51 protein-coding genes and 1 pseudogene (2 of these 52 cut by a window edge) are annotated in these 56,005 nt (G+C 68.0%); 28 read left to right on the plus strand and 24 right to left on the minus strand.

What is annotated here, in order from left to right; all coding sequences use genetic code 11:
• From PKO50_RS31745 to PKO50_RS31755, 3 genes are all read right to left on the minus strand, one after another.
• A protein-coding gene (locus PKO50_RS31745) for an aminoacyl-tRNA deacylase and HDOD domain-containing protein (RefSeq protein ID WP_275628227.1) crosses the window boundary here: on the minus strand, positions 1–814 show its 5' portion. 587 nt of this gene lie to the left of the window's left edge; 814 of the gene's 1,401 nt are visible here — the first part of the coding sequence; it begins with the start codon at positions 812–814; its stop codon lies beyond the left edge, outside the window.
• Between the two features lie 93 nt (positions 815–907).
• Positions 908–2,983 carry an ATP-dependent DNA helicase RecG gene (recG, locus tag PKO50_RS31750; protein WP_275628228.1) on the minus strand — a complete coding sequence of 692 codons (2,076 nt, stop codon included), beginning with the start codon at positions 2,981–2,983 and terminating at the stop codon, positions 908–910.
• Positions 2,980–3,912 carry a hydrogen peroxide-inducible genes activator gene (locus tag PKO50_RS31755; RefSeq protein ID WP_089390735.1) on the minus strand — a complete coding sequence of 311 codons (933 nt, stop codon included), beginning with the start codon at positions 3,910–3,912 and terminating at the stop codon, positions 2,980–2,982. The genes recG and PKO50_RS31755 overlap by 4 nt, the downstream gene beginning before the upstream one ends.
• A 94-nt stretch (positions 3,913–4,006) precedes the next feature.
• Between PKO50_RS31755 and PKO50_RS31760 the strand changes: the two genes are divergently transcribed.
• The 3 genes from PKO50_RS31760 to PKO50_RS31770 all read left to right on the plus strand — a co-directional run bounded on the left by PKO50_RS31760 (position 4,007) and on the right by PKO50_RS31770 (position 6,357).
• On the plus strand, positions 4,007–4,864 hold the full coding sequence (locus tag PKO50_RS31760) for an NAD-dependent epimerase/dehydratase family protein (RefSeq protein ID WP_275628229.1): 858 nt from the start codon (positions 4,007–4,009) through the stop codon (positions 4,862–4,864).
• A gap of 1 nt (position 4,865) precedes the next feature.
• Entirely contained in the window at positions 4,866–5,666 is an 801-nt protein-coding gene (locus tag PKO50_RS31765; protein ID WP_109937169.1) for an AraC family transcriptional regulator, read from the plus strand.
• Between the two features lie 67 nt (positions 5,667–5,733).
• Complete coding sequence (locus tag PKO50_RS31770; protein WP_109937168.1) at positions 5,734–6,357, plus strand: LysE family translocator; 624 nt, start codon at positions 5,734–5,736, stop codon at positions 6,355–6,357.
• Positions 6,358–6,385: 28 nt separating this feature from the next.
• On the opposite strand, the gene PKO50_RS31775 is transcribed toward PKO50_RS31770, so the two are convergent.
• From PKO50_RS31775 to PKO50_RS31800, 6 genes are all read right to left on the minus strand, one after another.
• Positions 6,386–7,117: a hypothetical protein gene (locus PKO50_RS31775; protein ID WP_275628230.1), complete on the minus strand. Its 732-nt coding sequence runs from the start codon at positions 7,115–7,117 to the stop codon at positions 6,386–6,388.
• 70 nt (positions 7,118–7,187) lie between these two features.
• Positions 7,188–7,568 (minus strand): RidA family protein, encoded by a 381-nt coding sequence (locus tag PKO50_RS31780; protein ID WP_089390740.1) that lies wholly within the window; start codon positions 7,566–7,568, stop codon positions 7,188–7,190.
• Between the two features lie 24 nt (positions 7,569–7,592).
• Positions 7,593–9,704 (minus strand): bifunctional GTP diphosphokinase/guanosine-3',5'-bis pyrophosphate 3'-pyrophosphohydrolase, encoded by a 2,112-nt coding sequence (gene spoT, locus PKO50_RS31785; RefSeq protein ID WP_275628231.1) that lies wholly within the window; start codon positions 9,702–9,704, stop codon positions 7,593–7,595.
• 54 nt (positions 9,705–9,758) lie between these two features.
• A complete protein-coding gene (rpoZ, locus tag PKO50_RS31790) occupies positions 9,759–10,025 on the minus strand; it encodes a DNA-directed RNA polymerase subunit omega (protein ID WP_009614145.1) in 267 nt (88 codons plus the stop codon).
• Between the two features lie 90 nt (positions 10,026–10,115).
• Positions 10,116–10,736, minus strand: coding sequence for a guanylate kinase (gmk, locus tag PKO50_RS31795; RefSeq protein WP_275628232.1), 621 nt, complete (start codon positions 10,734–10,736; stop codon positions 10,116–10,118).
• 41 nt (positions 10,737–10,777) lie between these two features.
• Positions 10,778–11,641 carry a YicC/YloC family endoribonuclease gene (locus PKO50_RS31800; protein ID WP_275628233.1) on the minus strand — a complete coding sequence of 288 codons (864 nt, stop codon included), beginning with the start codon at positions 11,639–11,641 and terminating at the stop codon, positions 10,778–10,780.
• A 305-nt stretch (positions 11,642–11,946) separates the two neighbouring features.
• Between PKO50_RS31800 and rph the strand changes: the two genes are divergently transcribed.
• Positions 11,947–12,666 (plus strand): ribonuclease PH, encoded by a 720-nt coding sequence (rph, locus tag PKO50_RS31805; protein WP_275628234.1) that lies wholly within the window; start codon positions 11,947–11,949, stop codon positions 12,664–12,666.
• Positions 12,667–12,681: 15 nt separating this feature from the next.
• Positions 12,682–13,044 (plus strand): DUF4870 domain-containing protein, encoded by a 363-nt coding sequence (locus PKO50_RS31810; protein ID WP_275628235.1) that lies wholly within the window; start codon positions 12,682–12,684, stop codon positions 13,042–13,044.
• A gap of 104 nt (positions 13,045–13,148) precedes the next feature.
• Here PKO50_RS31810 and PKO50_RS31815 read toward each other — a convergent pair whose 3' ends face one another.
• Positions 13,149–13,928 carry an exodeoxyribonuclease III gene (locus tag PKO50_RS31815; RefSeq protein WP_009614136.1) on the minus strand — a complete coding sequence of 260 codons (780 nt, stop codon included), beginning with the start codon at positions 13,926–13,928 and terminating at the stop codon, positions 13,149–13,151.
• 81 nt (positions 13,929–14,009) lie between these two features.
• Between PKO50_RS31815 and pyrE the strand changes: the two genes are divergently transcribed.
• Together pyrE and PKO50_RS31825 are read left to right on the plus strand one after the other, a co-directional pair.
• Positions 14,010–14,651 carry an orotate phosphoribosyltransferase gene (gene pyrE, locus PKO50_RS31820; protein WP_109937162.1) on the plus strand — a complete coding sequence of 214 codons (642 nt, stop codon included), beginning with the start codon at positions 14,010–14,012 and terminating at the stop codon, positions 14,649–14,651.
• Between the two features lie 18 nt (positions 14,652–14,669).
• The gene (locus tag PKO50_RS31825) at positions 14,670–15,308 is read left to right on the plus strand and encodes a DUF4124 domain-containing protein (RefSeq protein ID WP_109937161.1); all 639 of its coding nucleotides are present in this window, start codon (positions 14,670–14,672) and stop codon (positions 15,306–15,308) included.
• Between the two features lie 4 nt (positions 15,309–15,312).
• Here the strand turns inward: PKO50_RS31825 and PKO50_RS31830 are convergent, their stop codons facing one another.
• From PKO50_RS31830 to coaBC, 5 genes are read right to left on the minus strand one after another with little or no spacing between them, the layout of a single operon-like run.
• On the minus strand, positions 15,313–15,756 hold the full coding sequence (locus PKO50_RS31830; RefSeq protein ID WP_089390747.1) for a thioesterase family protein: 444 nt from the start codon (positions 15,754–15,756) through the stop codon (positions 15,313–15,315).
• Positions 15,757–15,813: 57 nt separating this feature from the next.
• On the minus strand, positions 15,814–16,722 hold the full coding sequence (gene argB / locus PKO50_RS31835) for an acetylglutamate kinase (protein WP_275628236.1): 909 nt from the start codon (positions 16,720–16,722) through the stop codon (positions 15,814–15,816).
• Between the two features lie 25 nt (positions 16,723–16,747).
• Positions 16,748–19,354 carry a phosphomannomutase/phosphoglucomutase gene (locus PKO50_RS31840; protein WP_275628237.1) on the minus strand — a complete coding sequence of 869 codons (2,607 nt, stop codon included), beginning with the start codon at positions 19,352–19,354 and terminating at the stop codon, positions 16,748–16,750.
• A 37-nt stretch (positions 19,355–19,391) separates the two neighbouring features.
• Entirely contained in the window at positions 19,392–19,847 is a 456-nt protein-coding gene (gene dut, locus PKO50_RS31845; protein WP_089390750.1) for a dUTP diphosphatase, read from the minus strand.
• A 7-nt stretch (positions 19,848–19,854) separates the two neighbouring features.
• Positions 19,855–21,063 (minus strand): bifunctional phosphopantothenoylcysteine decarboxylase/phosphopantothenate--cysteine ligase CoaBC, encoded by a 1,209-nt coding sequence (coaBC, locus tag PKO50_RS31850; RefSeq protein WP_275628238.1) that lies wholly within the window; start codon positions 21,061–21,063, stop codon positions 19,855–19,857.
• A 140-nt stretch (positions 21,064–21,203) separates the two neighbouring features.
• Here coaBC and radC point away from each other — a divergent pair, with 140 nt between their 5' ends.
• The gene (gene radC, locus PKO50_RS31855) at positions 21,204–21,878 is read left to right on the plus strand and encodes a DNA repair protein RadC (RefSeq protein WP_089390752.1); all 675 of its coding nucleotides are present in this window, start codon (positions 21,204–21,206) and stop codon (positions 21,876–21,878) included.
• Between the two features lie 45 nt (positions 21,879–21,923).
• Here radC and PKO50_RS31860 read toward each other — a convergent pair whose 3' ends face one another.
• The gene (locus tag PKO50_RS31860) at positions 21,924–23,495 is read right to left on the minus strand and encodes an ABC transporter substrate-binding protein (RefSeq protein ID WP_109937158.1); all 1,572 of its coding nucleotides are present in this window, start codon (positions 23,493–23,495) and stop codon (positions 21,924–21,926) included.
• A 367-nt stretch (positions 23,496–23,862) separates the two neighbouring features.
• On the opposite strand from PKO50_RS31860, the gene rpmB reads away from it, so the two are divergent.
• Together rpmB and rpmG are read left to right on the plus strand one after the other, a co-directional pair.
• A complete protein-coding gene (gene rpmB, locus PKO50_RS31865) occupies positions 23,863–24,099 on the plus strand; it encodes a 50S ribosomal protein L28 (RefSeq protein WP_009614118.1) in 237 nt (78 codons plus the stop codon).
• 12 nt (positions 24,100–24,111) lie between these two features.
• Positions 24,112–24,267, plus strand: coding sequence for a 50S ribosomal protein L33 (gene rpmG / locus PKO50_RS31870; protein WP_009614117.1), 156 nt, complete (start codon positions 24,112–24,114; stop codon positions 24,265–24,267).
• Positions 24,268–24,545: 278 nt separating this feature from the next.
• Here rpmG and PKO50_RS31875 read toward each other — a convergent pair whose 3' ends face one another.
• Positions 24,546–24,908: a cupin domain-containing protein gene (locus PKO50_RS31875; RefSeq protein ID WP_275628239.1), complete on the minus strand. Its 363-nt coding sequence runs from the start codon at positions 24,906–24,908 to the stop codon at positions 24,546–24,548.
• A gap of 269 nt (positions 24,909–25,177) precedes the next feature.
• Here PKO50_RS31875 and PKO50_RS31880 point away from each other — a divergent pair, with 269 nt between their 5' ends.
• Positions 25,178–26,671 carry an aldehyde dehydrogenase gene (locus PKO50_RS31880; protein ID WP_275628240.1) on the plus strand — a complete coding sequence of 498 codons (1,494 nt, stop codon included), beginning with the start codon at positions 25,178–25,180 and terminating at the stop codon, positions 26,669–26,671.
• Between the two features lie 170 nt (positions 26,672–26,841).
• Positions 26,842–28,011 (plus strand): MFS transporter, encoded by a 1,170-nt coding sequence (locus PKO50_RS31885; RefSeq protein WP_089390757.1) that lies wholly within the window; start codon positions 26,842–26,844, stop codon positions 28,009–28,011.
• 148 nt (positions 28,012–28,159) lie between these two features.
• Here PKO50_RS31885 and PKO50_RS31890 read toward each other — a convergent pair whose 3' ends face one another.
• The 3 genes and pseudogenes from PKO50_RS31890 to dadR form a co-directional block, all read right to left on the minus strand.
• The gene (locus tag PKO50_RS31890) at positions 28,160–29,713 is read right to left on the minus strand and encodes a phospholipase D family protein (protein WP_275628241.1); all 1,554 of its coding nucleotides are present in this window, start codon (positions 29,711–29,713) and stop codon (positions 28,160–28,162) included.
• 43 nt (positions 29,714–29,756) lie between these two features.
• Positions 29,757–31,075: pseudogene (locus PKO50_RS31895) on the minus strand (FAD-binding oxidoreductase).
• 104 nt (positions 31,076–31,179) lie between these two features.
• Positions 31,180–31,668 carry a transcriptional regulator DadR gene (dadR, locus tag PKO50_RS31900; protein WP_009614106.1) on the minus strand — a complete coding sequence of 163 codons (489 nt, stop codon included), beginning with the start codon at positions 31,666–31,668 and terminating at the stop codon, positions 31,180–31,182.
• A gap of 161 nt (positions 31,669–31,829) precedes the next feature.
• Between dadR and PKO50_RS31905 the strand changes: the two genes are divergently transcribed.
• From PKO50_RS31905 to PKO50_RS31945, 9 genes are all read left to right on the plus strand, one after another.
• Positions 31,830–34,388 (plus strand): YdbH domain-containing protein, encoded by a 2,559-nt coding sequence (locus tag PKO50_RS31905; RefSeq protein ID WP_275628242.1) that lies wholly within the window; start codon positions 31,830–31,832, stop codon positions 34,386–34,388.
• 16 nt (positions 34,389–34,404) lie between these two features.
• Complete coding sequence (locus tag PKO50_RS31910; protein ID WP_089390761.1) at positions 34,405–34,596, plus strand: YnbE family lipoprotein; 192 nt, start codon at positions 34,405–34,407, stop codon at positions 34,594–34,596.
• A gap of 11 nt (positions 34,597–34,607) precedes the next feature.
• Positions 34,608–34,952: a YdbL family protein gene (locus PKO50_RS31915; RefSeq protein WP_109937151.1), complete on the plus strand. Its 345-nt coding sequence runs from the start codon at positions 34,608–34,610 to the stop codon at positions 34,950–34,952.
• A gap of 352 nt (positions 34,953–35,304) precedes the next feature.
• Positions 35,305–36,600 carry a D-amino acid dehydrogenase gene (dadA, locus tag PKO50_RS31920; protein WP_275628243.1) on the plus strand — a complete coding sequence of 432 codons (1,296 nt, stop codon included), beginning with the start codon at positions 35,305–35,307 and terminating at the stop codon, positions 36,598–36,600.
• Entirely contained in the window at positions 36,575–36,928 is a 354-nt protein-coding gene (locus PKO50_RS31925) for a RidA family protein (RefSeq protein WP_275628244.1), read from the plus strand. Before dadA ends, PKO50_RS31925 begins: the two co-directional genes overlap by 26 nt.
• 109 nt (positions 36,929–37,037) lie before the next feature.
• Positions 37,038–38,117, plus strand: coding sequence for an alanine racemase (gene alr, locus PKO50_RS31930; protein WP_275628245.1), 1,080 nt, complete (start codon positions 37,038–37,040; stop codon positions 38,115–38,117).
• 165 nt (positions 38,118–38,282) lie between these two features.
• A complete protein-coding gene (locus PKO50_RS31935) occupies positions 38,283–38,831 on the plus strand; it encodes a cupin domain-containing protein (RefSeq protein WP_089390766.1) in 549 nt (182 codons plus the stop codon).
• Positions 38,832–38,989: 158 nt separating this feature from the next.
• Positions 38,990–39,415 carry a cytochrome c5 family protein gene (locus PKO50_RS31940; protein WP_305888143.1) on the plus strand — a complete coding sequence of 142 codons (426 nt, stop codon included), beginning with the start codon at positions 38,990–38,992 and terminating at the stop codon, positions 39,413–39,415.
• 655 nt (positions 39,416–40,070) lie between these two features.
• Entirely contained in the window at positions 40,071–41,912 is a 1,842-nt protein-coding gene (locus PKO50_RS31945) for an acetyl-CoA hydrolase/transferase C-terminal domain-containing protein (RefSeq protein ID WP_275630557.1), read from the plus strand.
• Positions 41,913–42,046: 134 nt separating this feature from the next.
• Here PKO50_RS31945 and PKO50_RS31950 read toward each other — a convergent pair whose 3' ends face one another.
• A complete protein-coding gene (locus tag PKO50_RS31950) occupies positions 42,047–42,619 on the minus strand; it encodes a xanthine phosphoribosyltransferase (RefSeq protein WP_109937148.1) in 573 nt (190 codons plus the stop codon).
• A gap of 269 nt (positions 42,620–42,888) precedes the next feature.
• Entirely contained in the window at positions 42,889–44,898 is a 2,010-nt protein-coding gene (gene rep / locus PKO50_RS31955) for a DNA helicase Rep (protein WP_275628246.1), read from the minus strand.
• A 277-nt stretch (positions 44,899–45,175) separates the two neighbouring features.
• Between rep and PKO50_RS31960 the strand changes: the two genes are divergently transcribed.
• On the plus strand, positions 45,176–46,855 hold the full coding sequence (locus PKO50_RS31960) for a bifunctional diguanylate cyclase/phosphodiesterase (RefSeq protein ID WP_275628247.1): 1,680 nt from the start codon (positions 45,176–45,178) through the stop codon (positions 46,853–46,855).
• On the opposite strand, the gene PKO50_RS31965 is transcribed toward PKO50_RS31960, so the two are convergent.
• Positions 46,827–48,224, minus strand: a complete 1,398-nt coding sequence (locus PKO50_RS31965) for a NorM family multidrug efflux MATE transporter (RefSeq protein ID WP_275628248.1) — start codon at positions 48,222–48,224, stop codon at positions 46,827–46,829. The genes PKO50_RS31960 and PKO50_RS31965 overlap by 29 nt on opposite strands.
• Before the next feature lie 142 nt (positions 48,225–48,366).
• Here PKO50_RS31965 and PKO50_RS31970 point away from each other — a divergent pair, with 142 nt between their 5' ends.
• From PKO50_RS31970 to PKO50_RS31980, 3 genes are all read left to right on the plus strand, one after another.
• Positions 48,367–49,287, plus strand: a complete 921-nt coding sequence (locus tag PKO50_RS31970) for a LysR substrate-binding domain-containing protein (protein WP_275628249.1) — start codon at positions 48,367–48,369, stop codon at positions 49,285–49,287.
• A 178-nt stretch (positions 49,288–49,465) separates the two neighbouring features.
• Complete coding sequence (locus tag PKO50_RS31975) at positions 49,466–50,518, plus strand: haloacid dehalogenase-like hydrolase (RefSeq protein ID WP_275628250.1); 1,053 nt, start codon at positions 49,466–49,468, stop codon at positions 50,516–50,518.
• A gap of 216 nt (positions 50,519–50,734) precedes the next feature.
• Positions 50,735–51,778, plus strand: a complete 1,044-nt coding sequence (locus PKO50_RS31980; protein ID WP_275630558.1) for a haloacid dehalogenase-like hydrolase — start codon at positions 50,735–50,737, stop codon at positions 51,776–51,778.
• 115 nt (positions 51,779–51,893) lie between these two features.
• Here the strand turns inward: PKO50_RS31980 and PKO50_RS31985 are convergent, their stop codons facing one another.
• Entirely contained in the window at positions 51,894–52,238 is a 345-nt protein-coding gene (locus tag PKO50_RS31985) for a hypothetical protein (protein WP_275628251.1), read from the minus strand.
• 286 nt (positions 52,239–52,524) lie between these two features.
• On the opposite strand from PKO50_RS31985, the gene PKO50_RS31990 reads away from it, so the two are divergent.
• The 3 genes in view from PKO50_RS31990 to PKO50_RS32000 are tightly spaced (at most 22 nt apart) and all read left to right on the plus strand, a layout consistent with a single transcriptional unit that may run on beyond the window.
• Positions 52,525–54,423 (plus strand): hypothetical protein, encoded by a 1,899-nt coding sequence (locus tag PKO50_RS31990; protein WP_275628252.1) that lies wholly within the window; start codon positions 52,525–52,527, stop codon positions 54,421–54,423.
• Positions 54,363–55,616 (plus strand): hypothetical protein, encoded by a 1,254-nt coding sequence (locus PKO50_RS31995; RefSeq protein ID WP_275628253.1) that lies wholly within the window; start codon positions 54,363–54,365, stop codon positions 55,614–55,616. Before PKO50_RS31990 ends, PKO50_RS31995 begins: the two co-directional genes overlap by 61 nt.
• Before the next feature lie 22 nt (positions 55,617–55,638).
• Positions 55,639–56,005 carry the beginning of an RHS repeat-associated core domain-containing protein gene (locus tag PKO50_RS32000; RefSeq protein WP_275628254.1) on the plus strand. The gene runs 539 nt beyond the window's last position, so the window shows 367 of its 906 coding nt (coding positions 1–367); the start codon lies at positions 55,639–55,641; the stop codon falls past the right edge of the window.

The raw sequence follows: 56,005 nt of genomic DNA on the forward strand, positions 1-56,005 counted from the left end.
CCAGGGCCAGGCCGAGGGCCAGGTTGATCACCAGGTCGAAGCCCAGCACGCGGACGATGGCGTCTTCCACCGAGCGGATCTTGCCCGGCGCGGCGTAGTAGGGCGAGGCGGCCCAGCTGACCACCTGGGCGGCCAGCGCCGGGTCGGTCTCGACCACGCCGGTGATGTCGTCCACGGTGGCGTTGGGGTCCACCCGCAGCTTGATGATCTTCTGCGCGGTCTTGGGCAGCGGCGGGATCTCGATGGTCTCTTCCAGGCGCTGCTGGATGCGCCGCGCGGTGAAGGCCTGCACCGCCTGGGTGATCTCGGCGCGGTCGTCGTTGGGGCGGTCGAGGTTCGGCCGGATCTGCTCCAGGGGCACGCCGAAGCGCGCCGCGCTGGCCTTCTCCAGCAACTGGCGGAAGTCGCCGGTGGCGATCTCCAGCAGGGTGCCGGGGTTGCCGGACTCGATCAGCAGCTGCGGCTCCTGCAGCAGGCGCTCGTCGTACAGGCAGGGCGAGCTGGTCAGCGGCGGCAGCGCCGGCAGGCGGCTGAGCTGGTGCTTGCCGAGCATGCGTTCCAGGCGCTCGGGCTTGATCGCCAGCAGCTTGCGCCCGGTCAGTTCGGTGAGGCGGTTGAGGTCCAGCAACTGGTTCTGCGGGAAGAGCACCAGCAGGGTGCCCACCGAGTCTTCCAGCAGGCTCGCCTGCACGCGGCGCGCGCTCGGCAGTTGGTCGCTGTCGGGCAGCTCGCGGCAGGGCACGCCGAGGCGGCCGAGCAACTGGAGGATGACCGAGGGGGCGGGGAGGGCTTCGGCGAGTGCGGCTTCGCTCATGGGCTTTGTGATCCGGTTAGCAACTGCTGCCGGGAGTATACCCAGCGGCTATTCGTGACTGGCCAGTCATCCGACCGGTGAAATTGAAGCGGGTCACACTTGGCCGTATTGCTGGCCGTGTCGGAGCCAGCGCTCCAGCAGCGGGCCGACGTGCTGCGGCCAGCGCGCCAGCAGGGCCTGGGCGGCGTCGCGCACCGCCGGCAGCAGGTCGGCGTCGCGCATCAGGTCCGCGACCTTGAACTGTAGCAGACCGGTCTGCCGCGTCCCGAGCATCTCGCCGGGGCCGCGCAGCTCCAGGTCGCGCTCGGCGATGACGAAGCCGTCGCAGGTCTCGCGCATGATCGCCAGGCGCTCGCGGCCGATCTGCGACAGCGGCGGGTGGTAGAGCAGCACGCAGTGGCTCGCCGCGCTGCCCCGGCCCACGCGCCCGCGCAGCTGGTGCAGCTGGGCCAGGCCGAGGCGCTCGGGGTTCTCGATGATCATCAGGCTGGCGTTGGGCACGTCCACGCCGACCTCGATCACCGTGGTCGCCACCAGCAGCTGCAGCAGGCCTTCCTTGAAGGCCTCCATCACCGTGGCCTTCTCCGCCGGCTTCATGCGCCCGTGGATCAGGCCCACGCGCAGCTCGCCGAGGGCCGAGGCGAGCTCCTCGTAGGTGGTCTCGGCGGCCTGGCAGGTGAGTTCCTCGGATTCCTCGATCAGCGTGCACACCCAGTAGGCCTGGCGGCCTTCGCGGCAGGCGGCGCGGACGCGCTCGATCACCTCGATGCGGCGGCTGTCGGCGACCAGCACGGTGTTCACCGGGGTGCGCCCGGGCGGCAGCTCGTCGAGGATCGAGGTGTCCAGGTCGGCGTAGGCACTCATCGCCAGGGTCCGCGGGATGGGCGTGGCGGTCATGATCAACTGGTGCGGGCAGAGCCGGCCGTCGATGCCCTTCTGGCGCAGGGCCAGGCGCTGCTGCACGCCGAAGCGGTGCTGCTCGTCGATGATCACCAGGGCCAGGCGCTTGAACTTCACCTCGTCCTGGAACAGCGCGTGGGTGCCGACCACCATGGGCACGCCGGCGGCGATCTGCTCCAGCGCGGCGGCGCGCGCCTTGCCCTTGAGCTTGCCGGCCAGCCAGGCGACCTCGATGCCCAGCGGCTGCATCCACTTGCTGAAGTTGAGGTAGTGCTGCTCGGCGAGGATTTCCGTGGGCGCCATCAGCGCCACCTGGTAGCCGGCCTCCAGGGCCTGCAGCGCGGCCAGGGCGGCGACCACCGTCTTGCCTGCTCCGACGTCGCCCTGCACCAGGCGCAGCATGGGTTCGGGCTGCGCCAGGTCGTAGGCGATCTCGGCGCCCACGCGCTGCTGCGCGCCGGTGGGGGCGAAGCCGAGGTTGGCCAGGAAGCGCTGCGGCAGTTTCTTCGCCGGCGGCAGTTCGGGCGCGTGCTGGGCGCGCAGGCTCTCGCGCAGGCGCTGCAGCGACAGCTGGTGCGTCAGCAGCTCCTCGAAGGCCAGGCGGTGCTGGGCCCAGTGGCGGCCCTCGGCCAGTTCTTCCAGGTTGGCGTCCGGCGGCGGCCGGTGCAGGTAGCGGATGGCCTCGTCGAGGGGCGCCAGGCGGTAGTCGCGGGCCAGCTCCTCGGGCAGCCAGTCGGGCAGGCTGTTCGGCCCCAGGCGCGCCAGGGCCTGCTGGCTGAGGGTGCGCAGGCGCTGCTGGGTGAGGCCCTCGGTGGTCGGGTAGATGGGCGTCAGGGTCTGTTCCACCGGGGCTGGCGTCGCGTCGTTCAGCGCGCGGTACTCGGGGTGGTAGATCTCCAGGCCCGAGGCGCCGGGACGGGCCTCGCCGTAGCAGCGCAGGTGGGTGCCGCGCTTGAGGCCTTCCTTCTGCGCCTGGCTGAAGTGGTAGAAGCGCAGGCTCAGGGTGCCGCTGCCGTCCTGCAGGCGCACCAGCAGGCTGCGGCGCTTGCCCATGACCACGTCGGCGCCGGAGACCACGCCCTCGACCACCGCGTCCTGGCCCGGGCGCAGCGCGCCTATGGGGGTGACGCGGGTGCGGTCCTGGTAACGCAGCGGCAGGTGGAAGAGGATGTCCTGGAGGTTCTCCAGGCCCACCCGCGCCAGCTTTTCCTCCAGCGCGGCGCCGACGCCCTTGAGCGCCGTGACCGGAACGTTGGCCAGCTCGGTCATGCCGGTTGGGCGTCGCCCTTGGCGGTCGGCCGGGCCACCGAGCACAGGCGGATGGAGTCGGCCAGCACCTCGATGGCGCGCGGCCGCGGGAAGCTGGCGCGCCAGGCGATGGCCACGGTGCGCAGCGGCGCCGGCGCGGTGAACGGGCGGATCTCGATCACCCCGGGGGCGTAGTGGTGGCTGTCCACCGCCGAGAACGGCAGCACCGACACGCCCAGGCCGGAGGCGACCATGTGGCGGATGGTCTCCAGCGAGCTGGATTCCACGGTGGTGTGGCGGTTCTCCTCGCCCTTGCGGGTGGTCGGGCAGGCTTCCAGCACCTGGTCGCGGAAGCAGTGGCCCTCGCCGAGCAGCAGCAGGCTCTTGTCGTTGAGCATCTCGGCGTCGATGGTCTGCCGGGCGGTCCAGGGGTGGTCGGCCGGCATCAGCACGTAGAAGGGTTCGTCGAACAGCGGCAGGGTGAGGACGTCGGCCTCCTGGAACGGCAGGGCGATGATGATCGCGTCCAGCTCGCCGGTGCGCAGCTTGTCGCGGAGGATGTGGGTGAAGTTCTCCTCGATGTACAGCGGCATCTGCGGCGCCACCCGGTGCAGCTGCGGGATCAGGTGCGGGAACAGGTACGGGCCGATGGTGTAGATGGCGCCGACCTTCAGCGGCGAGGTCAGCTGGTTCTTGCCGGCCTGGGCCAGTTCGCGGATGCCCTGGGCCTGCTCCAGCACCTTCTGCGCCTGGGCGACGATGCCTTCGCCCACCGGGGTGAGGCGCACCGCGCTCTTGCTGCGCTCGAAGATCAGCACGCCGAGTTCGTCCTCGAGCTTCTTCACGCCGACCGACAGGGTCGGCTGGCTGACGTGGCAGCGCTCGGCGGCGCGGCCGAAATGCTGCTCCTGGGCGAGCGTGACGATGTAGCGCAGTTCGGTGAGTGTCATGGCGACTAATCCGTTGAGTTGGGCCAAGCATAGCGGCTGCGCGGTTGCGAACCAACCGCGCTAAACTCCGGGGCCCTGTCTTTAGGAGGCGAAGATGTCCGCGAATGTTCTGATCGCCGGTTGCGGCGACGTCGGCAGCCGCCTCGGCCGCCAGTTGGCCGCCGATGGCTGGCGCGTGTACGGGCTGCGCCGCGATATCACCGCGCTGCCCGCGGGCATCCTGCCGGTGGCCGGCGACCTGGGCGGCGTCGACTGCCCGCCGGCCTGGCCCGAGGGCGAACTGGACTACCTGGTGTACGCCGCCGCCGCTACCCAGCATGACGAGGCCGGCTACCGCGCCGCCTACGTCGAGGGCCTGCGCCACTGCCTGGGCTGGCTGCGCCAGCGCGGGCAGCGGCCGAAACGGCTGCTGTTCGTCTCCAGCAGCGGCGTCTATGCCCAGGCGGACGGCGAGTGGATCGACGAGACCTCGCCGGCCGAGGCGCAGCAGTATTCGGGGCGGGTCATGCTGGAGGCCGAGCGCGTGGCGCTGGACAGCGACATCCCCGCGAGCGTGGTGCGCCTGACCGGCATCTACGGCCCCGGCCGCGAGTGGCTGCTCAGGCAGGTGCGCGAAGGCTACCGGGTGGCCGTCGAGCCGCCGCTGTACGCCAACCGCATCCACGCCGAGGACGCCGCCGGGCTGCTGGCCTGCCTGCTGCGCGCCGATGCCGCGGGCAAGCGCCTGGAAGACTGCTACATCGGCGTGGACGATGCCCCGGCGCCGCTGGCCGAGGTGCTGGACTACCTGCGCGGGCTCATGGGCGTCGCGCATTGGGCGGACGAGCAGAGCGTGCGCCGCACCGGCAGCAAGCGCTGCAGCAACGCCCGCGCCAGGGCGCTGGGCTGGGTGCCGCGCTACCCGAGCTACCGCGAGGGCTACGCCGCCATCCTCGCCGGGCGCGAGGACTGAAGTGGACGCCAACCGGCTGCTGGCGCGCCCCTGGCTGCCCGGGGTGGAGCTGTTCCACGCGGACTTCTCCGGCCAGCCGTTCGGCCGCCACAGCCACGACGCCTTCGCCATCGGCGCCATCCTCCAGGGCGCCGGCGGCTACCAGTGCCGTGGCGCGCGCCACGTGCTGCCGGCCGGCACCCTGTCGCTGATGAACCCGGAGGAGCCGCACACCGGCAATGCCGAAAGCGAGCGCCTGGTCTACCGCATGCTCTACATCGAGGAATCGCGGCTGCTGCCGCTGCTGGGGCGCAAGCAGCTGCCGCGCGGCTTCCAGGAACTGAACCCGGGCGACGACGGCCGTGTCGCGGCTTCCCTGACGCGGGTGGCCGGGGAATTCGAGCGCAACGACGCACTGGGCCTGGAGAGCGAGCTGCTGGCATTGCTGGAGCTGGTCTTCGTGCGCCACGGCGGCATGCGCCCAGCGGCACCGGCGAGCCGCGACGGCGGCGTCACCGCGCGGCTGCGCGACTATCTGGAAGGCCACTACCGCCAGGCGGTGAGCCTGGAGCAGCTGGCCGCCCTGGTGCAGCGTCACCCGCGCCACCTGATCGAGAGCTTCCGCCGCGCCTACGGCGTGCCGCCGCACACCTACCTGCTGCAGCGCCGGGTGCGCGAGGCCAAGCGCCTGCTGGTGGAGGGCGCCACGCCCATCGAGGCGGCGCTGGAGCTGGGCTTCTGCGACCAGGCGCATTTCTCCACTACCTTCCGCCGCTTCACCGGGGTCACCCCGGGGCGTTTCCGCAGCGCCACGCGCACCTGAGTTTCCTACAAGACCGCCGCCGCGACGCCTGGCCAGACTGGCTTCCCGCCACTTCCGGGAGAACGCCATGTTCGCCGCCTTCGCGCTGGTCGCCAGCACCCACTTCGCCGCCCTGCTGTCGCCGGGGCCGGACTTCTTCCTGCTGATCCGCGCCGCCCTGCTGCGCGGCCGCCGCCACGCCGACGGCTGTGCCAGCGGCATCGCCCTGGCCAACCTGGCGAGCATGGGGCTGGTGCTGCTGGTCCTCGGCCAGTTGCCCGACCTGGCGAACCACGGCCTGCGGGCGGTGCAGCTGCTGGGCGGGGCCTACTTCGTCTGGCTGGGCGCCCAGGCCGTGCTGGCCCGGCGCGAACTGGAGATGCCGGGGGAATCCGCAGGGCAAGGCACCGGAGGCTTCTTCCGTGGCCTGCGCGAGGGCTTCCTGGCCAGCAGCCTGAACCCCAAGCTGCCGATCTTCTACACCGGGCTGTTCGGCGTGCTCGGGCCTTTCCACCTGCCAGCCTGGGCGCTCGGGGCGTGCGTGCTGTGGATGGGCGCGGTGGTGCTGCTCTGGGACCTGGCGCTGGTGCGCCTGCTCGACCGGCGGCGCTGGCGCGGCTGGCTGCAGCGCCGGGTGCGCACGCTGGACCGCGCCTGTGGCGCCCTGCTGCTGGCGCTGGGCGGCTGGTTGCTGTGGCTGGGCGTGCGCTGAAGGCGCCGCGCGGGGCGGCGCCGTGGGTTCAGTCGCGCTCCAGCAGCCAGACGCGCTTGCCCGGGGTGTATTCGGGCATCTCGTCGGCCTGGGCGCGGTTCACCGCTTCGAAGAGTTCCAGCTTGTCGTCCTCGCGCTGGAACAGGTACTCGCGGCCCTGGCGGCCCTGCTGCAGCCAGATGCTGTCGCTGTCGCCGCTCATGGCGGCGCAGTCGCCGGCCAGGCACAGGGCGTAGCGGTCGGCGCCGGGCATGCCCTCGACGCGGCCGTCGGCCTGGAAGGTCACCTTGGCGCCTTGGCCCTGGCCTTCCTGGATCACCCAGGTGCCCTTGAGGAAGCTGCCGTACAGGGCGCGCTGGAAGCTGGCGCCGATGGGCGCCTGGGCCTGCTGTTCGGGGCGGGCGAAGCGCTGTTCCGGCCAGTTCTCGCTGCCCACCTGCACCAGTTGCTTGCCGTCCACCGCCAGCGCTTCCTGCTTGCTGCCGTAGAAGGCCACCTGCCAGTGCTTCTTGTCCGCCGGGTCCTGGCTCAGCTGGCCTTCGCCCTGTTCGAAACCGTTGCTGTAGGTGGCCTGCTGGTTCCTGGTGTCGAGCCGCCATTCCAGGTTGGGGCCGTAGGCCAGCAGCGCTTCGCGCAGCTTGCCGCTCTTGCTGGCGGCGTCGATGGCGGCCTGGTTGATCCAGGTGCCGGACGGATCGGGGGTGCCGGCGCAGCCGGTCAGCAGGCCAAGCAGGGCGCTCAGGACGAGGGCGCGACGCATGCGGGTGCTCCTTGCGGACGAACGGGGAAAAACGAACGGGGCCGCGAGGGCCCCGTTCGGGAGGAGAGGATCACTCCAGGACGACGATGGCGTCCATCTCGACCTGGGCGCCCTTGGGCAGGGCGGCCACGCCGATGGCGGCGCGCGCCGGGTAGGGCTGGGTGAAGTAGCGGCCCATGATCTCGTTGACCTTGGCGAAGTGCGACAGGTCGGTGAGGAAGATGTTCAGCTTGGCCACGTCGTGCAGGTAGCCGCCGGAGGCCTCGATCACCGCCTTGAGGTTCTCGAACACCTGCACGGTCTGCTCCTCGAAGCCCTCGACCAGTTCCATGGTCTGCGGGTTCAGCGGGATCTGGCCGGAGACGTAGACGGTGTTGCCGGCCTTGATCGCCTGGGAGTAGGTGCCGATGGCCGCGGGGGCCTTGTCGGTGTGGATAACGGTCTTGGTCATGTCGACTCCTTGCGAGGGGTGGGATCAGCTGCGCACGCGGGTGATCCGGACCACCCCCTTGAGCGCGCGCAGCTTCTTGATGACGCGGGCCAGGTGCACGCGGTCGTGTACGCTGACCACCAGTTGGACCACGCTGACGCGACCGTCGCGCTCGTCCATGCTGATCTTCTCGATGTTGCCGTCGGCGGCGTTGACGCTGGTCGCCAGCAAAGCGATCAGGCCGCGCTGGTGTTCCAGCTCGACGCGCAGCTCGACGTTGAACTCGCCGGTGACATCCTTGGCCCAACTGAGCTGGATGCATTTTTCCGGGTTGTTGCGGATTTCGCTGATGTTCTTGCAGCTTTCCAGGTGCACCACCATGCCCTTGCCGGCCGACAGGTGGCCGACGATGGGGTCGCCGGGGATCGGCGTGCAGCACTTGGCGTAGCTCAGCACCAGGCCCTCGGTGCCGCGGATCGCCAGCGGCCCCTCGGCGTTGGTGGCGGCGGCGTTGCCTTCGCTGGAGAGCAGGCGGCGGGCGACCACGTAGGCCATGCGGTTGCCCAGGCCGATCTCTTCCAGCAGGTCCTCGAAGACCTCCATGCGGTACTCGTTGAGCACGCCCTGGATGCGTTCGGCGGGGATCTTCTCCAGGTGGCTGTCGAAGCCGGCGAGGGTCTTGTTCAGCAGGCGCTCGCCGAGGCTGATGGACTCGGAGCGGCGCTGCTGCTTGAGCGCATGGCGGATGTGCGTGCGCGCCTTGCCGGTGACCACGAAGTTGAGCCAGGCCGGGTTCGGCCGGGTGCCCGGCGCGGTGACGATCTCCACCGTCTGGCCGCTTTGCAGCGGCTCGGACAGCGGCGCCAGGCGGCGGTTGATGCGGCAGGCGATGCAGCTGTTGCCGACGTCTGTGTGCACCGCGTAGGCGAAGTCCACCGCCGTGGAGCCCTTGGGCAGCTCCATGATGCGGCCCTTGGGCGTGAAGATGTAGACCTCGTCCGGGAACAGGTCGATCTTCACGTTCTCGATGAATTCCAGCGAGTTGCCGGCGCGCTGCTGCAGTTCGAGGATGCCCTTGACCCACTGGCGGGCGCGGGCGTGGGTGCCTTTCTGCACCTCGTCCTCGTTGGACTTGTACAGCCAGTGCGCGGCGATGCCGTGGTTGGCCATCTCTTCCATCTCGCGGGTGCGGATCTGGATCTCGATGGGCACGCCGTGCATGCCGAACAGGGTGGTGTGCAGCGACTGGTAGCCGTTGGCCTTGGGAATCGCGATGTAGTCCTTGAAGCGGCCGGGGAACGGCTTGTACAGGTTGTGCACGGCGCCGAGCACGCGGTAGCAGGTGTCGACCTTGTCGACGATGATGCGGAAGGCGTAGACGTCCATGATCTCGTTGAACGCCTTGCGCTTGCCGCGCATCTTCTTGTAGATGCTGAACAGGTGCTTCTCGCGGCCCAGCACCTGGCCTTCCATGCCTTCGCAGGCGAGGCAGTTGACCAGCGATTCCTGGATCTTGCCGACGATCTCGCGGCGGTTGCCGCGGGCCTTCTTGACCGCCTGGCGGATGCGCTCGGAGCGCATCGGGTGCATGGCCTTGAAGCCCAGGTCCTCGAACTCCACGCGCATGCTGTGCATGCCCAGGCGGTTGGCGATGGGCGCGTAGATTTCCAGGGTTTCCTTGGCGATGCGCCGGCGCTTCTCGCCGGACAGCACTTCCAGGGTGCGCATGTTGTGCAGGCGGTCGGCCAGCTTGACCAGGATCACGCGGATGTCGCGGGCCATGGCCATGGCCATCTTCTGGAAGTTCTCGGCCTGGGCCTCGGCCTTGGACTCGAAGTTCATCTGGGTCAGCTTGCTGACCCCGTCCACCAGTTCCGAGACGGTCTCGCCGAACTGCGCGGTGAGCGCTTCCTTGGCGATGCCGGTGTCCTCGATCACGTCGTGCAGCATGGCCGCCATCAGGCTCTGATGGTCCATGTGCATGTCGGCGAGGATGTTGGCGACGGCGAGCGGATGGGTGACGTAGGCCTCGCCGCTGCGGCGGCGCTGCCCGTCATGGGCCTGCTCGGCGTAGTAGTACGCACGGCGGACCAGGTTGACCTGGTCCGGGCCGAGGTAGCTCGAGAGCCGGTCGGCGAAGGCGTCTATGCTCGGCAAGGCATCACCCCCTGCCGAGTGGACGGCGCCTGTGGTCGTCGGCCGGTCATCGAATTACAGGGCCTCGTTGTTGGCCTCGTCCTCGAAGGCGGCGAACAGCGGTTCTTCTTCAACCACGTCCTCCTGCTGAACGACTTCAGCATCGACCAGGCCGGAAGCGATCTCGCGCAGGGCGACCACGGTGGGCTTGTCGTTTTCCCAGGCTACCTTCGGCTCCTTGCCGCCGGTGGCCAGCTGGCGCGCGCGCTTGGTGGCGAGCATGACCAGCTCGAAACGGTTATCGACGTTGTCCAGGCAGTCTTCGACGGTGACGCGGGCCATGGTGTTCCTCGTTGCGGAAAAATGGAGCCCGGGTTTCCGGGCGGACTGAATAGTCTAAAAAATCGCCAATCTTTATGGAAGGGCCGTTTGTTATGCCGACGGCTGCAACAACTCGCCGAGCAACCGCTCGTGGCGCTTCTGCTGGGCGTCCTGGCGCAGCTGGCGGGCCCGGAAGATCGACTTGAGGTCTTCCAGAGCATGGGCGAAATCGTCGTTGATCACCAGATGATCGTACTCGACGTAGTGGCTCATTTCGTTGACGGCCTCGTACATGCGCCGCTCGATCACCTCGTCGCTGTCCTGGCCGCGGTTGGTCAGGCGCTGGCGCAGGGCGTGCTGGCTCGGCGGGAGGATGAAGATCGACTGCGCGTGGGGCATCAGCCGGCGCACCTGCTGGGCGCCCTGCCAGTCGATCTCCAGGATCAGGTCGAGGCCTTCCTCGAGGGTCTTTTCCACCCAGCGCTGCGAGGTGCCGTAGAGGTTGCCGAAGACTTCCGCGTGCTCGAGGAACTCGTCGCGCTCGAGCATGGCGGTGAAAGTGTCACGGCCGACGAAATGGTAGTTCACCCCGTCCACCTCGCCCGGGCGCATGCCGCGGGTGGTGTGGGAGACCGAGACGCGTACGCTGGGCATGGCCTCGAGCAGCGACTTCACCAGGCTGGTCTTGCCGGCGCCGGAAGGCGCGGAAACGATGTAGAGGGTGCCGGACATGGCTGAATCCTGGGGCTATGGGTGGAAAGCGAGCGTGCGGCTCACTCGATATTCTGGACCTGCTCGCGCATCTGTTCGATGAGCACCTTGAGGTTCACCGCGGCCTGGGTCGAGCGCGGGTCGAAGGCCTTGGAGCCGAGGGTGTTGGCCTCGCGGTTGAGCTCCTGCATGAGGAAGTCCAGGCGGCGGCCGGCGGCGCCGCCGGCCTTGAGCACGCGGCGCACCTCGGCGACGTGGGTGCTCAGGCGGTCGAGTTCCTCGGCGACGTCGCTCTTCTGCGCCAGCAGGACCATTTCCTGCTCCAGGCGCTGCGGGTCGGCTTCCAGCTTCAGTTCGGCGAAGCGGTCGAGGATCTTCTGCCGCTGGTTGCCGAGCATCTGCGGCACCAGTTCACGCAGGTTGGCCACTTCTTCCTGCATGGCGCCCAGGCGCTCGTCGATGATCCGCGCAAGCTCGGCGCCTTCGCGGGCGCGGCCGGCCTTGAGCTCGTCCAGGGCCTGGTTGAAGGCGGCCATGGCCTCGGCGTTGAGCGCCTGCGGGTCGGCGGCGTCGCCCACCAGCACGCCCGGCCAGGCCAGCACGGCCAGCGGGTCGATCGGCGCCGGCTGCTTGATCAGCGCGGCCACGCCCTCGGCGGCGCCCACCAGTTGCGCGGCGCGCTCGCGGTCGACCTGCAGCGGCTTGCCGGCGGTGTCTTCGTTGAAGCGCAGGGTGCATTCCACCTTGCCGCGCGACAGGCCCTGGCGCAGCGCCTCGCGCACCGGGCCCTCGAGGTCGCGGAAGCTTTCCGGCAGGCGCAGGTTCGGCTCCAGGTAGCGGTGGTTCACCGAGCGCAGTTCCCAGCTCAGAGTCCCATTGGTCCCGGCCCGTTCGACGCGGGCGAAGGCGGTCATGCTGTGAACCATGGGGTTACCTCGTAGTGATTCGGCTGAGAGCCTGGTTACGACCTGCTGCGCGTCGGCATGACTGCGTTGAAAGCAGGCGAGTGATGCTCATTTAGCGGACTAAACTGCGCTCCCTCGCCTGCTTTCGCCTTGTCCTGCTCTAGCTCGCGAGATCGTAAACAGGCTCTGAAGCGATGAAATGTCATCGTGAACCGGCAATTGTACCCCAGCGCGGCGGGCCATCGCACGCCGGCGGTGGTTGCCGGCGGGCGCGGGCCTCTATAATGGCCGCCAGTATCCGTTCGAATCTCGCATAGGAAGTCTCGATGAACCGTCCCAGTGGCCGCGCCGCCGACCAGTTGCGCCCGATCCGCATCACCCGCCACTACACCAAGCATGCCGAAGGGTCGGTGCTGGTGGAGTTCGGCGACACCAAGGTGATCTGCACCGTCAGCGCCGAGGCCGGCGTGCCGCGCTTCCTCAAGGGCCAGGGGCAGGGCTGGCTGACCGCCGAGTACGGGATGCTGCCGCGCTCCACCGGCGAGCGCAACGCGCGCGAGGCCAGCCGCGGCAAGCAGGGCGGCCGCACCCTGGAGATCCAGCGCCTGATCGGCCGCTCGCTGCGCGCCGCGCTGGACCTGACCAAGCTGGGCGAGAACACCCTGTACATCGACTGCGACGTGATCCAGGCCGACGGCGGCACCCGCACCGCGTCCATCACCGGCGCCACCGTGGCGCTGATCGACGCCCTGGCGGTGCTGAAGAAGCGTGGCTCGCTCAAGGGCAACCCGCTCAAGCAGATGGTCGCCGCGGTGTCCGTGGGCATCTACCAGGGCGTGCCGGTGCTGGACCTGGACTACCTGGAGGACTCCGCCGCCGAGACCGACCTGAACGTGGTGATGACCGATGCCGGCGGCTTCATCGAGGTGCAGGGCACCGCCGAGGGTGAGCCATTCCGCCCGGCCGAGCTGAACGCCATGCTGGAGCTGGCGCAGCAGGGCATGCGGGAGCTGTTCGAACTGCAGCGCGCCGCGCTGGCCGACTGACACGGGAGGGCGGGGATGAATGACGAACTGCAGGTACGGCCGAGCCAGGAAGCACGGCAGTGGGCGATGTTCTGCCACTTCTCCGCCTTCCTCGGCCTGGTCTTCCCCTTCGGCAACCTGCTGGGCCCGCTGATCGTCTGGCAGATCAAGCGCGAGTCCGATCCCTTCGTCGACAGCCAGGGCAAGGAAGCGCTGAACTTCCAGATCACCGTCAGCCTGGCGATGCTGGTGAGCTTCTTCCTCTGCCTGCTGGTGATCGGCTTCCTGCTGCTGGCACTGGTCTGCGCCGTCGCCCTGGTGCTGACGGTGATAGCGGGGGTCAAGGCCAACGAGGGCCGCGACTACCGCTATCCGTTCACCTGGAGGCCGATCAAATAGGCGGCAGGCTACAGGCGGCAGGCCACAGGCGAAAAGCGGTGGCCGGCGCGGGCTGGGCTCTTCGCTCCTGCCTGCAGCCTGCCGCCTGAAGCCTGCAGCTCGTCTTAAATGCTCAACGTCCAGTCATAGTCGATGATCAGCGGCGCATGGCGCGAGAAACGCGGCTGCCGTGGCAGCTTGGCGCTGCGCACGAAGCGGCGCAGACCCGGGGTGAGGATCTGGTAGTCGAAGCGCCAGCCCAGGTTCAGCATCTCGGCCTGCTCGCTGTCCGGCCACCAGCTGTACTGGTCGCCTTCGCGGTTCACTTCGCGCAGGGCGTCGACGTAGCCCATGTTGCCGAACACCTCGTCCATCCAGCCGCGCTCGGGCGCGAGGAAGCCGGGCATCTGCTGGCACTCGCGCCAGTTCTTCACGTCCAGCTTGTTGTGGGCCAGGTACAGCGACCCACAATAGATGTACTCGCGGCGCTTGCGGCGCTGCTTGTTCAGGTAGGCGGCGAAGTCTTCCATGAACTTGAACTTCTGGTTCAGGTTCTCGTCACCCTCCTGCCCGCTCGGCAGCAGGATGCTGGCAATACTCACCTTATCGAAATCGGCTTGCAGGTAGCGCCCGTAACGATCGGCCATCTCGAAACCCAGCCCGCTTATGACGGCCTTGGGTTGCAGACGACTATAGATTGCGACGCCACCCTGGCTGGGCACTTCTGCATCGCAGGCGTACAGGAAGTAGCCATCCAGCTGGTAGGACGGGTCATCCAGATCGAAAGCGGAGGCGCGGGTATCCTGCAAGCAGATCACGTCGGCATTCTGGGCTTGCAACCAGCTGAGCAATCCCCGCTCGGCTGCAGCCTGAATACCATTCACGTTCACACTGATGATCCGCATAAATGGCCCCCAAAATCACGTGTGTGTATGATACCCGAGCTCAAACGGTTTAGCTAAATTCATACCGGCCGGTTCTCTCCCATGCAGGCATATCAACGCGATTTCATTCGTTTCGCCATCGAGCGCGGTGTACTGCGCTTCGGTGAATTCACCCTCAAGTCCGGGCGCACCAGCCCCTATTTCTTCAATGCCGGCCTGTTCAACAGTGGCCTGGCATTGGCCAGGCTGGGGCGCTTCTACGCCGCCGCGGTGGTCGACAGCGGCATCGATTTCGACGTCCTGTTCGGCCCGGCCTATAAAGGAATCCCGCTGGCTGCCGCTACAGCTGTGGCCCTGGCCGAGCAGCACGGCCGCGACCTGCCCTGGTGCTTCAACCGCAAGGAAGCCAAGGACCACGGCGAAGGCGGTACCCTGGTGGGCGCGCCGCTGGCCGGCCGGGTGCTGATCGTCGACGACGTGATCACCGCCGGCACCGCGATCCGCGAGGTCATGCAGATCATCGAGGCCCAGGGCGCCAGGGCGGCCGGCACGCTGATCGCGCTGAACCGCCAGGAGCGCGGCAAGGGCGAGCTGTCGGCGATCCAGGAAGTGGAGCGTGACTTCGGCATGCCGGTGGTCAGCATCGTGTCGCTGGAGCAGGTCCTCGAGTACCTGGCCGGCGACGCCGAGCTCAAGCGCCACCTGCCGGCGGTCGAGGCCTATCGCGCGCAGTACGGAATCTAACCAAACAGGGTGTCCGGCATGGCCAAGCAGGGTGCTTTTCGCCGTGGTGCATTGATCGGGTTGCTGGCCGTCGGGCTGGCTGGGCCGGTGCTGGCGGCGAATTCCGCCGGCAATCCCGCGTCCGGCGGCGCCGTCGAGATGTACCGCTACGTCAACGACAAGGGCGTGACCGTCATCGACCGCCTGGGCGTGCCGTCGCAGTACATCGGCAAGGGTTACGAGGTGCTCAACGAGCAGGGCCGGGTGGTCCGCGTGGTGCCGCCGGCGCCGACCGCGGAGGAAATCCAGCAGCGCAAGGCCGCTGCCGCCCAGGCCAGTTCGGATGCGCAGCTGCTGCGCCTGTACACCAGCGTCGAGGACGTCGACCGCGCCCGCGAGCGCAAGCTGGCCGAGCTGGATGGCCTGAGCAGCGTGGCCCGGGGCAACCTGCAGTCGGTGAAGACGCAGCAGGGCAACCTGCAGGCCCAGGCCGCCGACGCCGAGCGCGCCGGACGCCAGGTGCCGCAGCAACTGGTCGAGCAGCTGGGCAACCTGAAGGACGAGGAGCAGCGCTTGCTGCGCGACATCGCCCACTACCAGCAGCTGCGCGCCCAGGCCAAGGCCACCTTCGACGCCGACCGCGCGCGCCTGGCGCAATTGCTCGGCGCCTCCCGCTAGCCCGTCAGCTGGCGGGCAATCGCTCGAAAGCCGCGATGCGCTCGCGCAGCCAGTCCGGCAGGGGCTGGCTCTGCCGCTGGTCGTTGGCGTAGGCGTAGATCAGCTCGCCGAGGGTCAGCGGCTGTTCCTCGCACCAGATCGCCACCTGGAAGGTCAGGCTGCTGCGCCCCAGGCGCGCGACGCGCACGCCCATGTCCAGCCAGTCGTCGTAGCGCGCCGGGGCGAAGTACTCCAGGCTGCTCTTCACCGCGAACAGGTCGCCGCCGCCACGCAGCAGGTCGGCCGGGTAGCGGATCTCCAGGTTGCGGTAGTACTCGGTGGTCGCCACGTCGGCATAGGTCAGGTAGTTGCCGTTGAAGACGATGCCTTGTGGGTCGACCTCCGACCAGCGCACGCGCAGGCCGTGGAAGAAGCGGAATTCGTGGCGCTCGGGGAAAACTGAAGGCATTGCGGCCTCCGCGGGGAAGAGGGGAACCGCCACGGCGGGCGCCGTGGCGGGCAGTGCTCAGTGACGCGGCTTGCGGTTGCTGATCAGGGTACCGACGCCGCTGTCGGTGAAGATCTCCAGCAGCACGGCGTTGGGCACGCGGCCATCGATGATGTGCGCGCTGGTCACGCCGCCCTGCACCGCTTCCAGGGCGCAGCGGATCTTCGGCAGCATGCCGCCGTAGATGGTGCCGTCGGCGATCAGGCCGTCCACCTGCTCGGTGGTCAGGCCGGTGAGCACCTGGCCCTGCTTGTCCATCAGGCCGGCGATGTTGGTCAGCAGCATCAGCTTCTCGGCCTTCAGCGCCTCGGCCACCTTGCCGGCCACCAGGTCGGCGTTGATGTTGTACGACTCGCCGTTGGCGCCGACGCCGATGGGCGCGATCACCGGGATGAAGTCGCCCTTGACCAGCATGTTCAGCAGCTCGGTGTTGACCCCGGTGACTTCGCCGACGTGGCCGATGTCGATGATCTCCGGCTTGGTCATCTCCGGGGTCTGGCGGGTGACGGTGAGCTTCTTCGCGCGGATCAGCTCGGCGTCCTTGCCGGTCAGGCCGATGGCGCTGCCGCCGTGGCGGTTGATCAGGTTGACGATGTCCTTGTTCACCTGGCCGCCGAGGACCATCTCCACCACGTCCATGGTCTGCGCGTCGGTGACGCGCATGCCGTCGATGAAGTGGCTTTCGATCGACAGCCGGTTGAGCAGGTCGCCGATCTGCGGGCCGCCGCCGTGCACCACCACCGGGTTGATGCCGACCGCCTTCATCAGCACCACGTCGCGGGCGAAGCTGTTCTTCAGCTCGTCGGTCTCCATGGCGTTGCCGCCGTACTTGATGACCAGCGTCTTGCCGACGAAACGGCGGATGTAGGGAAGCGCTTCGGCAAGGACGCGGGCTACCTGGGCTGCGTCATCGCGGCTCTGGGACATGGTGCTGGGCTCCGGCATGGTCAGGTCAGAAGGGGATGGTCAGGGCGGGGTCGACCGCCTTGAGCTGGGTGCGGAACACGTCCTTGATGCGTTCCAGTTCGGCTTCGGAGTCCGCCTCGAAGCGCAGCACCAGCACCGGGGTGGTGTTGGAGGCGCGTACCAGGCCCCAGCCTTTGGGGTAATCCACACGCACGCCGTCGAGGGTGGTGAGGTTGGCATCGCCCCACTGGCCGCCGCGCTGCAGCGCGTCGATGAGGGCGAACTTGCTCTCGTCGGTGACGGTGATGTTGATCTCCGGGGTGGAGATGTCCAGCGGGAAGGCGGAGAACACGTGTTCGCTGTCGCGCTTGTCGAGGCTGATGATCTCCAGCAGGCGGGCGGCGCTGTAGATGCCGTCGTCGAAGCCGAACCAGCGCTCCTTGAAGAAGATATGGCCGCTCATCTCGCCGGCGAGCAGGGCGCCGGTTTCCTTCATCTTCTTCTTGATCAGCGAGTGGCCGGTCTTCCACATCACCGGGCGGCCGCCGTAGCCGCTGATCAGCGAGATCAGGCGGCGGGTGCACTTGACGTCGAAGATGATGTCGGCGCCGGGGTTGCGCGAGACCACGTCCTTGGCGAACAGCATCAGCAGACGGTCGGGGTAGATGATGGTGCCTTCGTTGGTCACCACGCCCACGCGGTCGCCGTCGCCGTCGAAGGCCAGGCCGAGGTCGGCGCCGGTTTCCCTGACCTTGGCGATCAGGTCTTCCAGGTTCTCCGGCTTGCCCGGGTCCGGGTGGTGGTTGGGGAAGGTGCCGTCGACGTCGCAGTACAGCGGGATGACGGTGCAGCCCAGGGCCTCGATCAGTTGCGGGGCGATCACGCCGGCCACGCCGTTGCCGCAGTCCACCACCACTTTCAGCGGCTTGGCCAGGGCGATGTCGTCGCGGATCTGCTGGAAGTAGCGCGGCAGGATGTCCAGCTGCTGAACGTTGCCCACGCCGGAGGCGAGGTCGTTGTTCTCGATGCGCTCGCGCAGGGCCTGGATCTGCTCGTTGGCCAGGGTCTCGCCGGCGACGACGATCTTGAAGCCGTTGTAGTTCGGCGGGTTGTGGCTGCCGGTGAGCATCACGCCCGACTTGCCTTCCAGGACGTTGGCCGCGTAGTACAGCACCGGGGTCGGTACCATGCCGATGTCGGTGACCTGGCAGCCGCAGTCGAGCAGGCCCTGGATCAGTTGCTGGACCAGCTCCGGGCCGGACAGGCGGCCATCGCGGCCGACGCTGACGCAGGGCTCGCCACGGGCCAGGCTCTCGGAACCGATGGCGCGGCCCACCCAGTAGGCGGTTTCGGCGGTCAGGGTGTCGCCGACCACGCCGCGGATGTCGTAGGCGCGGAAGATGCTGGCGGGCAGTTGCGGTGCTTTGGGCGTGCTCATGACGGGGGTTTGCTCCAATCCCAGGAGGTCCTGGTCTTCATCAAGAATGTCGATGTCCAGAATGTCGGTGTTCTGGAACAGTGGGTCGACCAGCTGCGTCTCGGCGCTGGCCGGCTTGTCGATCTTCGCCGCCACCGGGCGCGGCTCGGGCGCTGGTGCGGGGCTGGCGGGGGCCGGGGGCTCGACCTTGCGCCTGGGCTGCCGCGCCAGCGCCTGGGCCAGCGGTTGCAGTGCGGCCAGGCCGACTTCAGGTGCTTTGGCAGTGCGCGGGCCACCGAGTTCCTGCAAGTACTGACCGATGGCCTGGGCGTCCTGGCGCAGGCGCCGTTGCAGGGCGCTCTGGGCGAGGTACACGCCCAGCAGCGCGCCGGCCAGGGCCAGCAGCGCGGCGCAGCCCAGCAGCGCCGGGGAGTACAGGGTCGCGGTCAGGGCCGGGCCGGGGGTGAAGGTGAGTTTCCAGTTCGGGTTGCCGCTGGCCAGGTTCAGCGCTGAGGCGTTGCTGGCCTCGCCGCGTTGCAGCAGGACCTGCGCCGGCGAGCTGCCGAACTGCTGGGCCAGTTGCAGCTGGCCGGTGTCGGCGGGCAGGTCCGGCAGGGCCTTGAGCAGGCGCTGCAGGTCGAAGACCAGCATCAGGCTGCCCTGGATGGCGTTGTCCGGGCCGCGCAGCGCGGTGGCGCTGTACAGCAGCCAGCGCTGGCCGACGCGGTAGGCCTCGGGGGCGACGTTCTGCCCGCTCTCGGCGCGGCGCAGCATGTCCAGGGCGGCGTAGTTCAGCGGGCCGGGGCGCTGGTTGTCCTGGCTGGCCTGGCCGCTGGCGTTGAGGTGGGCGTCCACCAGGCCGTCCTGGTGCCAGTGGGCGAGGGTGGCCTCCAGGGCGCGGGTGCTGTTGGCATCGGCCAGCGCCGGCAGCAGCGCGGGGTTGGCCGCCGCGCTACGGGTATCGGCGGCGAGCTGGAGCAGGGCCTGGCGCAGGACGCCGGACTGGCTTTCGCCCCAGGCGCTGGCCAGCTGCTGGCGGTGCATCTGCTCGGCGCTGCCGAACAGGCTCAGCCACAGCAGGGCGCCGGCGGCGGCCACGCCGAGGGTCGCCACGCCGAAGGCCGGCAGCAGCGACTTCAGTTCCGGCCGGGACGTCGAGCCCGCCGAAACCTTCGGCGGCGGGGCGACTTCCGGCAGGTCGGCCGTTCCCTTGGCAGTGCGTTGGAAAAGTTTCATGCAACATCTCCTCGGCGAATCGTCCTGGAGGATTGTGTCAGTGGCTGCCGGAGTGCCCGAAACCACCGGCGCCACGCTGGCTCTCGTCGAAGCTGTCGACCAGCTCGAAATGCGCCTGCACCACCGGCACCAGCACCAGTTGGGCGATGCGCTCGCCAATGGCGATGGTGAAGGGGGTGTTGCCGCGGTTCCAGCAGGAGACCATCAGCTCGCCCTGGTAGTCCGAGTCGATCAGCCCGACCAGGTTGCCCAGCACCACGCCGTGCTTGTGGCCCAGGCCCGAGCGCGGCAGCACCAGCGCGGCCAGGCCGGGGTCGGCGATGTAGATGGACAGGCCGGTGGGGATCAGCAGCGTCTGGCCCGGTTCGAGGACGGTGTCCTCCTTGAGCATGGCGCGCAGGTCCAGGCCGGCGGAGCCGGGGGTGGCGTACTGCGGCAGGGGGAATTCGGCGCCCAGGCGCGGGTCGAGGATCTTGGCTTGCAGGGAATGCATCGGGTTCTCAGTGCTGGTTCAGGCGGTCGGCGATGAAGGCGATCAGCTGGCGGGCGATCTTGCCCTTGCTGGTCTGGGCGAAGGCAGTTTCGTGCAATTCGCGGTCGATCACGGTGATCGCGTTCTCTTCGCTGTTGAATCCGATCGAGGGATTGGCCACGTCGTTGGCCACGATCAGGTCGAGGTTCTTGTCCTTGAGCTTGCGCGAGGCGTACTCCAGCAGGTTCTCGGTCTCCGCGGCGAAGCCCACGCTGAACGGCCGGTCGGCGCGCTGGGCGAGGGTGGCGAGGATGTCCGGGTTGCGCACCAGCTGCAGCAGCAGGCCGTCGCCCTTGGTCGGGTCCTTCTTCAGTTTCTGCGCGGCCACCACCTCGGGGCGGTAGTCGGCCACCGCGGCGGCGGCGATCAGCAGGTCCGCCGGTATCGCGGCCTCGCAGGCGGCGAGCATGTCGCGGGCGCTGACCACATCGACGCGGCTCACCCGGTCGGGCGTGGGCAGGTGCACCGGGCCGGTCACCAGGGTCACCCGCGCGCCGGCTTCGGCGGCGGCCTCGGCGAGGGCGAAGCCCATCTTCCCGGAGCTGTGGTTGGTGATGTAGCGCACCGGGTCGATGTTTTCCTGGGTGGGGCCGGCGGTGATCAGCACGTGCCGGCCGGTCAGCGACAGGAACTGGAAGCAGTCGGCGGCGCGCTGGGCCAGCTCCTCGGCCTCGAGCATGCGCCCCGGGCCGACGTCGCCGCAGGCCTGGCTGCCGGCGGCCGGGCCGAAGAAGCGCAGGCCGCGGCCGCGCAGCAGCTCGGCGTTGGCCTGGGTGGCCGGGTCGCGCCACATGGCCTGGTTCATCGCCGGGGCCAGGGCGACCTGGGCGTCGGTGGCCAGCACCAGGGTGGTCAGCAGGTCGTTGGCCACGCCCTGGGCCAGGCGCGCCATGACGTCCGCGGTGGCCGGGGCGATCAGCACCAGGTCGGCCCAGCGGGCCAGCTCGATGTGGCCCATGGCCGCTTCGGCGGCGGGGTCGAGCAGGTCCAGGTGCACCGGGTGGCCGGACAGCGCCTGGAGCGTCAGCGGGGTGATGAACTCACGGCCGCCCTGGGTCATCACCACGCGGACTTCCGCGCCCTGGTCGCGCAGGCGGCGGACCAGTTCGGCACTCTTGTAGGCCGCAATACCGCCGCCCACGCCGAGAACGATGCGTTTTCGATAGAGCCGCTGCATAGGCCCGCCTTATCTTCGGAATTGGATGACGCGCGTCTGGGCCGGAGACGCCTCCCCAGGCCTCCGGTCGCGCGAAAGGGACGGGCTAAGATAGCACAGCGCCCGCCCCGGCACAGCGGGCGGCTCGACAGGGAGGCTGCATGAGCATTCGTCACTGGCCCGCCGCGGAACGCCCGCGGGAAAAACTCCTGGAACAGGGCGCCGGCAGCCTCAGCGATGCGGAGCTGCTGGCGATCTTCCTGCGCACGGGCGTGGCGGGCTGCAGCGCGGTGGACCTGGCCCGGCGCCTGCTGAAGGAGTTCGGCAGCCTGCGCGCGCTGCTGGAGGCCGACCAGGCCAGCTTCAGCAGCCACCTGGGCCTGGGCCGGGCGAAGTACGCGCAACTGCAGGCGGTGCTGGAAATGGCCCGCCGCCACCTGGCCGAGCAGCTGCGCCGCGATTCCGCCCTGGAGAGCCCGCAGGCGGTGCGCGACTTCCTCAAGGCGCGGTTGCGCCACGAGGCCCACGAGGTGTTCGCCTGCCTGTTCCTCGACGGCCGGCACCGCGCCCTGGCCTTCGAGGTGCTGTTCCACGGCTCCATCGACAGCGCCAGCGTGTACCCGCGCCAGGTGGTCAAGCGCGCCCTGGCGCACAACGCCGCGGCGCTCATCCTCACCCACAACCATCCGTCGGGCATCGCCGAGCCGAGCCAGGCCGACCGCGTGCTGACGCGGCGCCTGAAGGACGCCCTGGCGCTGGTGGACGTGCGCGTGCTCGACCACTTCATCGTCGGCGACGGCGAGCCGCTGTCGATGGCGGAGATGGGCTGGGTCTGACGCGCGCCGGGCGGCTGGCAGCGGCCACCCGCCCGGCGAGGGGCCTCAGAGGCTGACCTTGGAGAAATCCTGGCGGCCGAAGGGGTTCACGGCGTAGCCCTTGACCTCCTTGCGCAGCAGCACCGAGGCCGTGGGGTGCGCCAGCGGCAGCCACAGGGCCTGGTCGTGGATCAGCCGCTGGGCGTCGTGGTAGAGCGCGCTGCGCTTGTCCTGCTCGCTGAGCGCCTTGCCCTGGCTGATCAGGCTGTCCAGCTTCGGGTCGCAGAAGCGCGCGAAGTTCAGCCCGGACTTCACGCTGGCGCAGGAGAATTGCGGGGTGAGGAAGTTGTCCGGGTCGCCGTTGTCGCCGGCCCAGCCCATGAACAGCAGGTCGTGCTCGCCGGCCTTGGCGCGGCGGATCAGCTCGCCCCATTCGATCACCCGCACCTCGGCCTTGACGCCGATCTTCGCCAGGTCGGCCTGCAGCAGCTGCGCGCCCAGGCTCGGGTTGGGGTTGAGCAGGCTGCCGCTGGGGCGCGTCCAGATGGTGGTCCTGAAGCCGTCCTTGAGCCCGGCCTTTTCCAGCAGCGCCCGGGCCTGGGCCGGGTCGTAGGGGTAGCCGGGAATGTCCTTGGCGTAGCTCCAGGTGTTCGGCGGGTAGACGCCCTCGGCGGCGCTGGCGCTGCCCTCGAACACCGACTTCAGGTAGGTCTGGCGGTCGAAGGCGAGGTTGATCGCCTGGCGCACCTCGGGCTTGTCCAGCGGCGGGTGCTGGCTGTTCAGGGCGACGAAGGCGGTCATGAATGCCGGCGTCTGCTCGACGCGCAGGGCCGGGTCCTTGGCCGCGGCCTCGACGTCCAGCGGCTTGGGCGACAGGGCGATCTGGCATTCGCCGCGCTTCAGGCGCTGCAGGCGCACGTTGGCGTCGGGGGTGATGGCGAACAGCAGGTTGTCCACCGCCGGCTTGCCGGCGAAGTAGTCCGGGTTGGCTGTGTAGCGGATCTGCGCGTCCTTCTGGAAGCGCTTGAACACGAAGGGGCCGCTGCCGATGGGCTGGGCGTTGAGCTTCTCCGGGGTGCCGGCCTTCATCAGCTGGTCGGCGTACTCGGCGGAATAGATGGAGGCGAAGCCCATGCTGAGCATGGGCAGGAAGGTGGCGTCGGGGTGGCTGAGGGTGAAGCGCACCTGGTGTTCGTCGACCTTCTCCAGGCCTTTTATCAGGGCCGGCAGCTGTAGCGACTGGGCGTGGGGGAAGCCGCTCTGCGCCACCTTGTGCCAGGGGTTGGCGGGGTCGAGCATGCGCTGGAAGCTGAACAGCACGTCGTCGGCGCCCAGTTCGCGACCGGGGTTGAAGTAGTCGGTGTGGTGGAACTTCACCCCGGCGCGCAGCCTGAAGTCGTAGGTCAGGCCGTCGGCGGAGACCGTCCAGCTCTCGGCCAGGCTCGGCACCACCTTGCCCTGCGCCGCGTCGAACTCCACCAGGCGGTTCATCAGCACGTCGGCCGAAGCGTTGGTGGTGGTCAGGGCGTTGAACTGCACGACGTCGAAACCATCGGGGCTGGCCTCGGTGCAGACGCTGAGGGTGCTGGCGCCGGCCAGGGCGGGGGCGAGCAGCAGGGCGAGGGGAAACAGACGCATGACGGACTCCGGAAATGGTGGGAAAATGCCCGTCCCGTGGGCTGGGCGCAGTCATGCAAGGCCGTTGTCGGCCTTGAACCGGCTACCCTAGACCAAGCCGCGGCGGCCGACAACGGTGAAAGGCGACGAACGGCAACGGCGGCGGGCCGCGGCCGCGCGGCGCCGGCATGTGGATAAGCTGCCTGCGCCCTTGCGGCTCTAAGTGCCTTTCTGATATAAAGCTGCGCTCTTTTCTGGGGCCCTGCCCCGTCGACTCGGAATCGAGCGGCGGACGGGCAGGTAAGACCCGGGTGGAAAACCGAGTATCAACGAGTTCAAGCAGCCAACCCATGCCGGGTTTGGCATGTGGTTTACAGAGGGCTGAGCCATGTCGAGAGTTTGCCAAGTGACCGGTAAGGGTCCGGTTACCGGGAACAACATTTCCCACGCACACAACAAAACCCGCCGCCGTTTCCTGCCGAACCTGCAGCACCACCGTTTCTGGGTTGAGTCCGAGAAGCGCTTCGTACGCCTGCGCGTTTCCGCCAAGGGCATGCGTATCATCGACAAGCGTGGCATCGAGGCCGTCCTGAACGACCTGCGCGCCCGCGGCGAAAAATTCTAAGGAGCTGCAATCATGCGTGAACTGATCCGTCTGGTGTCCAGCGCCGGTACCGGCCACTTCTACACCACCGACAAGAACAAGCGCACCAAGCCTGAGAAGATCGAGATCAAGAAGTTCGATCCGGTCGTTCGCAAGCACGTGATCTACAAGGAAGCCAAGATCAAGTAATTGATCCGGCCCTTGCGAAGAAACCCGCCACCTGGCGGGTTTTTTCATGCCTGCGCGGTGGGGTCGTTCGTGCCACCGGGGCGTCCGGCGCGGCCGGTGAATCCCTACGATGAAATATCCGCGCGCACCGACAAACCACTCAGGACAGTCCCCTCTTCCTTCAGGTCGGGGCGCATAGCCGAGGGTTGGGGAGAGGGTGCTCTTCCCCCAATACATACGCCCCCGGCAAAAACAAAAACGCCGCTTTAGAGAAAGCGGCGTTTTTCGTCGAACGGCTATCAAGCCTTCTGTTCGAAGATCACATAGACCTTGCGGCAGGGCTCCAGCACCTCCCAGGTGCCCTTGAAGCCGGCCGGGATGACGAAGCGGTCGCCGGTGCGCACGGTCTTGGCGCCGCCGTCGGCGTCGTGGATCACCGACACGCCCTGGAGGATCTCGCAGTACTCGTGCTCGGTGTAGCTGACGGTCCAGTGGCCGACTGCGCCTTCCCAGATGCCGACGTTGAACTGGCCGCAGGGGCTGGCGTAGTGGTTGCGCACGCTTTGCTCGGGATCGCCCTTGAGGACCTTCTCCGGCGCCGGGCGGTAGTGCTCGGCGGCGGTGCCGGCCTGGGCGAAGTCGACGATCTGCTCGATGTTCATGCTGACTCTCGTTTTATTGTGGGTTATGCGAGTGCCGCGCCCCTGCGGGCGGGCCCGGACGGAGGCGGAATCGACCGAGTCTATGTTTAATAAAACGAACGTGACAAGGCGTTTTTGCCCTAAAGTGTCAAAAATATTGAAAATTCGCCCATCCCGGTTTAGGGTGGCGGACAGCGTGGCCCTCGCGCCGCCTTGCAGAATTTCTGACAGCGCGCCCTTCCCCCGGGCGCCGGGACTTCATAAGTAATTCAATAAGAGGACAAGTTGTCATGAGTACCCTCACTCGCGCCGACTGGGAAGCTCGCGCCCAGAACCTGAAGATCGAAGGCCGCGCCTTCGTCGATGGCCAGTACGTCGACGCCGTCGATGGCGCCACCTTCGATTGCATCAGCCCGGTGGATGGCCGCTTCCTGGCCAAGGTCGCCAGCTGCGACGCCGCCGACGCCGAGCGCGCCGTGCAGGTTGCCCGCGCCGCCTTCGAGGCCGGCGTGTGGTCGCGCCAGGCCCCGGCCAAGCGCAAGAAGATCATGATCCGCTTCGCCGAACTGATGATGCAGCACGCCGAGGAGCTGGCCCTGCTGGAAACCCTGGACATGGGCAAGCCGATCAGCGACGCGCTGAACATCGATGTCGCCAGCGCCGCCAACAGCATCCGCTGGAACGCCGAAGCCATCGACAAGGTCTACGACGAAGTCGCCGCCACCCCGCACGACCAACTGGGCCTGGTCACCCGCGAAGCCGTGGGTGTGGTCGCCGCCATCGTGCCGTGGAACTTCCCCCTGCTGATGTCCTGCTGGAAGCTCGGCCCGGCCCTGGCCACCGGCAACTCGGTGATCCTCAAGCCGTCCGAGAAGTCGCCGCTGACCGCCATCCGCGTCGCCCAGTTGGCCATCGAGGCCGGCATCCCGAAAGGCGTGCTGAACATCCTGCCGGGCTTCGGCCACACCGTGGGCAAGGCCCTGGCCCTGCACATGGACGTCGACACCCTGGTGTTCACCGGTTCGACCAAGATCGCCAAGCAACTGATGGTCTATGCCGGCGAGTCCAACATGAAGCGCGTCTGGCTGGAAGCCGGCGGCAAGAGCCCGAACATCGTCTTCGCCGACGCGCCTGACCTGAAGGCCGCCGCCGAATCCGCCGCCAGCGCCATCGCCTTCAACCAGGGCGAAGTCTGCACCGCCGGTTCCCGCCTGCTGGTGGAGAAGTCCATCAAGGCCGAGTTCCTGCCGCTGGTGGTCGAGGCGCTGCAGGCCTGGAAACCGGGCAACCCGCTGGACCCGGAAACCAACGTCGGCGCGCTGGTCGACACCACCCAGATGAACAACGTGCTGGGCTACATCCAGGCCGGCCACGACGACGGCGCCAAGCTGGTGGCCGGCGGCAAGCGCACCCTGGAAGAGACCGGCGGCACCTATGTCGAGCCGACCATCTTCGACGGCGTGACCAACGCCATGCGCATCGCCCGCGAGGAAATCTTCGGTCCGGTGCTGTCGGTGATCGAGTTCGAGGATGCCGAGGAAGCCGTGCGCATCGCCAACGACACCCCGTACGGCCTGGCCGCCGCGGTGTGGACCGGCAACCTGTCCAAGGCCCACCTGATCGGCAAGGCCCTGCGCGCCGGCAGCGTGTGGATCAACCAGTACGATGGCGGCGACATGACCGCGCCCTTCGGCGGCTTCAAGCAGTCGGGCAACGGTCGCGACAAGTCGCTGCACGCCTTCGACAAGTACACCGAGCTGAAGGCCACCTGGATCAAACTGTAAGACGATCCTGGCCTGAAAGCAGGTCGGCCCCGCGCGTTCGCTGGGGCCGGCTCTGACAAAGAGCCATACCCGCGGCCGGGTTTCCCCATGGGGAGCCCGGCCGCTTTGCATTGCGCACCGGGCTCGGCATCTGGCCCGGAGTGCGCTCCGGATGGAACGGGAGAACGACAATGCGTTGGGGTGCCTATTCCGCTGTCTGCCTGTCGGTCATCAGCATCGGCCTGGCCCTCGGCCTGACCATGCCGCTGGTGTCCCTGCGCCTGGAGGGCTGGGGCTACGGCAGTTTCGCCATCGGCGTGATGGCCGCCACACCGGCCGCCGGCGTGCTGCTCGGCGCGCTGATCTCCGGGCGCCTGGCCGCGCGCCTGGGCACGCCGCGGCTGATGCGCTGGTGCCTGCTCAGCGGGGCCTTTTCCGTCGGCCTGCTGGCGCTGCTGCAGAGCTACCCGGTGTGGCTGCTGCTGCGCCTGCTGATCGGCGTGCAACTGACCGTGGTGTTCATCCTCGGCGAAAGCTGGATCAACCAGCTGGCGGTGGAGAAATGGCGCGGCCGCCTGGTGGCCCTGTACGGCACCGGCTATGCGCTGAGCCAGCTGTCCGGGCCGGTGCTGCTGACCTTCATCGGCACCGCCGACGACCGTGGCTTCTGGCTCGGCGTCGGCCTGTTGGTGTTCGGCTCGTCGCTGTTGATAGGTCGCAGCGGCGCGCCCCGGGTCGATCCGCACAGCGCCTCGGGGCGCGGGTTGTTCGCCTTCTGCGCCAAGCTGCCGGCCGTCGCCTGGGCGGTGGTGCTGTTCGCCGGCTTCGAGGCGATGATCCTCACCCTGCTGCCGGTCTACGGTGTGCGCCAGGGCTTCACCCAGGCGGTGGCGCTGACCATGGTCACGGTGGTGGTGGTCGGCGATGCGCTGCTGCAGCTGCCCATCGGCTGGCTGGCCGACCGCGTGTCGCGCCAGGCGCTGTTCAAGGGCTGCGGCATCGTCCTGCTGCTGAGCAGCCTGGGCATCCCGCTGCTGCTGCACGGGCCGGCGATCTGGCCGGTGCTGGTGCTGTTCGGCGCGAGCGCCGGCGGGCTGTTCACCCTGTCGTTGATCCTCATCGGCGAGCGCTACCGCGATGACGCGCTGGTCCGCGCCAACGCGCACATCGCCCAGCTGTGGGGCATCGGCTGCCTGATCGGGCCGCTGACCACCGGCGCGGTCAGCCAGTGGGTGAGCGGCCATGCGCTGCCGCTGATGATGGCCCTGGGCGCCTTCGGCTTCGTCGTGCTGGTGTGGCGCAAGGGCCTGCCGCCGGTGGAACTGCAGGGCGATGAACTACCCGAGGTGAGTGGGCGCTGAGGCCCGCCGATTGCGCCGAGGCGCTCTTCGTAGGGCGCATAACGCCCCAAGCGTTATCCGCCGTCATCCTGGCGCCGATGTGCCAGCCAACGGCGGATAACCGCGAACGGTTATGCGCCCTACGGTTCCGGGGGAGCATCGGCGGGCCCTACAACATCCTCTCCAGGCCGATTGCGCCGGCGATCCAGGCGTTGAAGCGGCGCCACAGGCTGCCCGGCTCGTGGTGCAGCACCCGTGGGTGGCCGTCGATCTCGTCGACCCAGGTCAGCCGCGGGCGGCTGCCGCTGCGGTCGATGCGCACCTGGTAGCTGACGCTGGGCGACATCCCGGCCAGCGCCAGCTTGCGCGTCTGTTCCGCCAGCGCCGGGCTGTCGACGATGACGCCGACCTCGGTGTTCCAGATGATCGAGCGCGGATCGAAGTTGAAGGAGCCGATGAACACCTGGCGCCGGTCGAAGACGATCGCCTTGCTGTGCAGGCTGGCGCTGCTGGAGCCGCGCACCGTCCAGGGCGCGCCGGCCAGGCGCTGGTCCGGCTGGGCGCGCAGCTCGTGGAGCTTCACCCCGTGCTCCAGCAGGGCCATGCGGTAGGGCGCGTAGCCGGCGTGCACGGCCGGCACGTCGGTGGCCTCCAGGGAGTTGGTCAGCAGGCGCACGCTGACGCCCCGGTCGGCGCGGCCGGTGAGGTAGGTGACGCCGCTGTCGGTGGGCACGAAGTAGGCCGAGACCAGGATCAGCTCCTTCGACACCTGGCGGAACAGCGGGTCGAGCTGGGTGCTCAGTTGTTGCTGCGGGCGGCTCTGGCCGCGGTCCAGGACCTTCAGCGGGTCGTCCCAGATGGCCCGGCCGGGGGCCCAGACCAGATCGTCGAGCCAGCTGTCGAGGTTGGTCGAGGCGCCGCGCAGGTGCAGGCGCTGCAGGTAGGCCGAGTGGCGCACCCGGCTCTTCTCCAGGTAGCTGTCCAGGTGGCGCCGGGCGCGTTCGAGGTCGGCGCGCTCGGGCTTGCCCCACAGGTAGTCCTCGATGGGCCGGCTGATGGCGCTGTTCCAGTACTGGTCGAAGCTCTGCCCCAGCTCCGCGGCCACCGGGCCGACGCCGAGCAGGTCGAGGTCGCTGAAGTTCATTTCCGCCTTGGCGCCGAAGTACTCGTCGCCCAGGTTGCGCCCGCCGACGATGGCCACGCTGTTGTCGGCCAGCCACAGCTTGTTGTGCATGCGCCGGTGCTGCTCGGCGAGGTTGAACAGGCGCCCGAGGTTGCGCGTGATGCCGGTGCTGCGGCCCAGGTGCAGCGGGTTGAACAGGCGCACCTGGATGTTCGGGTGGGCGGCCAGGGTGCCGATCTCGTAGTCCCAGCCGTCGCTGCTGGTGTCGTCGATCAGCACGCGCACGCGCACGCCGCGGTCGGCGGCCTTGAGCAGCTCGTGGATGAGCGCGCGGGTAGTGAGGCCGTCGTGGACGATGTAGTACTGGATGTCCAGGCTGCGCTGGGCGGCGCGGATCAGCTCGGCGCGGGCGAGGAAGGCGTCGCTGCTGGAGGCCAGCAGGCGGAAGCCGGAGGCGCCGGGGTGCGCCGCCGCGCGCCGCTGCACGGCGTCGCCGAGGGCCGTGCCGCTCGGCGACAGGGCGTGGGAGGGCGTGGGCAGGGGAACGCTGGCGCAGCCGCCGAGCAACAGCAGCGCCAGCAACAGGAAGCGTTGTAGCAAGCGGGAGTCTCCTGGCGTCCCGGTTGGCGGGACTGCGGAGATTCTAGCCGCTCAGCGCCTCCTTGAAGCGATACCAGGCCATGCCCAGCGCCAGCAGCGGCGAACGCAGCAGCCTGCCGCCGGGGAAGGTGATGTGCGGGACCTTGGCGAACAGCTCGAAGCCGCTGCCCTGCTGCCCGGCGATCGCCTCGGCGAGCAGCTTGCCGGCCAGGTGGGTGGCGTTCACCCCGTGGCCGGAATAGGCCTGGGCGAAGTACACGTTGGGCTGGTCGGGCAGGCGGCCGATCTGCGGCAGGCGGTTGGCGCCGATGCCGATCATGCCGCCCACTGGTAGTCGATGCGCACCTCGGCCAGGTGCGGGAACACCTTGAGCATCTTCGGCTGCATGTAGGCGGCGATGTCCGCCGGGTCGCGCCCGGAATAGTGGCAGGCGCCGCCGAACAGCAGGCGGTTGTCGGCCGAGAGGCGGTAGTAGTCCAGGGCCACGCGCTGGTCGCACACCGCCATGTTCTGCGGCAGCAGCTCGTGGGCCAGGTCGGCGGGCAACGGCTCGGTGGCGATGACGTAGCTGCCGGCCGGCAGCACCTTGCCGTCGAGGTAGTTGTTCAGGCCGTTCTGGTAGGCGTTGCAGCCGATCACCAGGGTCCTGGCGCGCACGCTGCCCTTGGCGGTGCGCACGCGCACCTCGGCGCCGTAGTCGATGTGGGTGACCTGGGAATCCTCGAACAGGCGCACGCCCAGGGATTGCGCGGCGGCCGCCTCGCCCAGGGCGAGGTTGAGCGGGTGCAGGTGGCCCGAGCCCATGTCGACCATGCCGCCGACGTAGCAGTCGGCGCCGACGATGCCGCGCATCTCCTCCTGCGGGACCAGGCGCAGTTCATGGGTGTAGCCCAGGCCCTTGAGCTCCTCGTAGTCCTCGCGGAAGCCCTCGACGTCCGAGGCTTTGTTGGCCAGGTCGCAGTAGCCCCAGGTCAGGTCGCAGTCGATACCGTACGTCTCCACGCGCTGGCGCACGATCTGCACCGCCTCCAGGCCCATCAGCTTGAGCTGGCGCACGCCGTCCTTGCCGATCACCGGCGCGAACTGCTCGACGCCGTGGCCGACGCCGCGGATCAGCTGCCCGCCGTTGCGCCCGCTGGCGCCCCAGCCGATCTTGTGGGCCTCCAGCAGGACCACCGAGAAGCCGCGCTCGGCCAGCTCGATGGCGGTGTTCAGCCCGGAGAAGCCGCCGCCGATGATGCACACGTCAGCCTTTTCCTCGCCGGCCAGGGGAGGGCACTCGATGCGACGGTTGACGGTCGCGGCGTAGTAGGAAGGGGCGTGCTGGTCGGTGTGCACCGGGAGGCGAACGCGGGCGTTCATGTGCGATATCCTGATTATAGTGTTGTTAAAATTTTACGCAGGATAAACGCCGGCTTCCCGCCACGCCAAGGGGGAAGCCGCAAAAGTTCGACAGGCTGTTGCGATCAGTCGGGAATCGGCAGGGTCAGGCTTTCCTTGACCTCTTCCATGACGATGTAGCTCTTCGACTCGCGCACGTGGGGCAGCTTCAGCAGGATGTCGCCGAGCAGCTTGCGGTAGGAGGCCATCTCCGAGATGCGCGCCTTCACCAGGTAGTCGAAGTGGCCGGACACCAGGTGGCACTCCAGCACGTGGGGCAGCTTGAGCACCGCGCGGCGGAAGTCCTCGAAGGTGTCGCCGGACTTGTAGTCCAGGCTGATCTCGACGAACACCAGCAGGCTGGCCTTGAGGTACTGTGGGTTCAGCCGGGCGTTGTAGCCCATGATGATCCCTTCGCGCTCCAGGCGCCGCACGCGCTCGGTGCAGGGGGTGGTGGAGAGGCCGACGCGCTCGCCCAGCTCGGTGAAGGAAATGCGCCCTTCTTCCTGGAGGATGCGCAGGATATTGCGGTCGATCTTGTCCAGTTCGCGGCGGCTTTGGTGCTGGGTTCTCATGGAGGCTGCTCGGGGCGGTGCTTATGGTTGGTGATTGTCGCCAAATATAGACGTTAAGCCAGTGGATATCACTGCCCTTGATCTTCTGCGGGCACGCCGCCAGCCTGTTCCCAGGTCCGCGCCGGATGCGCGGGCCTTCCACTCCGCCGCTGGAGCCTGGCATGCGCTCGACCCGTACCCGAATCCTGCTGTTGCTGGCGCTGCTCGTGGTGCTGCTCGCCGTCTGGGCGGGGCAGGCCCGGCAGCGGCTGCTCGCGGAGCAGGGCATCACCGGCCTGGACTGGCAGGGGCCGGGCATTTCATTGGACGGTCTGACGCTGCAACGGCTGGCCGTAACGCGGGAAAAATCCGCTTCACTCCTGGAAATCCAGGCTGATCAGCTGCGCCTGGGCTGGCCGCGGCGCATCGACGGGCGCTGGCGCCTGGGCGGCCTGGAGCTGCAGCGGCTGCACGTGGGGTCCTGGCCCTCCGCCGCGGCGACGGAAGCGCCGGGGGAATGGCCGACGCCCGACCAGGTGGGCCTGTGGCTCGGCCTGCTGCCGCAGCGGGCCGTCCTGCAGCGCGCCGAGTTCGAACTGCCCTGCGCTGGGCAGCAGCGCTGCACCCTGGTCGGCAGCCTGCACTGGCAGCAGCTGCCCGGCAATGCCGCGTCCCTGGCCGCCGAACTGCAGCAAGGCGGCCAGCGCCTGGCCCTCGACGGCACCCTGCGCCCGGAACAGGACGCCTGGCGGCTGGCGCTGAAGGCCGATCTGGACGGCGAACGCCTGGCCGACCTCGACGCCAGCTGGGCGCCGGCCGAGCGCCATTGGCGCGGCAGCCTGGCCAGCCCTGGAGTGCCACCGCTGGACGCCGTGCGCGCCTGGCTGGCGCCCTGGTTGCCGACGCCGACCCTGCCGGTTTCCCTGCCCGAGGCCGGGCGCCTGCGCCTGAGCTGGGACAGTACCCTGGGCGGCGACGGCCCCTGGCCGGACTGGCCCGCACTGCGCGACAGCCAGGGTGAACTGGAGCTGGCCATGCAACTGCCGCAGCCCTGGCCGCTGCCGGGCCTGGGCGCCTTGCAGGGCGACCTGCAGTTGCAGGCGGTAGCGACCCAGCCGGGACAGTGGCGGCCGCGGGTGCTGGACGGCGACCTCTACCTGGCCGACCTCTATGGCGACTGGCTGCAGGCGCTGCCGGTCGGCCTGCGCCCGGCCAACCTGCGCCTGGGCCTGCAGCCCGACGACAGCGCCCCCGGCGCGGTACGCCTGGACCTGCGCGGCAAGGGCGCCAGCGAGCTGCGCCTGCAGGGCGTGCTGGCGCTGGTCGAGGGCGAAGCCTTGTCCCTGGCCCTGAGTCAGGCCCGCCTGCAGGCCCAGGTGTCGGACCTGCAACTGCCCGGCCTGCGTCTGGGCAAGGCGGCGCTCGACCTGCCGCTGGACGGCGAGATTGGCCAGGCCGCGGCCAGCCTGCGCCTGGGCAAGGGCGCCAAGCTAGGCTTGGGCAGCCTGGCCGGCCCCCAGGGGCTGAAGGCCAGCAAGCTCAGTGCGATACCGGACAAGGCCACGCTGGCCCTGGGGTATGCCGCCGGCCAGCCCTTCAGCCTGGGCTTCGACGGCGCCGTGCAACTGGCGGTCGGCGAGCTGCGCCAGGCGCACCTCAAGCCGCTCGCCTGGAGCTACCAGGGCCAGCTCGGCGCCGGCCTGGCCCAGCAGCAGCTCAAGGGCCGGTTGCAGAATAGCGGGGGCCTGGCCGCCGACGTCGAGTTGCGACACCAGGCCGATGGCGCCCTGGACGTTACGGCGCAACTGCCGGAATTCTTCCTGCGCAGCGGCAACCCGCTGGCGGCCAGCCTGGCCGACTGGCCGGCGCTGCTCAGCCTGAACAACGGCCGCCTGCAGGTCCGCGCGCAGTGGCGCCTGCCGCCGGGGCAGGTCGCCCAGCAACTGGACCTGACGCTGAACGGCCGTGGCCTGGAAGGCGTCTACGACCGCAGCGAAATCCACGGCCTGGACGGCGAGGCGAAACTGCAGCTGCGCGGCTCGCAGCTGACGCTGCAGTTGCCCGGCCTGCGCGTGGCGCAGCTCAACCCCGGCGTGCTGCTCGGGCCCCTGCAGTTCCAGGGCGGCTACAGCGCCGGCCTGGACCAGCCGCTGGCCGGCCGCCTGGACTGGCGCCAGGCCGAGCTGAAGCTGTTCGGCGGCCGCGCCTGGCTGGACGCCGGCGTGCTGCAGCTGGCCCGCGACAACCCGGCGCAGAGCCTGCACCTGCAGGGCGTGCTGCTGGAGGAAATCCTCAAGGCCTACCCCGCCGAGGGCCTGGCCGGCAACGGCATCCTCGACGGCGAGCTGCCGCTGCTGATCGGCCCGGCCGGGCTGCGCATCCAGGGCGGCCAGGTGGCCGCGCGGCAGCCGGGCACCCTGCAGTTCCGCTCGGAGAAGATCCGCGCCCTCGGCCAGAGCAACCCGGCCATACAACTGGTGGCGACCATGCTCGACGACTTCCGCTACGAGCGCCTGGCCAGCCGCGTGGATTATGCTGAGGGCGGCCGCCTGCTCCTGGCCCTGGCCATCAGCGGCCGCAACCCGGCGCTGGAGCAGGGGCGGCCGGTGAACCTCAACGTCAACCTGGAGGAGAACATCCCGGACCTGCTGACCAGCCTGCAGCTGAGCGACCGGGTCAGCGACACCATCCGCAAGCGCGTGCAGGAACGCCTGCGCAACCCGCCACCTGCCGCGCCCTGATCGCAAGGAGAACCGCATGCGCCCAAGCGCACTCATCGCCGTCCTGGCCCTGCTCGGGCTCAGCCAGGGCTGTACGCCGACGGTACAGCTGGCGGCGCCCAAGGAGCCGATCAACATCAACCTCAACGTGAAGATCGAGCACGAGATCTACATCAAGGTCGACAAGGCCCTGGATGGCATCATCAACGAGAACAGCGGTCTGTTCTGAGGAGCTTCTACATGACACTGCGCAGCAAACTCGGCGTCGCCCTGCTGGCCCTTTGCGTCAGCCTGCCGGCCCTGGCCATGAGCCTGGAGCAGGCCATGTCGGCCCTGGGCGGGGCCAAGGCCCAGGGCCTGGTCGGCGAGCAGCCCGACGGCTATCTCGGGGTGGTCAGCAACAGCGGCCAGGCGGCCGACATCGCCGCCCAGATCAACGCCGCGCGCCGCGCCGAGTACCAGAAGGTGGCCGGCCAGAGCGGCGCCAAGCTCGGCGACGTGGAGGCCCTGGCCGGGCAGAAGGCCATGGACCGCACCCCGGCCGGGCAATACATCCAGCTCAACGGCAAGTGGGTGCGCAAGTAAGGGGATTTCCCTGGTGGCGCCGCCTGTCGGGCGGCGCCTGCGACCCGCCGTCGCGGCAGCGCTTATTCCTGCCGGCCCCGCCCCCGGCGGGAGTAATTCCCGTGTTCGCCGAAGCCCACCGAATTAGTTGCTGAAAACCGCGATCCGACATAGTTGCATGGCTATGGGTTTTTCAGGTGTTTTTGTGGATTGTCTGGTGGATGCGCCTCCATGAAAGGCCTTTCTGCCAAGAATTTTCTTCAATTACAGCCTGTTAAATAGTGATTATTTCTGCGGTCGAATTCCTATACTGCGCGCATCTGACGTTCAAAATAAGAAACGTCGCGTGCCCCACGCGACGTAGGAGGCAGCGATGCGCGTTCTGGTCCTTGGCAGCGGTGTGATCGGCACCGCCAGTGCTTACTATCTGGCCCGTTCCGGCTTCGAAGTGGTGGTGGTCGACCGCCAACCCGGCCCGGCCCTGGAAACCAGCTTCGCCAACGCCGGCCAGGTTTCCCCCGGCTACGCCTCGCCCTGGGCCGCCCCGGGCATCCCGCTCAAGGCCATGAAGTGGCTGCTGGAGAAGCACGCTCCGCTGGCCATCAAGCTCACCGGCGACCCCAGCCAGTACGCCTGGATGTGGCAGATGCTGCGCAACTGCAACGCCGCCAGCTACGCGGTGAACAAGGAGCGCATGGTGCGCCTGTCCGAGTACAGCCGCGATTGCCTCGACGAGCTGCGCGCCGAGACCGGCATCGCCTACGAAGGCCGCACCCTGGGAACCACCCAGCTGTTCCGCACCCAGGCCCAGCTCGACTCCGCCGCCAAGGACATCGCCGTGCTGGAAAGCTCCGGCGTGCCCTATGAAGTCCTCGACCGCGCCGGCATCGCCCGCGTCGAACCGGCCCTGGCCAAGGTGGCCGACAAGCTGGTCGGCGCCCTGCGCCTGCCCAACGACCAGACCGGCGACTGCCAGATGTTCACCACCAAGCTGGCCGAGCTGGCCCAGGGCCTGGGCGTGGAGTTCCGCTTCAACCAGAACATCCAGCGCCTGGACTTCGCCGGCGACCGCATCAACGGCGTCTGGATCGATGGCCAGCTGGTCACTGCCGACCACTACGTGCTGGCCCTGGGCAGCTACTCGCCGCAGATGCTCAAGCCGCTGGGCATCGACGCCCCGGTCTATCCGCTCAAGGGCTACTCGCTGACCGTGCCGATCACCAACCCGGACATGGCGCCGACCTCGACCATCCTCGACGAGACCTACAAGGTCGCCATCACCCGCTTCGACCAGCGCATCCGCGTCGGCGGCATGGCCGAGATCGCCGGTTTCGACCTGTCGCTGAACCCGCGCCGCCGCGAAACCCTGGAAATGATCACCACCGACCTCTACCCCGAGGGCGGCGACGTCAGCCAGGCGACCTTCTGGACCGGCCTGCGCCCGGCCACCCCGGACGGCACCCCGATCGTCGGCGGCACCCGCTACCGCAACCTGTACCTGAACACCGGCCACGGCACCCTGGGCTGGACCATGGCCTGCGGTTCGGGCCGCTACCTGGCCGACCTGATGGCGAAGAAGCGCCCGCAGATCAGCACCGACGGCCTGGACATTTCCCGCTATAGCAATGCCTCGGAGAGCCAGAATGGCCATCCAGCGCCTGCACACTAATGGCCGCATGAGCCAGATCGTCGTCCACAACGGCACCGTCTACCTGGCGGGCCAGGTGGGCGACGACATGGGCGCCGGCATCGAGCAGCAGACCCGCGAGGTCCTGGCCAGCATCGAGCGCCTGCTCGAGGAGGCCGGCAGCGACAAGACGCGCATCCTCTCGGTGACCATCTACCTGAAGGACATCGACGCGCACTTCGCCGGCATGAACGCCGTCTGGGACCAGTGGCTGCCGCAAGGCACCGCCCCGGCCCGCGCCACCGTGGAGGCCAGGCTCTGCGAGCCGGAGATCCTGGTGGAGATGTCGGTGGTCGCGGCGCTGCCGTAAACCTTTGCGTGGGGCCTGGTCGGATTGCCAGGCCTTTTTTTGCTTCATGGCCTTCGCCGGGCGAGTCCGCCCGCGAATCGTCATACCCGAATAACAGAGAGTTCCCGCCATGCGTCCAGCCCGTGCCCTGATCGACCTCCAGGCCCTGCGCCACAACTACCGCCTGGCCCGCGAAGTCAGTGGCGCGCGTGCGCTGGCGGTGGTCAAGGCCGATGCCTACGGCCACGGCGCGGTGCGCTGCGCCAGGGCCCTGGAGGCGGAAGCCGACGGCTTCGCCGTGGCCTGCATCGAAGAGGCCCTGGAGCTGCGCGAAGCCGGCATCCGCGCGCCCATCCTGCTGCTGGAAGGTTTCTTCGAGGCCAGCGAGCTGGAGCTGATCGAGCGCCATGACTTCTGGTGCGTGGTGCACTCGGCCTGGCAACTGGAGGCCATCGAGCGAGCGCGCCCGGCCAGGCCGCTGACGCTCTGGCTGAAGATGGACTCGGGCATGCACCGCGTCGGCTTCTTCCCGCAGGACTACGCCGCCGCCCTGGCGCGCCTGCAGGACCTGCCGCACGTGGCCAAGGTGGTGCTGATGAGCCACTTCGCCCGCGCCGACGAGCTGGACTGCGTGTGCACCGAGGAGCAGGTCGCCGCCTTCGAGGCCGTGCGCGCCGGCCTGGGCCAGCCCTACGAGGTCAGCCTGCGCAATTCTCCCGGCATCCTCGGCTGGCCGGGCGTGCCCAGCGACTGGGTGCGCCCGGGCATCATGCTCTACGGCGCCACCCCCTTCGAACAGGCCCAGCCGCTGGCCGACCAGCTGCGCCCGGTGATGACCCTCGAGTCGCAGGTCATCGGCGTGCGCGAACTGCCGGCGGGCGAGCCGGTGGGCTATGGCGCGCGCTACGTCGCCGAGCGCCCGGTGCGCGTCGGCGTGGTCGCCATGGGTTACGCCGACGGCTACCCGCGCCATGCGCCGGACGGCACCCCGGTGTTCATCGACGGCCAGGCCAGCCGCATCATCGGCCGGGTGTCCATGGACATGCTCACCGTCGACCTCACCGACCTGCCCGGCGCCGGCCTTGGCAGCCGCGTCGAGCTGTGGGGGCCGAACGTCCCGGCCAGCGCACTCGCCAGCCTGTGCGGCAGCATCCCCTACCAATTGTTCTGCAACCTCAAGCGCGTACCGCGTGTCTACAGCGGCGACTGAGCGACGAACTGTGTAAAGTTTGCGCAGTATCTGAGACCGATCTGTTGTAAATACTGAACGGTGTTGCCATGATACGGAGCACTTCGGAACCCGCTCGCCGCAAGGCGCAGGCGGGTTCCGGCCGTTAGAGCCTGGCAGAACAAGAAATTAAGGAGGACTCCACCCTTGGACGTTGGCGCTCGTCTGCAAGCCATCCGCAAACTCAAAGGGCTGTCCCAGCGTGAACTCGCCAAGCGCGCGGGCGTCACCAACAGCACCATCTCGATGATCGAGAAGAACAGCGTCAGCCCGTCGATCAGCTCCCTGAAGAAGGTGCTGGGCGGCATTCCCATGTCCCTGGTGGAATTCTTCTCGCTGGACATCGAGCAGGACAGCAACACCCAGGTGGTCTACAAGGCGGACGAACTCAGCGACCTGTCCGACGGCGACATCGTCATGAAGCTGATCGGCAAGGCCTACCCCAGCCGCGCCATCACGCTGCTCGACGAGACCTACCCGCCAGGCGCCGATACCGGCAACGACATGTACTCCCACGAAGGCGAGGAGACCGGTGTGCTGGTCGAAGGCCGCCTGGAACTGACCGTCGGCGACGAGGTGTACATCCTCGAGAGCGGCGACAGCTACTATTTCGACAGTACCCGCCCGCACCGCTTCCGCAACCCCTTCGAGGCGCCGGCGAGGCTGATCAGCGCGACGACTCCGGCAAATTTTTAGAGGCGGCTGAGCCGCCTGCGACCGTATGACGCAAGGCCTCCGCGGCCCTTGCAATTGTTTCAGGCGCGCGGTCTTCCGTTATACTTGCGCCCGCCCGCGCCGCCGAGACTGCGATGGATACCGTGCCCGGGCGTACAAGCCACGATGAGGGTAAAAGGGTGAACCTGATAAAGAAAATCCTGGTGGCCCAGGCCGCCGTACTGGCCCTGCTGGCCGCTGGCGCCCAAGCCACGACCAATGACGACATCGCCAAGCGCCTGGAACCGGTGGGCAAGGTCTGCGTCCAGGGCAAGGAGTGCGAAGGCGTCGGCGCCGTCGCTTCCGCCGGAGGTGGCGGTGCGCCGCGTTCGGGCGAAGAGATCGTCGGCAAGGTCTGCACCAACTGCCACGGCACCGGCCTGCTGGGCGCGCCCAAGGTGGGCGACAAGGGCGAGTGGGGCAAACGCGCCAAGGAGCAGGGCGGCCTCGACGGCCTGCTGGCCAAGGCCATCTCCGGCATCAACGCCATGCCGCCGAAAGGCACCTGCGCCGACTGCTCGGACGACGAGCTGAAGGCCGCCATCGAGCACATGTCCGGCCTCTGATCCACGGCCTGACCTGACAGGAAAAGCCGCTTACGGGCTGATGCTGTCCGCTTAAGAAAGAATGCCGTTTCTCTGTTTGGGGAAACGGCATTTTTCATAGGGGGCTTCGTTTGCGGTTATGGCCCTGCGCCCCGATCCCCAACCCGTCATTCCCGCGAACGCGGGACGCGGCTCCATCGCGAACAGCGCTTGCGCTGGCCCGAAGGGGAATGACCCAGAAGCGTGGGGGCTTGGTGTAGCGCGCCGCTCCGAGTGCTCGGACGTTTCTCTGGAAACCAGTAGGGCGCATAACGCCTACGGCGTTATCCGCCGAATCGCGGACAGAGTCCGCTCCTGCGGTTCAGGGAAGCACGGGTGTAGGAGCGGACTTTGTCCGCGATTGGATTCACCGGCCACGCCGGCCACCCCGGTGGCACGAACGGCCCCCTCTCCCTCCGGGAGAGGGCTGGGGAGAGGGCGCGGAGGTAGGTCGAGCGCCTTCGCTGAACCACCGCATCGCTTGAATGAAAAGACGGCGGAGCGTCCCCGGCGGTTTCCGGTCCAAACTGGACAGGGAACCCACGGAGGATCGCACCTTGGCGCACCGCTGCACCCTCGACGAAGTCGTCGACCGACTGTTGGCCGGGCTCGATGGCCCGATACGCCTGGGCCTGCCCTGGGCCTTGGCAAGCCCAACCATCTGGTCAACCAGCTCTACCGGCGCCTGGGCGAGCAGCCGGCGCGCCAGCTGACGCTCTACACCGCGCTGTCGCTGGGCCGGCCCCGGGCCGGCAGCGAGCTGCAGCGGCGCTTCCTCGAACCCTTCGTCGAGCGCCTGTACGGCGACTACCCGGAACTCGACTACCTGCGCGACCTGCGCCAGGGCAGCCTGCCGCCGAACGTGCGCGTCGAGGAGTTCTACCTGCAGCCGGGCAGCCTGCTGGACAGCGCGCCGGCGCAGCAGAACTACATCAGTTGCAACTACAGCCACGTCGCCCGCGACCTCGACGCCAAGGGCATCAACGCCGTGGCCCAGCTGGTCGCCCGCGACCCGGCGCGCCCCGGCAGGCTGAGCCTGTCGTGCAACCCGGACATCACCCTCGACCTGCTGCCCATGCTGCGCCGCCGCCGCGCGGCCGGCGAGCGCATCCTCTGTATCGCCGTGGTGCACCGCGACCTGCCGTACATGCCGGGCGACGCCGAGGTCGACGAGGACGTCTTCGACCTGCTGGTGGAGCAGCCGGCGGACGCCAGCACGCTGTTCTCCACGCCCTACATGCCGGTGGGCTGGCAGGACCACTGCATCGGCCTGCACGCCAGCGCCCTGGTGCGCGACGGCGGCACCCTGCAGGTCGGCATCGGCGCCATGGGCGATGCCGTGACCTCGGCGCTGCTGCTGCGCCAGCGCGACAACGCCGCCTACCGCGACCTGCTGGCGGCCCTGGCGGTGCCGCAGCGCCACGGGCAATTGATCGACCGCGAGGGCGGGCTGGGCCCCTTCAGCGAAGGCCTCTACGGTTGCAGCGAGATGTTCGTGCCGGGCCTGCTGGACTTGGCCGAGGCCGGCGTGCTGGGGCGGCGGGTCTATCCACAGGTACAGCAGCAGCGTGCGGACGCCGGCGAGGCCGTGCCCGGCGGTGTCTGGCTGCATGGCGGCTTTTTCCTCGGCCCGCAGGCTTTCTACCAGCGCCTGCGCGAGCTGCCGACCGAACGCCTGGCCGGCATCGGCATGACCGGCATCGGTTTCGTCAACAACCTCTACCACGACGAGGAACTCAAGCGCCAGCAACGTCGCGACGCGCGCTTCATCAACAGCGCCTTCACCGTGACCCTGCTCGGCGCCGGGGTGGCCGACCAGCTGGAGGACGGCCGCGTGGTCAGCGGCGTCGGCGGGCAGTACAACTTCGTCGCCCAGGCCCACGAGCTGCACGGCGGGCGCTCCATCCTGTTGCTGCGCAGCTGGCGCGAGAGCGGCGGCGAGGTCAGCTCGAACATCGTCTGGAACTACGGCCACACCACCATCCCGCGGCACCTGCGCGACATGGTGGTGACCGAGTACGGCATCGCCGACCTGCGCGGCCGGAACGACGCCGAGGTGATCGAAGCGCTGCTGGCCATCGCCGACTCGCGCTTCCAGGACGGCCTGATCGCCGAGGCCAAGGCGGCGGGCAAGCTGCCGGCGGACTTCGAGTTGGACCGGCGCTACCGCGACAACCTTCCCGAGCGCCTGCAGGCACTGTGCGCGCAGCACCGCGAGGCGTTGCCGGAATACCCGCTGGGCTGCGATTTCACCCCGGAGGAACGCGACTTGCTGCGGGCTCTGACCTGGCTGAAGAGCAAGCTCAGGCTCAGCGAGATCCTCGAACTGGGCAAGGCCACTCTGGACGCGCCGGAGCCGGAAGCCTTCCCGGCACACCTGCAGCGCATGGGCCTGGAGCAGCCGGACGGCTTGCGCGAGGAGCTCTACCAGCGCCTGATCCTCGCCGGCCTGCACGCCACCCGGAACGGCTTTGTGTAGGAGCGAGCTTGCTCGCGAACGACCCCGCTGCGGAATCCGTTCGCGAGCAAGCTCGCTCCTACGAAGAGAATGGAGGGCATGAAAAAGGCGGGAACCCTTGCCGGGCGCCCGCCTTTTTCACGTCTCGGTCCGGATCAGTCGAGGAACTCGACCTCGCCACCCGCCAGGGACTTCACCCGGGCCAGGGATTCGACGCGGTAGCCTTCGCTTTCCAGCAGCTTGCGGCCGTCCTGGAAGGACTTCTCGATGACGATGCCCAGGCCGGCGATGCTCGCCCCGGCCTGCTGGATCAGGTCGATCAGCGCCTTGGCGGCGTGGCCGTTGGCGAGGAAGTCGTCGATCACCAGCACGTGGTCGGCGGCGGTCAGGTGCCGCGCGGAGATGGCGATAGTGCTCTCGGTCTGCTTGGTGAAGGAGAACACCTTGGAGATCAGCAGGTCGTTCTTCAGCGTCAGCGACTGGAACTTGCGGGCGAAGATCACCGGGATGCCCAGCTCGAGGCCGGCCATGACCGCCGGGGCGATGCCCGAGGCCTCGATGGTGACGATCTTGGTGATGCCCTGGCCCTTGAAGCGCTCGGCGAACTCGTGGCCGATCTGCTTCATCAGCAGCGGGTCGATCTGGTGGTTGAGGAAGGCGTCTACCTTGAGGACCTGGTCCGACAGGACGATGCCTTCGCTACGGATTTTGTCTTTGAGGGTGTTCAATTTTGGTGCTTCCTGGCGAAGCTGCTGTCGCGGGTGAAGCGCGCAATTCTACCTCGGAAGCACCGGCCTGCGCGACCTTCCGACAAAAGAAGAAGCTGATCGGGTGGACAGCTTCCGCTGGCCGTCGCCGTGGCATTCCATTGTAGGAGCGGGCCCTGCGCGCGAATCGCGGGCAGGGCCCGCTCCTACAGGTTGGCGGCGCATTTCCCGTCCGTGCCGGACGGCCATCGCGATAGTTGCTCCTACGAAGACGCAGGCTCTGCCGGGCTTCAGCGCTTGAGCAGCGCGCGGATGTCCGCCAGGGCGGCGTTGCCCTTGGCCGCCTTCACTTCCTGGGGCGCGTCCTCCTGGCCTTCCCAGACCAGGTCTTCCGGCGGCAGCTCGTCGAGGAAGCGGCTCGGCGAGCAGTCGATGATCTCGCCGTACTGCTTGCGCTTGGCGGCGAAGGTCATGGCCAGGTTCTTCTTCGCCCGGGTGATGCCGACGTAGGCCAGGCGCCGTTCTTCCTCGATGCTGTCGGCCTCGATGCTGGAGCGGTGGGGGAGGATCTCCTCTTCCACGCCGAGGATGAACACGTAGGGGAATTCCAGGCCCTTGGACGCGTGCAGCGTCATCATCTGCACGCCGTCGGCGCCTTCCTCTTCCTCCTGCTGGCGTTCGAGCATGTCGCGCAGGACCAGCTTGGCGATGGCCTGCTCGATGGTCATGTCGCCGTCCTCGTCGCGCTCCAGGGTGTTCTTCAGCGCCTCGATGAGGAACCAGACGTTGCCCATGCGGAAGTCGGCGACCTTGTCGCTGGAGGCGTTCTGCCGCAGCCAGTTCTCGTAGTCGATGTCCATCACCATGCTGCGCAGCGCGCCGATCGGATCGCTGCCGGCGCACTGCTCGCGGACCTTGTCGATGAAGCGCTTGAAGCGCTGCAGGCGTTCGACGTAACGGGCATCCAGGTGTTCGCCCAGGCCCAGCTCGCCGGTGGCGGCGAACATCGAGCAGCCGCGCTCGGTGGCGTAGTTGCCGAGCTTCTCCAGGGTCGCCGAGCCGATCTCGCGGCGCGGCACGTTGATCACCCGGAGGAAGGCGTTGTCGTCGTCCGGGTTCACCAGCAGGCGGAAGTAGGACATCAGGTCCTTCACTTCCTGGCGGGCGAAGAAGCTGGTGCCGCCGGACAGGCGATAGGGAATCTGGTGGTGCTGCAGCTTCAGCTCGATCAGCTTGGCCTGGTAGTTGCCGCGGTAGAGGATGGCGAATTCGCTGTAGGGCCGCTCGGTCTTCAGGTGGATGGTGAGAATCTCCATGGCCACCCGCTCGGCCTCGGCTTCCTCGTTGCGGCAGCGGATCACCCGGATCGGGTCGCCTTCGCCCATCTCGCTCCACAGCTGCTTCTCGAACACGTGGGGGTTGTTGGCGATGAGGATGTTGGCGCACTTGAGGATGCGGCTGGTGGAGCGGTAGTTCTGCTCCAGCATCACCACCTTCAGCGAGGGGAAGTCGTCCTTCAACTGCATCAGGTTTTCCGGGCGCGCGCCGCGCCAGGCGTAGATCGACTGGTCGTCGTCGCCGACCACGGTGAAGTGCGCGCGCTGCTGCACCAGCAGCTTCACCAGCAGGTACTGGCTGGCGTTGGTGTCCTGGTATTCGTCCACCAGCATGTAGCGCACGCGGTTGCGCCACTTCTCGAGGATGTCCGGGTTGTCCTGGAACAGCTTCACCGGCTGCAGGATCAGGTCGTCGAAGTCCACCGCGTTGTACGCGCGCAGGGTGCGCTGGTAGTGCAGGTAGACCATGGCCGCGGTCTGTTCCTTGGGGTTGCGCGCCTTGGCCAGGGCTTCCTCGGGGAGGATCAGGTCGTTCTTCCAGGTACCGATCAGGCCCTTGATCTCGTCCAGGCCGTCGTCGCCGGAGTACTCCTTCTGCATGATGTCCGTCATCAGCGCCTTCACGTCGCTCTCGTCGAAGATCGAGAAGCCGGGCTTGTAGCCCAGGGCGGCGTATTCCTTGCGGATGATGTTCAGGCCCAGGTTGTGGAAGGTGGACACGGTCAGGCCCTTGCCCTCGCCGGGGCGCAGCAGGGTGCTGACGCGCTCCTTCATCTCGCGCGCGGCCTTGTTGGTGAAGGTGACGGCGACGATGTACTGGGCGCGGATGTCGCACTGCTGGACCAGGTAGGCGATCTTGCGGGTGATCACGCTGGTCTTGCCGGAGCCGGCGCCGGCCAGCACCAGCAAGGGGCCGCCGACGTAGTTCACGGCCTCTTGCTGCCGGGGATTGAGTCGGGACATGGGGAAGGAGGAAATTTCATGGCGAAGCGGGCGGCCATTCTACCAGCCCCGCCCGGGGCTGCGGAAAAACGGCGATCTGTGACGCCGTCGCGTTTCGCCGTTTTGGATAAATTCATACTTGTATTAGGCTTGTGGCAGCATTAGTTGAAGAAAACTCTGAAGAGTTTCCTTGGTTCCGCGCCGACAGACGGCAACGCACGGGCGCTGGAACGCCAATCCGGATGGCCGGGGCATGGGATGGCGCCCGGGGTATTCCTTTTCTTTTCATGGGGGTCGCTTGGCTGCGTCGGTCGAGTCCACGCGCCTGCTCCTGCTGGCCGAAACGCCGCAGTGGGCCCAGCTGCTGCGCGAGCATCTCGCCGCGCTGGGCAATGCGTATTCGCTGATCACCGCACCTTCCTGGGAGTCCGCCCGCAGCCTGTTCGACGAGGACGAGGTCGGCCTGGTGCTGGCCACCCCGGGCAGGCTGCCTTCGCGGGAGAACTGCCGGCTGCCGGTCATCCTGCTGCTGGAGCGCGAACCGGCGCAGGCGCCGGCCGGCGTGGCCGACTGGCTGACGCCGCAGCAACTGAGTGCCGAAGTGCTGCGCCGTTCCCTGCGCTACGCCCGCGAGCGCAGCGGCCTGGAGGCCACCCTGCAGCGCCTGGCCGAGCAGGACCCGCTGACCGGCATCGCCAACCGCCAGGGCTTCCAGACGCTGCTGGCCGCGCAGCTGGACGAGTTCCAGGGCCGCGGCCTGGCCCTCGGCCACCTCGACCTGGACAACTTCCGCCACGTCAACGACGCCCTCGGCCACCAGGCCGGCGACCGCCTGATCCTGCAGGTGGTGGCGCGCCTGCGCTCGCAGCTGGAGCACGGCGACCGCCTGGCCCGCCTGGGCAGCGACGAGTTCGCCCTGCTGCTGGACACCCGCCGCGACCCGCGTCGCGCCGAACGCCTGGCCGAGCGCATCGTCGAGGTGCTGGGCGAGCCCTACTGGGTGGAGGGCGAGAGCCTGCTGCTGGGCTGCAGCCTGGGCCTGGCCCATGCCCGCTCCGGCGACAGCGCCGACGCCCTGATGTGGCACGCGCACATCGCCATGCAGCAGGCCAAGATGGGCCAGGGCTGCACCTTCCACCTGTTCGACGAGCGCATCAACCGCGGCGCGCGCAGCCTGGCCGAGCTGGAGAGCGAGCTGCGCCGGGCCCTGCGCCGCGACGAACTGGAGCTGCACTACCAGCCGCGCCTGGACCTGGAGAGCGACACCATCGTCGGCCTCGAGGCCCTGGTGCGCTGGCGCCACCCCAGCCGCGGGCTGCTCACCCCGGGGGACTTCGTGCCCCTGGCCGAGGAGAGCGGGCTGATCGTGCCGCTGGGCTACTGGGTGATCGCCCGCGCCCTGCGCGACATGCAGTGGCTGCTCGGGCGCGGCCTGCCGCCGCTGCACATGGCCATCAACCTGTCGTTCCGCCAGTTCCAGGACAGCCAGCTGCTGCCCACGCTGCAACGGCTGATCGCCGAGCGCGGGGTGGATGCGCGCTGGCTGGAGTTCGAACTCACCGAAACCGCCGTGATGCGCCGCAGCGAGCAGGTCCTGCAGACCATGCAGACGCTGGGGCAACTGGGGGTGCGCTTCTCCCTGGACGACTTCGGCACCGGTTTCTCCTCCTTCGTCCACCTCAACAGCCTGCCGATCACCCTGCTGAAGATCGACAAGAGCTTCGTCGGCGGCATGTCCGAGCGCGCGGAGAACCGCCAGCTGGTGCGGGCCATGATCAACCTGGCGCACAACCTCAACCTGGAAGTGGTCGCCGAGGGCGTGGAAAGCGCCGAACAGCGGCAGCTGCTGCGCCAGTTCGGCTGCGACCAGGTGCAGGGCTACTGGATCAGCCGCCCTCTGCCGCTGGCGGAGCTGGCGCGCTTCCTGGTGTTCGGCGCCGGGCGCGCGCTCAGGCAGCGGGACCCGGCCGGTAACTGAAGCCCGGCGCCACGGCCGGGCGCAGCAGGCGCGCGGTGCGCGCCTCGAAGGCCAGGCACAGGCCCAGCGCGGTGCACGCCAGGCCCGCCGCCAGCCCCCACCAGACGCCGTGCGGGCCCCAGCCGAAGGGGAAGGCCAGCAGCCAGGCCAGCGGCACGCCCGCCAGCCAGTAGCCGGCCAGGCCCACCAGGAAGGTGGTGCGGGCGTCCTTGAGGCCGCGGATGGCGCCCATGGCGATGCTCTGCAGGCCGTCGAACAGCTCGAACCAGGCGGCGATCGCCAGCAGGCTCACGGCCAGTTGCACCACCGCCTGGTTGGCCGGCTGGTCGAGGTCCAGGAACAGGCCGATGACCTGGCGCGGCGCCAGCCAGAACAGTAGGGCGAAGGCGAACATGCACAGCGCGCCGAAGCCGATACCCACCCGCCCGGCGCGGCGCGCCTCGGGCAGGCGGCCGGCGCCGTAGTGCTGGCCGATGCGGAAGGTCACCGCGTAGGAAATCCCCACCGGCACCATGAAGGCCAGGTACACCGACTGGATGGCGATCTGGTGCGCGGCCAGCGCGGTGGTGCCGATGGCGCCCATGCACAGGGTGGCCACGGCGAACATCCCCGACTCCACCGCGTAGGTGCCGCCGATCGGCAGGCCCAGGCGCAGGGTCTCGGCGACCTGCCCGCGCTGCGGCCGGCCCAGGCCGCGCAACAGCGGGTAGCCGGCGTAGGCCGGGTGCCAGCGCAGGTACAGCGCGAGGATCAGCGGCAGGGCGTTCATCACGATGGCGGTGACCAGGCCGATGCCGGCCAGGCCCAGGCGCGGCAGGCCGAACCAGCCTTCGAGGAAGGCGTAGTTCAGGCCCAGGTTGGCCAGCGCGCCGAGCACGCTGATGGCCATCACCGGGCCGGGCCGCTCGATGGCGCTGGTGAAGCCGCGCAGCACCATGAAGGCCAGGTAGCCGGGCAGGGCGAAGAGAATGCTGTGCAGAAAACTCATGGTGCCGTGCACCGTCGCCGGCGCCTGGCCGAGCGCCAGCAGCAGCGCCTCCAGGTTCCACAGCAGGCTGCCGGCCAGCAGCGCCAGGCCCAGGCCGACCCACAGCCCGGCGCGGGTGGCGGCGGCCGCGCCGGCGCTGTCGTGCGCGCCATGCCGGATCGCCACCAGGTTGCCGGTGGCCGCCACCACGCCGCTGCACACGGTGGAGACGAAAGCGTAGGTGGAGGCGCCCAGGCCCCCGGCGGCCAGGGCCTCGGGGCCGAGCTTGCCCATCATCAGGGTGTCGGTGAAGACCATGGCGACATAGGCCAGCTGGGCGGCGATCAGCGGCCCGGCCAGGCGCAGGATCGCCCGCAGTTCGGTGTGGTAGGGGGTGTGCATGGCATGAGTCTGGCTTGGGCTGGGCCGTGTCCGGCGCGTCCCGGGTTCGTCGATTGGCCCATTCTGGTGGGGCGTGGGGCCTTCCCACAAAAGGAAAAAAGCGATGCAATACATGAGTCAGACTCATGCATGAAGGCCCGCCATGTCCCGCCGCCTGCCACCGCTCTATGCCCTGCGCGCCTTCGAGGCGGCCGCCCGGCACGCCTCCTTCACCCGCGCCGCCGAGGAACTGGCCATCACCCAGAGCGCGGTGAGCCGCCACGTGCGCACCCTGGAGGAGCACTTCGACTGCCAGCTGTTCCAGCGCCAGGGCCGCCAGCTGCGCCTGACCGAGCCGGCGCGCCTGCTGCTGCCGGGCCTGCGCGATGGCTTCGACGCCCTGGAGCGCGCCTGCGCCAGCCTGCACAGCGACGAGGACGTGCTGCGCCTGAAGGCGCCCTCGACCCTGACCATGCGCTGGCTGCTGCCGCGCCTGAGCATCTTCCGCATGGCCAACAGCGATATCGAGGTGCAGCTGACCAGCGCCTGGATGGACGTCGACGCGGTGGATTTCGCCCGCGAGCCCTTCGACTGCGCGGTGCTGCTCGGCGATGGGCATTTCCCCGCGGAATGGGAAAGCTGCCTGCTGTTCCCCGAGTGGCTGATCCCGGTCGGCGCCCCGCAGCTGCTCGACGATGGCCCCTGGGACGTCGGGCGGCTGGCCGCCGCGGAACTGCTGCACCCCACGCCGGACCGCCGCGACTGGCGCCGCTGGCTGCAGCGCATGGGGCTGTGCGACCAGGTGTCGCTCAAGGGCGGCCAGGTGTTCGACACCCTGGAGCTGGGCATAGTCGCGGCCACCCGCGGCTACGGCCTATCCATCGGCGACCTGGTGATGGTCGCCGAGGACGCCGCCGCCGGCCGCCTGGCCCTGCCCTGGCCCAGCGCTGTGGCCAGTGGCGAGAGCTACTACCTGGTGTGGCCGAAGGCGCGCCGGCAGCAGGAGCGCCTGCGCTGTCTGAGGGACTTTCTTCTCGCCGAAGTCAGCGCAATGCGACTGCCTCAGGTGGAAGTACTGGAGTAGGTTGTAGGACGTTTCCAGACCCCCTGCGGCCGGAATGCGCATGCGACGCCCAGCCGCCTGTCTGGCCCTTTTCCCCCTTGCTACGGTCGTGGAGGAGGGGGAAACGCCCGGCGCCAATGATGGGCCACAGCCCGCATCGCCGCGCCTTCCCCGACATTCGCAACCGGGGGAACATTCGATGAAAACCTGTGGACTACTGTTCGGCATCCTGTTGCTCGGCGGCCTGGCCAACGATGCCGTGGCCACCACCGAACTCCAGCACTGGCCGGCGCCCGCGGCGAAGCAGCTCGACGCGCTGATCGCGGCCAACGCCAACAAGGGCGCCTACGCCGTCTTCGACATGGACAACACCAGCTACCGCTACGACGTGGCCGAGGCGCTGCTGCCGTACCTGGAGAACCACGGCGTGCTGACGCGGGAGAAACTGGACCCGTCGCTGGCGCTGATTCCCTTCAGGGACCGCAAGGAGCATAAGGAAAGCCTGAATAGCTACTACACCCGCCTGTGCGAGTTCGACCACCGCGTCTGCTACCCCTGGGCCGCCCAGGCGCTTTCCGGCCTGACCCTGCGCGAGCTCAAGGGCCACGTCGACGCCATGATGGCGAGCGGCAAGCCGGTCAAGAGCGACTACTACGACGGCGACACCCTGCGCAGCGTCGAGGTGCAGCCACCACAGTTGTTCAGCGGCCAGCAGGAACTGTTCAACCGGATGATGGAGCACGGCATCGAGGTCTACATCCTCACCGCCTCCCACGAGGAACTGGTGCGCATGGTCGCCAGCGACCCGAAGTACGGCTACAACGTGAAGCCGGAGAACGTCATCGGCGTCAGTACCCTGCTCAAGGACCGCAAGACCGGCGCGGTGACCACCGCGCGCCGGCAGATCACCGAAGGCAGGTACGATCCCGAGGCCAACCTGGACCTGGAGTTCACCCCCTACCTGTGGACGCCGGGCACCTGGATGGCCGGCAAGACGGCGGCCATCCAGACCTACATCGACCCGTGGAAGAAGCCCATCCTGGTGGGCGGCGACTCGCCCAGCAACGACGGCCACATGCTGTTCCACAGCACCGCAGACGACGGCCTGCGCCTGTGGGTGAACCGCAAGGCCAGCTACATGGACCAGCTCGACGCCATGATCAAGGCCAACGCCGAGGCCCAGTCCGCCCTCGGCCAGCCGGCCGGCGCCGACAGGAACTGGCTGGTGGTCACGCCCGAGGAGATTCTCTGAGCCACCGGCGGGGCGGCCCGTTGCGCCGCCCCGCCGCTTCCAGGCATGCCCTGTCGCTCCTGGCCAAGTCCTGGCGCGCAGGCAACGCCCGAGGTCGCGTTCATCGCAGGACTGCAACACGGCTTTGCTAGGGTGAAGGCTGGACTAGTCCAGGGAACGGCCCGCGCCGGGTCTTTCCACCCACAAGACCACCTCGGGGGAAACCAGATGAAACCCATGCGCACCCTGCTCGCCGCGCTGCTGCTCGGCGGCCTGGCCAGCACCGCCTTCGCCGCCACGGAACTGGCGCACTGGCCGGCGCCGGCCGCCAAGCAACTGGACGCGCTGATCGCGGCCAACGCCAACAAGGGCGCCTACGCCGTCTTCGACATGGACAACACCAGCTACCGCTACGACCTGGAAGAGTCGCTGCTGCCCTTCCTGGAAATGAAGGGCGTGCTGACCCGCGAGAAGCTCGACCCGTCGCTGAAGCTGATCCCCTTCAAGGACGTGGGCGGCCACAAGGAAAGCCTGAACAGCTACTACTACCGCCTCTGCGAGGTCGACGACCTGGTCTGCTACCCCTGGGTCGCCCAGGTGTTCTCCGGCTTCACCCTCAAGGAACTCAAGGGCTACGTCGACGAACTGATGGCCTACGGCAAGCCGGTCCCCAGCACCTACTACGAGGGCGACGCGGTCAAGACCATCGAGATCCAGCCGCCCAGGGTCTTCACCGGCCAGCAGGAGCTGTACAACAAACTGATGGAGAACGGCATCGAGGTCTACGTGATGACCGCCGCCCACGAGGAACTGGTGCGCATGGTCGCCAGCGATCCGAAGTACGGCTACAACGTGAAGCCGGAGAACGTCATCGGCGTCAGCACCCTGCTCAAGGACCGCAAGACTGGCGCACTGACCACCGCGCGCAAGCAGATCAGCGAAGGCAAGTACGATCCCAAGGCCAACCTGGACCTGGAAATCACCCCCTACCTGTGGACCCCGGCGACCTGGATGGCCGGCAAGCAGGCCGCCATCCTCACCTACATCGACCAGTGGAAGCGCCCCATCCTGGTCGGCGGCGACACCCCCAGCAGCGACGGCTACATGCTGTTCAACGGCACCGCCGAGAACGGCATCCACCTGTGGATAAACCGCAAGGCCAAGTACATGGACCAGCTCGACGGCATGATCAAGAAGAACGCCGAGGCCCAGGCCAGGCTGGGCCAGCCGGTCACCGCGGACAAGAACTGGGTGATAGTGACGCCGGAGCAGATCCAGTGATCGCCGGATACCGCCAGCCAGGTGCATAGGTGAAGTTCTTAAGGATTATCCGTTCGCTGTTGCGGACTTGTCCGATCCTTAACGTGGGAATTTCTCCAGGGCACTGCTTGTAGCTTCACCTGAATGGGACCGGGCGGATTGTCCGCCCGGTCTGCATTTCAGGAGAGCGCCCATGCCCGTCGGTTCGCCAGCCTTTCGCGTCCTGGCCGTGCTCGCCCTGCTCGCGCCGATCGGTTCCCTGGCTGCCAGCGAGGATTTCAACGCTGCAGCGGTCGGCTCGTATCAGGAGCCCGGCTTCAACAGCAACCGGCAGTTCGCCGATGGCGAACAGGTCGACAGCATCGACCCCTTCAGCGGAGCGCTGAAGATAGTGACCAGGGACCTGTTCATTCCGGGCAACGGCGGCCTGGATATCGAGGTGCTGCGTAACTATCAGAGTGTCACCAATTCCCGGGGCCATACAGCAACGGCCACATCGAGAGGACGCCCTTCGGTACGGGATGGGACCTGCACTTCGGGCGTCTCTGGGTTTCGGATACCTACAATCGTCTTGCCCAGTCCGACAACAATCGCGGCTGCCAGATCGGGCAGGTGGCCTCCAACCTCAATCCCATTCTCGAATTACCCGATGGTTCGCGGCATGTCCTGGCCAATGGCGATGGCAGCGATCATGCCTTCGTCAGCAAGGCGCGCTGGATCGGCCGCTGCCTTCCCACCAAGCAGAACAAGGGGATGGCGGTCTGCTGGTGTTCTCCCCCGATGGCCGGAAGTACGTCTTCGACCTCCTTGGCACCGTTTCTCCGGACAAGCAACTGCGCAGCTATTTCGTCACGCGCATCGAAGATGCCGACGGAAATGCCCTCGACTTCAGCTACAACATTTCGAAATCCAACAAACTGGCACGGCATCACCTGCTCAAGCGCATCACGGCGACGGATGGACGCGTGGTCGACTTCAGCTACCACGACGAGAATGGCCCGAGGGCCGTGCTGACGGGCGTTTCCGCCAATGGCGTCAGCATCGGTTACGGCTATGCCGACGCCAACTGGAACGTCGGAGCCAAGCCCCACTACCTGACCAGTGTGAACTACCCCGACGGCACTCGCTGGGCGTATGCCTACAACAATGCGAACTCGTTGGTGGGTACCGTGCCCGGTCGTTTCTCGATGACCGGCATGACCAGTCCGCTCGGCCTGCGTGTCGGTTACGCATACGGCTTCCAGCAGATGGGCGTCGATCCTGCGGAGAAGCTCAACGTCGTACAGCGCAGGACCCTGTCCGGGATATTGGGAACGCAGCCGCGCGACCTCGTCTGGGAGTACCAATACGTCAAGGGCTTCGCTCCCGGGAACGACCAGACCTTCGAGCGAGGGCCGCTGCAGTGCGTCACCTACGAGCATGTAGGTACCAATACCATCGCCAATGGCGCCTCGGGTGTCGACCAGGGCCTGTGGAAGGTCGGCAGTCTGGTGCGCAAGACCATGACTGGCCGGGCGGGAGTGGGCTGCGGGCCGACATTGCGTGAGGAGACCTACGCCTGGGACCGCCAGGAGATTTCCCCGCAGAAGGAAATGCGCCGCTACAACCTGCTCGTCGAGAACAGGACCCGGGCCCCCGTACTGGTCCAGCGCGCCATCACCCAGGATGGCGCCACCTATGTGACCCGCTACACCCACGATGCCTACGGCCAGCCGTTGACCGTGGCCGAGCAGGGGCAGGGCAGCAGGACGACCCGGTTTCGCTATACCCGTCCGGGCGGGCGCTGGATGCTCGGCAAGGTTTCCCACCAATCCATTTCGGGTATTCCCGGCGAGATAGCCAACAGCTATACCGGCAGCGGCCGGCTGGCACAGAAATCAATGTTCGGCGTGGTCACTCGCTATGCCTACAGTGCCGGTGGCGACCTGACCAGCGAGACCGATGCCAATGGCCATGTCACCACGTATGCCGACCACTTCCGGGGAATTCCCAGGCTGACTCGCCAGGCCGATGGCGGGCTGGTCCGGCGTACGGTGAACCCTACCGGCACCCTGGCGTCGCTGACCGATCCATTGGGCCGGGTCAGCAGCTATACCTACGACGCGATGAACCGGGTAACCCGCATCCAGTTACCGAAAAGCAGCCATACCCGCTACGACATCAACTATGCCTTCGGTCCCACGGGCGTCATGCAGACGGCCGTTCGTGCCGGCTATACGCTGGCCAGGCAATACAACTCCCTGGGCCAGCTCATCGTCCAGATCGAGGCCGGCGGTGCATCGACCATCGAGACTGCTGCCATCTACCGGGCGGATGGCCAGAAGATAAGTCTTTCGCTGCCCGGCTACGGGGGGCTGAATCCCCATGCCCAATATTACGAGTACGACGGCCTCGGGCGGCTCACGCGAGTGCGCCATGCCGATGGCAGCGCCGCCACGACCGCCCATGGCGCAGGCAACGTCCAGACGCAGTGGGACGAGAACGGCAACGCGACTACCAGCCATTACCTGGCCTATGGCGACCCGGACCAACGCGAACGGGTACGCATCGAACAGCCGGGGGCGTCGTCACCCGTGTCGGCCGTGATCCCCTGGGGCGCGTCACCGTGCTCGAACAGGGTGGCCTGCGGCGCACCTATGCCTATGACAGCCGTGGTTTCCTGGTGAGCGAATACAACCCGGAAACCCTGACGACCCAGTATGGGTACGATGCTGTAGGCAACCGTATCAGCCGCAAGGTCGGTGCGGCGGCCACCGACCATTTCATCTACGACGCCATGAACCGCCTGGTGTCGAGCAGCTATGGCGGCGTACAGACGTTCACCCGCAGCTACGATCCGGGTGGCCGGCTGGTGCGCCAGACGTCCTATCAGGGCACTGTCTGGGACTTCGCCTACAACGCCCACGACCAGATCATCCGCGAGACCCTCACCGAGCCCGGCGCATCGCGCGCGCTGACCATGGGGTATGGCTACAACTCGCGGGACCAGTTGCACACCATCACCTACCCCAGTGGCCTTGAGGTCTTCTACAACCCCGATGTGTATGGGCGCCCGACCCAGGTGGGTGCTTTCGCCCATGGCGTCAGCTTCCATGCCAATGGCGCGCTACGCTCGCTGACCTACGCCAACGGCAGGACCCTGAGCATCGGCCAGGACCCCCGGCGCCTGCGCCCGACCGACAGGCGCGTGGGCGGGCTACCGCAGTTCAACGTGCCCATGGCGCTGCGCTATGGCTATGACACTGCCGGTAACCTGACCCAACTGGTCGACGAGGTGGATGGCCGTCACAGTCAGTCGATGCGCTACGACGGGCTGAACCGCCTCGTGTCCGCCAATGGCGCCTGGGGTGAAGCGAGCTATGGCTATAACGGCCGCGGCGACCTGACCTTCCAGCAGACCGGTGGCGCCCGGATCGACTACAGCTACGACGGCCAGGGGCGCCTTGCCGCGCTCAATGGCTCCCTGAATGTCGGTTTCACCTACAACAATCGAGGCAACGTCACCCAGGGACGGTCGCGCTACATGTATAACAACGCGAGCCAGATGTTGCAGTACTGCATCAGCCCGCAATGGGACTGTCCCTTCCCCAGCGAAACCTACCGCTACGATCCACGTGGCTACCGCAGTGCGACTGCATTCGCCAACGGCACCCAGGTGTTCTCCCTGTATGGCCAGGAGGGGCGCTTGCTGCGCGAGGACTTTCCCGTCGATGGCGGGTTCGTCGAGCACATCTACCTGGCGGATGAGCGGATCGCCTCCCGCATGCAATGCGAGTTCGTCGACGACGACGGCAACGGCGTCTCCAACTGCAAGGAAAAGCGCTACCCGGTGAATGGTCGCCAGGGCACCGTTTTCTGACTATCGGCCAGGGGGAACGATCATGCGTCAATGGATAAAGCTGGCTGGCCTTTGCCTGCTGCTGCTCTGCGGCATGGTTAACGCCAACGAGGTCTTCGTCACCTACTACCACAACGACCATCTGGGCTCGCCGGTGGCTGCCACCGACGAAACCGGAAACCTGCTCTGGCGAGAGCATTACCGGCCCTATGGAGAACGCCAGGACCGCCCCGGCTACCAGGGCTACGGCACGCTCGGTTTCACCGGTCATGCGCAGAACCAGGCCAACGGCCTGGTCTATGCCGGGGCTCGCTATTACGACCCCTTGATAGGGCGATTCCTGTCGGTGGATCCGAAGGAGGCCAGCGAGGAAACACCGGGAAGTTTCAATCGCTATGCCTATTCCCTGA

The sequence above is a fragment of the Pseudomonas sp. 273 genome (assembly GCF_029201425.1).
Lineage (GTDB): Bacteria > Pseudomonadota > Gammaproteobacteria > Pseudomonadales > Pseudomonadaceae > Pseudomonas > Pseudomonas delhiensis.

What these genes read in the sequence shown, in the direction of transcription:
- recG (WP_275628228.1), bottom strand. Translation starts at nt 2,983, where the DNA reads ATGACCGAGCTGGCCAACGTTCCGGTCACGGCGCTCAAGGGCGTCGGC.
- PKO50_RS31755 (WP_089390735.1), bottom strand. Translation starts at nt 3,912, where the DNA reads ATGACACTCACCGAACTGCGCTACATCGTCACGCTCGCCCAGGAGCAG.
- PKO50_RS31760 (WP_275628229.1), top strand. Translation starts at nt 4,007, where the DNA reads ATGTCCGCGAATGTTCTGATCGCCGGTTGCGGCGACGTCGGCAGCCGC.
- PKO50_RS31770 (WP_109937168.1), top strand. Translation starts at nt 5,734, where the DNA reads ATGTTCGCCGCCTTCGCGCTGGTCGCCAGCACCCACTTCGCCGCCCTG.
- PKO50_RS31775 (WP_275628230.1), bottom strand. Translation starts at nt 7,117, where the DNA reads ATGCGTCGCGCCCTCGTCCTGAGCGCCCTGCTTGGCCTGCTGACCGGC.
- PKO50_RS31780 (WP_089390740.1), bottom strand. Translation starts at nt 7,568, where the DNA reads ATGACCAAGACCGTTATCCACACCGACAAGGCCCCCGCGGCCATCGGC.
- rpoZ (WP_009614145.1), bottom strand. Translation starts at nt 10,025, where the DNA reads ATGGCCCGCGTCACCGTCGAAGACTGCCTGGACAACGTCGATAACCGT.
- gmk (WP_275628232.1), bottom strand. Translation starts at nt 10,736, where the DNA reads ATGTCCGGCACCCTCTACATCGTTTCCGCGCCTTCCGGCGCCGGCAAG.
- PKO50_RS31800 (WP_275628233.1), bottom strand. Translation starts at nt 11,641, where the DNA reads ATGGTTCACAGCATGACCGCCTTCGCCCGCGTCGAACGGGCCGGGACC.
- rph (WP_275628234.1), top strand. Translation starts at nt 11,947, where the DNA reads ATGAACCGTCCCAGTGGCCGCGCCGCCGACCAGTTGCGCCCGATCCGC.
- PKO50_RS31810 (WP_275628235.1), top strand. Translation starts at nt 12,682, where the DNA reads ATGAATGACGAACTGCAGGTACGGCCGAGCCAGGAAGCACGGCAGTGG.
- PKO50_RS31815 (WP_009614136.1), bottom strand. Translation starts at nt 13,928, where the DNA reads ATGCGGATCATCAGTGTGAACGTGAATGGTATTCAGGCTGCAGCCGAG.
- pyrE (WP_109937162.1), top strand. Translation starts at nt 14,010, where the DNA reads ATGCAGGCATATCAACGCGATTTCATTCGTTTCGCCATCGAGCGCGGT.
- PKO50_RS31825 (WP_109937161.1), top strand. Translation starts at nt 14,670, where the DNA reads ATGGCCAAGCAGGGTGCTTTTCGCCGTGGTGCATTGATCGGGTTGCTG.
- PKO50_RS31830 (WP_089390747.1), bottom strand. Translation starts at nt 15,756, where the DNA reads ATGCCTTCAGTTTTCCCCGAGCGCCACGAATTCCGCTTCTTCCACGGC.
- argB (WP_275628236.1), bottom strand. Translation starts at nt 16,722, where the DNA reads ATGTCCCAGAGCCGCGATGACGCAGCCCAGGTAGCCCGCGTCCTTGCC.
- PKO50_RS31840 (WP_275628237.1), bottom strand. Translation starts at nt 19,354, where the DNA reads ATGAAACTTTTCCAACGCACTGCCAAGGGAACGGCCGACCTGCCGGAA.
- dut (WP_089390750.1), bottom strand. Translation starts at nt 19,847, where the DNA reads ATGCATTCCCTGCAAGCCAAGATCCTCGACCCGCGCCTGGGCGCCGAA.
- coaBC (WP_275628238.1), bottom strand. Translation starts at nt 21,063, where the DNA reads ATGCAGCGGCTCTATCGAAAACGCATCGTTCTCGGCGTGGGCGGCGGT.
- radC (WP_089390752.1), top strand. Translation starts at nt 21,204, where the DNA reads ATGAGCATTCGTCACTGGCCCGCCGCGGAACGCCCGCGGGAAAAACTC.
- PKO50_RS31860 (WP_109937158.1), bottom strand. Translation starts at nt 23,495, where the DNA reads ATGCGTCTGTTTCCCCTCGCCCTGCTGCTCGCCCCCGCCCTGGCCGGC.
- rpmB (WP_009614118.1), top strand. Translation starts at nt 23,863, where the DNA reads ATGTCGAGAGTTTGCCAAGTGACCGGTAAGGGTCCGGTTACCGGGAAC.
- rpmG (WP_009614117.1), top strand. Translation starts at nt 24,112, where the DNA reads ATGCGTGAACTGATCCGTCTGGTGTCCAGCGCCGGTACCGGCCACTTC.
- PKO50_RS31875 (WP_275628239.1), bottom strand. Translation starts at nt 24,908, where the DNA reads ATGAACATCGAGCAGATCGTCGACTTCGCCCAGGCCGGCACCGCCGCC.
- PKO50_RS31880 (WP_275628240.1), top strand. Translation starts at nt 25,178, where the DNA reads ATGAGTACCCTCACTCGCGCCGACTGGGAAGCTCGCGCCCAGAACCTG.
- PKO50_RS31885 (WP_089390757.1), top strand. Translation starts at nt 26,842, where the DNA reads ATGCGTTGGGGTGCCTATTCCGCTGTCTGCCTGTCGGTCATCAGCATC.
- dadR (WP_009614106.1), bottom strand. Translation starts at nt 31,668, where the DNA reads ATGAGAACCCAGCACCAAAGCCGCCGCGAACTGGACAAGATCGACCGC.
- PKO50_RS31905 (WP_275628242.1), top strand. Translation starts at nt 31,830, where the DNA reads ATGCGCTCGACCCGTACCCGAATCCTGCTGTTGCTGGCGCTGCTCGTG.
- PKO50_RS31910 (WP_089390761.1), top strand. Translation starts at nt 34,405, where the DNA reads ATGCGCCCAAGCGCACTCATCGCCGTCCTGGCCCTGCTCGGGCTCAGC.
- PKO50_RS31915 (WP_109937151.1), top strand. Translation starts at nt 34,608, where the DNA reads ATGACACTGCGCAGCAAACTCGGCGTCGCCCTGCTGGCCCTTTGCGTC.
- dadA (WP_275628243.1), top strand. Translation starts at nt 35,305, where the DNA reads ATGCGCGTTCTGGTCCTTGGCAGCGGTGTGATCGGCACCGCCAGTGCT.
- PKO50_RS31925 (WP_275628244.1), top strand. Translation starts at nt 36,575, where the DNA reads ATGGCCATCCAGCGCCTGCACACTAATGGCCGCATGAGCCAGATCGTC.
- alr (WP_275628245.1), top strand. Translation starts at nt 37,038, where the DNA reads ATGCGTCCAGCCCGTGCCCTGATCGACCTCCAGGCCCTGCGCCACAAC.
- rep (WP_275628246.1), bottom strand. Translation starts at nt 44,898, where the DNA reads ATGTCCCGACTCAATCCCCGGCAGCAAGAGGCCGTGAACTACGTCGGC.
- PKO50_RS31965 (WP_275628248.1), bottom strand. Translation starts at nt 48,224, where the DNA reads ATGCACACCCCCTACCACACCGAACTGCGGGCGATCCTGCGCCTGGCC.
- PKO50_RS31970 (WP_275628249.1), top strand. Translation starts at nt 48,367, where the DNA reads ATGTCCCGCCGCCTGCCACCGCTCTATGCCCTGCGCGCCTTCGAGGCG.
- PKO50_RS31975 (WP_275628250.1), top strand. Translation starts at nt 49,466, where the DNA reads ATGAAAACCTGTGGACTACTGTTCGGCATCCTGTTGCTCGGCGGCCTG.
- PKO50_RS31980 (WP_275630558.1), top strand. Translation starts at nt 50,735, where the DNA reads ATGCGCACCCTGCTCGCCGCGCTGCTGCTCGGCGGCCTGGCCAGCACC.
- PKO50_RS31985 (WP_275628251.1), bottom strand. Translation starts at nt 52,238, where the DNA reads ATGGCCCCGGGAATTGGTGACACTCTGATAGTTACGCAGCACCTCGAT.